Below are 57,671 nucleotides of genomic sequence, written 5' to 3'. Positions count from 1 at the left end.
AGCAGCGCAAGGGCGCGCTGCCGCTGACATATGCCAATACCGGCTCGCCCGAGGCGCTCGGCATTGCGTTCGATCTGGCGTTTGCGCTGTCGGTGATTTACCTGGTCGGCGACCTGCCCGAGCATGCGCGCAAGATCGCCGCAGCGCTGAGGCCCGGCGGCGTATACTACGTCACGTACACGGATTTGTCGGACAATGCGAGCGCAGCGTTCTTCAAGCGCGAGATCGAGCGCTACAGTCGTCTTGAGGCGCATATGCATGCGCTTGACGATTTCGCAGACGCGTTTGCGGCGGCGGGCTTTCAGACCCAGGCGATGCGCCGGCAGCCGTCCGGATTTTTGACGCTGGGCAGCGAACGCGACTTCTTCCGTTCGTCGCGTGACTACGTGAAGTCGCAGTATGAAGAGACGTATCTGCTGCGTTTTTCGCTTTCGCCCGGCTTGGCGGGCCAGTCAGAGCGGAGCTAATGGACACCAGCGAACACCAGCGACGACGCTTAGCGCATCATTCGGACACATGACCGTTACAGCCAGCGCGACCACCTGAGGGCGGTCGCGTTTTTGCTCTGAGCGCAATGTGCTGTCAAATGATGCGTGCGGGCGGCTTCTTTACGAAGCTTTTCACTCGTATGACAGCCCGGGCGACAGTTATTCGTCAAATTCACAGTAGCGTGATTTCGGCAGGTTTGCCATGATGAAGAAAGGCTTGGTGGAAAGGAGGACGAAAGTAAAGAACCTTATGCTGCTTGACTATAATGGAGAAGGAGTTGTTCGAATGAAAGGGATGACAGCGATGGTAAAATGGGTCATCGGGGTCACGGGGGTCCTCGCCCTGGTGCTGACAGCCGGCATGCTTCCTGGTGCGGCTTCTGCCGCAACGCTCGATGTAACGGCTTATGGCGCCGACGGAAGCGATGCGCTTGACGATACGGCGGCGATTCAGGATGCGATCGATGCGGCTTCAGCCGGGGATACGGTCTATATTCCGGACGGTACGTACTACGTGTCGGAACAGCTGGATATGAAATCGGAGCTGATCTTGACAGGAGCGGGCCGCGATTTAACCGAGCTGATTTATACGGGAACAATTGATAGCGTTTTCATCATGCTGGATGACCTCGATAACGCCGAAATTTCCGATATGACGCTGGACGGGAACTTGAATGCCGCGCTGAATTTTGCGATTCGGGCCAATCAGGGCGGCGGCCATTATGTGCATCATATGCGGATCAAGGACATGGTGTCGCATCCGGCGTTTGGATCGATGGCGATCTACTTCACCAATTCCCCCGATCCGGTTGTAACGGACAATATTCTGACGAATATCGGTGTGGACGATACGTATGGCGGCGGCATCCGCCTTGCCTGGAATTCGCATCGGGGGGTTGTGCTGCGCAATACGATTACGGATACCGGAAGAGGCGGGATTTTCGGCAACAACGGTTGCGAGAATATGATTGTGCGTGACAACAAGATCAGCGGTTCGGGGCATACGGCAAATGGTCTCTCCATTGAGCTGCACACCGATTGCGACGGATCGGTCGTCGAGGACAACGAGGTGGATCATTTCCTCAGTGTGGTGCAATCCCAGCACGTAGCCGTGCGGCGCAATACGGTCGAGGATCTGAGCGGCGTGTACAAGGGGTTCGGTCTGGAGCTGATCTCCGGCAATTCGATCGCAACCGATAATATCGTCGGAGACGGCAATCTGATCGGCATCTCGACCTCCGGGGTCAGCGACTATCAATACATCGGCCATAATACGATCGATACACTGGCGCAATGGGGTGTGCAGTTGCAGGGTAATACGGCCAATAACACGTACGTGCGCTACATGTATTTCTACAAATTCAATTGTCATCCTCAATACGAAAGTGGATGCGCTATACGCAGCCGGGAAAATTAATGTCACGAATAAAACCGGACCGGAAGCCAGTGCCTTATTGACGATGTTGCAAAGCGGCCAGGCTGTGCCGCGTATGCAACTGATTCCGATTTACGCAGGCGCACAGACCGGGAAGACGGCGGACTTCTTCACCATGGTGAATTATGATTCGTTTGATGGATACAATCAAGATGAAAGCGCAATCATGCTAAACGTCAATTCGGATTGGCTGGTCAATAACATCAAGACCGTGAATGCGTTGGGCGGATTTGGCGAATCAAGCCTGTTTTTGGTCAATGCCGAAGGAGAAATCATCCATGCGGACAATGCAAGCGCTTCTTTTTCCGAGCAACTGAGCGAGCGGGTCCTGAGTCAACGCTTGAATCAGGAGCAGCCCTTCGGATACTTTACGTCCGAAATTGCCGGAGAACGACAATTTATAACCTATATTGATACGAATGTGCAGGATTGGATCATTGTCAGTGCGCAGCCCTATCAATCCGTGGTACAGGGCATCGAGAGGTGGAGAACATTCACCCTGCTGGCCATGAGCGGCTTCCTGGTATTGTCCGTGCTGCTGTCTTTCCTGGTCGCCCACAAGCTCTATCAGCCGGTGGACCGTATGATCAGCGCGATTCGCAGCAGCCGCGCGGAAGCGAAAGGGCAGGATGTGCGCATGGACCCGGACGAGCTGCGGTATGTATCCGAGGTGTATGACCAGACGCTGCAGCAACTGCAGCGGGTCAGGCTGGAGCAAGAGAGCGGTCGGCGGCTGGCGGAAAACTATTACTTGCGCAGGCTCATTACAGATAGCGCGTCCTTCTCGGAGGAGGAGGCCGGCCATTATTCCAAAATGTCCGGGTTATCGCTTCAGGAGGCTGGCGCGTACCGCTTGCTTATTTTGAAAATCGACCGGTGCGTTGAATTTTCGAGCCGTATCAGCCAGGAGCAACGGAATCTGTACGGGTTTGCCGTATCCAATATCGCGGGAGAGCTGTTTGCAGCTCCTTATCTATGCGAGGCTGTGGATATGAAGGACGGACATATCGTCGTGCTGCTGAGCGGTGCGGCCGGAGACATCGCGGACGAATCGCAATTGACGCATCTCTCGAAGCAGGTACAAGAGATCGTCGCTTCGTAATATCATGTATCGTTATCGATTGCATTCAGCCGGCCGGTGTCCGATTACCGCATGCTCACCGAGAATTACCATCATGCGCTGCAAGTTGTGCAATATAAAATTGTGTTCGGACACGGCTCGATCATTGCGCCTGAGCGGGTCAGCCGTCATTTGGATTGTACAGAAATTCACGTGTCCCCGGAAATCGAGGCAAGGCTGATTGAAGGAATCAAGAAAAACGACCATGCGCAAATGCAGACGCAGCTGGAGCGCTACATGGCGGAGGTCGCGCGCTTCAAATACGACCATATGGTGCATGCGCTGATTCATCTGGTCATCATCATCAAGACCGCGATTGAAGAGATCAACGCCTACAGTGTGCGTCCGCTTCGATTCGACCTGGGCGCGGTCAGCCGCCAAGTGCTTGATCGGGAGACGCTGGAGGAAATCCATGTAATCCTGCAGGAGGTATGTGCGGAGATTCACGAGAGCCAGCAAAACAAACACAAGGACAAGTATGCCCTGCTTGTGGCTTCGATCAAAGAAATCGTGCAGCAAAACTATAAGGACCCCAACCTTGGCCTGCAGGCCATCGCCGATATGCTGGGGATGACGTCCGCTTATGTCGGGCGCATCTTCAAGCAGCACGAATTGAAATCGCTGGCCCAGTATATTGTGGAAGTCCGTCTGTCGCAAGCGGCGGAATGGCTGGAAAAGAAAAATTTCACGATTAAGGAGATCATGTCCTCGATCGGCTTTGTCAATGAAAGCACGTTTTTCAAGCTGTTTAAAAAGCAATTCGGCGTGACTCCGAAAGAATACCGATCGAAGAAGAAGGAGCAGGAGCAGGAGAGCCACTGAGCTCCCGCTAAAAGGCCGCAAAAAAAACTACACATCAGCATGACAAAAAACCATTGTGCAAATGTTATAAAACATCACATCATATGGATAAAAATGTTTTTAAAACCTCGTAAATGTGGTACGCTATGTGACATATAGCGTGTGCATAGAGAGACGGGGGCGTGGGGATATGACATACGACGACAAAAACCGACGTGCGGAGACGATCAAGGTTGGCATTCTTCATTCGCTGACCGGCACGATGGCTATCAGCGAACAGGTTGTCAAGGATGCGGAACTGATGGCGATCTCGGAGCTGAACGCCGCAGGCGGAGTGCTTGGCCGCCAAGTGGAAGCGATTGTGGAGGACGGAGCTTCGGACGGGCAGACGTTTGCGAAGAAGGCCGGAAAGCTGCTTGAGACGGACCGCGTCGCGGCGGTGTTCGGCGGCTGGACGTCGCTCAGCCGCAAGGCAATGTTGCCCGTCTTTGAAGAAAGTAACGGGCTGTTGTTCTATCCGCTGCAGTACGAAGGCATGGAAATGTCGCGCAACATTTTCTATACCGGGGCGACGACCAATCAGCAGGTCGTGCCGTCCGTGGAATGGTTGATGCGGCATGTCGGACGCCGCTTTTACTTGCTGGGATCGGATTATGTCTTCCCGCGCACCGCGCACGCCGTGCTCCGCAAGCAGCTGGAGGCGTCGGGAGGCGAAGCGACGGGCGAGTCGTACCGGCCGCTCGGCCATATCGAATTCCGCGACGTGTTGGAGCAGATTCGGGAGCTGCGGCCGGATGTCATATACAGTACGCTGAACGGCGACAGCAATGCGGCGTTTTTCCACCAATATGTCGATGCGGGATTCTCCCCCGACTCGCTGCCGGTGATGTCGATCAGCATGGCGGAGGAGGAAGTTCGCGCGATTGGTCCACAGCTGCTACAAGGCCACTACACGACATGGAGCTATTATCAGAGCCTCGGTCTTCCCGCGAATCAGGCGTTCGTGGCCAATTTTCGCCGTATGTACGGCGAGGATCGCGTCACGTCCGATCCGATGGAGGCGGGTTATACGGCAGTCCATCTATGGGCGGCGATGGTGCGCAAGGCCGGCTCCTTCGCGCCGGACGCGGTGCGGGCCGCCGGCGGCGGCGTGCAATTCGAGGCGCCCGAAGGGCTGGTCACGGTGGACGGACGAACCCAGCATGTGTGCAAAAAAGCGCGGGTCGGCCGGATTAAGGCGGACGGGATGATCGAGGAAATGTGGCAATCCGATGCGGCGATTGTTCCCGATCCCTTCCTGGAGGGCTATGCGTGGGCGCAGTCGCTGAGCGGGCGCGATCGAGCGAATGCCCCGGCGAGCGCTCGCCGGGGCAAGCGCTATGCCGGCCTGACGACGCTGGCGGGCGCGCTCGTCTGCGGCGCGGCGGGCATCGCCTTGCTGCTGCAAGAGACGGGCCCAGCAGGAGCAAGGCCGCTGACGGACTGGGGCGCCGCGGCGTTGATCGGCGCCGCGGGAGCATGCGCGGCCGTCGCCGTTCGCGCCTACGCGGCAGAGCGGCATTCGCCGTGGCGAGCCGCTTTGCATCGTCTGGAGCGCGCCGCAGCCGGCGATCTGAGCGCAGCCGAGCCTGCGGAGCAGGCGGAAGGCCGGGGCGACGGGCAGTTGCTCGCAGATGCGGCGGAGCGGGTCGTCGCTCGCATGCGAGAGGTGGTCAGTCAGATGAGCGGAGCGGCCGATCTGCTCAGCGGCGAAGCGCAGACGCTGTCGTTCGAGTCGAAGCTGACGCTGCAGGCCTCGGTCGACATCGCCGGCGCCAACGGTCGATTGTCGGAGCAAGCGGCGGCTCAGCGGCTGGCCGCTACGGAGACGGCGGAGACGATCGGCGAGGTGGCGATTGGCATTCAGCGCGGCGTGCAGGCTGCCGTAGCCGTCAGCGAGAGCGTCGCCGAGGTCGGGCGGCTGACCGAGGAAGGCGTGCGTACGATGGCGCTTGTCACGGAAGAGATGGAGACGATGACCCGGGCTTGCGCCGGACTCCGGCAATTCCTCGCCGAGACGAAGCGGCAGTCCGGCGATATCGGCGGCACGCTGGACGCCATCAACCATGTCGCCAAACAAACGAACATTCTGGCGCTCAATGCGAGCATCGAAGCGGCGCGGCTCGGCCGAGCGGGAGCAGGATTCGTGGTCATCGCCCATGATATTCGCCAACTGGCCGCGCTCTCGCAGCAATCGGCCGTCAGGCTTGGCCATCTGATCGACTCGATGCGCAGCAATACGGAGACGGCGGCAGTCGCCATCGACGACAGCACGCGCGGCGTCGCCGATGCGGTCGAGCGGATGTCGGGCATTCTCGGATACGTGTCCGGCTCGGTCAACAGCATGGCCGAGGAGATTCAGAATTCAACGGTGCTGTACGAGCAAATGTCCGCCGGGTCGGACAGCGTCGCGGCATCCTCGGCCGCTCAAGCGACGCGCATGTCCGAGATGGCCGCCGCTGTGGAGCAGGTGAAGCGCCAGACGGACGAGCAGCAGATCGCGACGCGGCAGATTGCCGTCAGCGCCAACTCCTTGTACCGCGTGGCGGAGCAACTGCAGCAATCGATTCACCGATTCCGGGTATAGCCGTCCGTGGAGCGCGCGCCTCCGAGCTGTTTCGGGCGACCTTCGGCACCTCGCCGATGGATTATGTCATTACGATCAGACTGCATATGGTGGCGAACGCATATTGTACGAAGACATCGGGCTCGAGGAAGCGGCCTACGCCTGCGGCTTTCGCACGTACACGCACTTCAGCCGGCTGTTCAAGGCGCGCTTCGGAATGACGCCCCAGGATTTCCGGCGGTCGAACGAGCTATAGGTAAGGAAGGGATCGAATTGAATAAAAACGAACCGGTATATAAGGTATGGTGGAGCCATACCGAGAACGAAGAGCGCATGGAGGAGCACATTTGCTGCGTTTTTTACTGCCTTCCTCGTGATGCGGGGAGGGCTGTAGCGGCTACTCGAGCGGTGGTTGCCTGCTTGTTTCTTTTCGTGGATGCACGGTTTTTGTCGGCATGCTCGAACTTTGCTCGCTTCTCGATCCAGACATAGAGAACCAAAAGATGAGGATGCCGCGAATGATGTGTATTGCGGTTATTTGGCGTTCCCTCTACAGTGAAATTGCCTGCCATGCACCGATTTTGCAGAAGCAGGGTATTCGGGAAGGGAAGTGAGAGGAACGTGAAAAAAGAAGCAATGCGCAAGACGACGATCAGGCATCATGCAGACCAACGCTTAGCGGCTCGCAAGAAACGGCGCTTGCGGCAGCAAAAGCAGCTGGAACGAGTGGCGCTGCTAGTGATGACATTACTGCTGGCCGTGTCGCTACCAGGATGGGGGCCGGCAAGCAAGACGGCGCATGCCGACGAAGAGGCCACGGAAACGTGGGTGGACAGCGATTTTGAAAGCGTTACCATAGGGGACAAGCCCGGTTCGCCCTGGCTGTTCGGAAGTCAGCCGGCAGGAGCGAATGTGGCGGTGCAGGCGCTAGGAACGAACAAGGTGCTGCGCTTCGCCCAATATTCGGAGACGGCAAACAATTATATGCCGCGCGTCGATCTTGGCGAGGACATTGAGCAACTGGTACTGCGCTACCGGGTGCGGGCATCGCAGACCAATGCGAACCTTTACCTCCCCAGCCTAATGAGCGCAACCAACAGCGAGCTCACCAGAATTTCGATGGGCACCGGCGGCAATTTTGTCATCTGGAACAACGCGACCAGCGCGTGGGACCCGCTCCTCTCCTATACGCCTGGAGAATGGTACACGGTGGAGATGGTGCTGGACCAGCGCATCGGCAAATTCGATCTCCGTATTGACGGAGAGTGGATACTCGCTGGGCAAGACGCCCAAGTGTCGAATCAGGATGCCCGATATGTACGAATGGGAATCTACCGCAAGCACACAGGAACCTTCTATGTGGACGATCTGTCTGTGTCCGCTTACAAATCGGCGAGCGACGTTGCATTTGCCGTCTCGCCCGATCAGATCTCTGTCAACGACAGTCGGCGGCTGGACTTGACGTATACGCCGGTTGACGCCTCCATGCAGAGTGCGGTGTGGAGTACAAGCGATGATACGATCGCGACGGTTGATTCATTCGGCCTGGTAACCGGCATCAGCGCCGGTCAGGCGACGATTACCGCGATGCCACATACGCCCGGCGTAGCGCCGACTTCGGTGGTGCTCGACGTGTACGGCTCTCCTCCGGCAAGTGTCGTGCTGAATCGATCGGCACTGCAGCTCGAGACAGGGGGACGCGCCCGTCTGGATGCACAGGTCCTGCCGCTTGATGCAGCGAATAAGGGAGTCGTCTGGACGACATCCGATTCCATTATCGCGACGGTGACGGCGACGGGTGAAGTGATCGGTCATGCAGCCGGATCTGCGACGATCACGGCATCGTCCGTATTAAATGAAGCCGTGAATGCCGCCATAACGGTAGAAGTGACGGCCGAGCAGGCTCCTGCACCGGGAGATCTGCTGCATGAAGACTTCGAGGCGCACACCGAAGGTCTGCCCCCGGGTGTCGGATGGAGCGTGAGCAGTGCGCCAAGCGAAGTCGACATTACGGTGGAAGCGAGCTCGTCAGGCGATCAATTGCTGACGTTCAGTCAGACCGCGACGATGAACTATTCCTATTCGGGCATCGTGGATCTGGAGGAATCGGGGGAGGTGGCCGTGCTCAGCTACCGTGTGCGTGCCTTGCAGAGTAGCGGATTTATTTACTTGCCTCGGTTTTTCTCGAGCAGCGGCGGAGAATTGATGAAGCTGGGGATGAGCAGCGGCGGTTCGTTTGTCGTATGGGATACCACGCAGAACGGGTGGAAGAGTATCGGCCGCTATGTGGCCGGTCAATGGTACGACCTTCGTATTGCGCTGGATACGAACACGGGAGCATTGGACGTGAGCATCGATGGCGAATCGGCTGCTGTGCAGTGGCCGCAAGCACAGAGCGGTGTAGACGTTGGCCGCATTGGTATGGGCTTTTACCGCTTGAGCAAGGGCAGCTTTCAACTGGACGATCTGAATGTGTACAGCGAACAGTCGGCCACGACCGCGGAATTCGAGCAGAATAGCTACACCGTACCGCTCCACGGCATGCGCCAATTGAGGCTGGTATTCGATCCGTCCTCAGCAACGTGGCAGAGCGCCTATTGGAGCAGCGCCAACAGTGCGGTTGCTGAGGTGGATGCACAGGGAAGGGTGAGCGGTGTAGGCATAGGCAGTACGACGATTACGGCGGATCCTGTTGCGCCGGGCTTGCCTTCGATCAGCGCGAGCGTGACCGTAGAGGAAGTCTTGCCTGCATCGGTCGCGGTGGATGCCACAGCGCTGACGCTTGTGGAGGGCGCGAATGCGCTGCTTTACGCTGCGCTGACGCCGGAGGAGGTATCCTTTCCGGCGATTACTTGGAGCACCTCCGATGCCGGCGTCGCGACAGTCGATGAAGGATATATAGAAGCGCTCTCTCCCGGAACAGCCGTTGTGACGGTTGCGTCGCAAGCCTATTCTTCGGTAGCGCAGACGATTGCGGTCACGGTCGTGCCGGACGCCGCACCGCTGCAATTGTACGTCTCGCCAAGCGGCAGCGACAGCGGCGACGGGTCGCTCGGATCGCCTTTCCAGACCTTGGCCAGGGCGCAAGCGGAAGTCCGAGCGCGCAATGCCAATATGGATCGGGATATTGTGGTGAATGTACGAGGCGGCCTGTACCGATTGTCGGGGACGTGGCAATTGGGGACGGCTGATTCCGGGACGAATGGATTCCGCGTGAGCTGGCAGGCTTATCCGGAGGAAGAGCCTGTCATTAGCGGGGGGCTGGCGGTCAGCGGCTGGACCTTGTATGACGCAGAGACGGGAATTTACAAGGCTGACTTGCCCAGCGGTACAGTGAGCAGACAATTGTTCATCGACGGTGTTCGGGCTACGCGGGCACGCAGCGCCGGAGGACTGCACGAACCGCAAAAAACGAATGACGGGTATGTGAGCGACGATGTTGCACTGACGGAATTTGCGCGTCCTCAGGACTTGGAATTCGTGTATAAGGAGCAATGGACCAATCCGCGCATCGGCGTAGCCTCTGTGTCGCTGCAGAACGGTAAGGCGCGCTTCTATATGGACGAGCCGGGCTGGAGCTCCGTCACGAATAAGGGCGGTACCTCTGCAACCTTCCCGGTCTACTACGAAAATGCGTATGAGCTGTTGGATGAGGCAGGGGAATGGTATCTCAACGAGCAGACAAGCGAACTGTTCTACAAGCCGAGAGTGTGGGAGAATATGTCCACAGTCGAAGCGACGTTGCCGGTGGTCGAGCAACTGCTCGAGATCGCGGGAGAGTCGGTGGACGCTCAGGTCCGTCATATCCGATTCGAAGGATTGACGTTCGCCGATACGACGTGGATGCGTCCGAGCACTACGGTTGGTCACTCCGACGCGCAGAATAATCATTTGCGGGATCTGGGTACGCCGGATGTGCTGCCGCCGGCCGCAGTAACTGTATCGCACGGCTACGATATTGACTTTGAACGCAATACATTTACCCGACTGGGCATTACTGCGCTGAAGCTGGAGGAAGGGGTACAGTTCAGCGAGATTCGCGGCAACCAATTCTTTGATTTGTCCGGCGGTGCTGTCAATGTCGGCGAGCCGTCGGTCGTGGCATCGAACGCCAACCCCGAGCACCCGCGCATGCGGATGAGAAGCAACGATGTTGTGAATAACTACGTGCATGACATCGGCGTCGACTTTATGTCAGCGGCTGCGATATCGGCCGGATTTCCGGAAAATATGCGGATTCAAAATAATGAGCTGTTCTCGATTCCGTACAGCGGGATGCACATCGGCTATGGATGGGATTATGAATTTGACAATGTGCTGCGCAATACGCATATCGAGCACAATTTCATACATGATCTGATGGGGCAGGGCATATACGATGGCGGCGGCATCTATACCTTGGGCAGCTCCGGAGGAGATGAAGGGAGCTACAATACGGTCTCGTACAATTATATTCGCAATCAAATGAATGACTACGGACCGCTCTATCCCGACCAGGGCAGCAGCTACTGGAAGTTCTCCCACAATGTCATCGACGTGCTGGAGAGCCCGTATTGGAACAGTGGAACTGCCAGATGGACGCATGGCAACAGCAATCGTAACGTTGTATTCGACAATAACTACACCACGACAGCGAACCGGAACAGCAACGGGGCCGTGAATGTCAGCTTTACGAATACGCATGTATACGAAGACGCAGACTGGCCCGAGGCCGCCCAGGCTATTATAGCGGATTCCGGGCTCACGGCAGCGTATGCGGATATTCGCAGAGGCTACACCGAGCGCCTGCATGTGCAGGAAGAGCTCGTACTCACGAGCAGCGGGCCTGCAGGGACGATTGCAATATCCGCAACCGACGGCAAGGACGCCACGCTGGATACATCTCATGTGCAGGTGTATCTGCAGGCGGAGGACGAGTCGATCGTATCCATTTCCGGCAATGGGGACATCAGCGGGCTGCAGAAAGGGCACACGACAATTCATGTGTATATGCTGGACCGAAGCCTCCTCCGCACGGCCGAGGTTGAGGTCTATGTCGATGATGAATTGGACCAGGTTGCGCTTGCACGCACGCCACAACTGGACGTCTTTCATGTAACGGTAGGCGAAGCCTACACGCCCTCGTATATCGGCAGGACGGAGATGGATCGGCTAGTCGAGCTGGATGAGGTGACGGCCGTCAGCAGCGCGCCAAGCGCGTTGGCGATTGGAACGAACGGCGCGTTGACGGCATCGTCAGCGGGCAGCTATACGCTCACAGTGACCGGCGAAGTCAACGGCGTGGAACGGTCGCAGCCCTTCACCGTGATCGCGCAGCAATCAGGCGTCGGCGTCGCCACCCCGCTAGCGGATGAGCTCGCGGATCTGCCGGGCTGGTATATCGCGAAGACGGGCAGCGCGACCGGCAACGGGTCCGGTACGGCTGTCACCTTGTCTTCGGCGAACGGACATGCCGTGTACCAAGGCAAGACCTACTTGAATGAAGTGCTTGGCTTTGATATGACGATCCAGGCCACCGGCGGTTGGCCATCGCTCCTGCTGCGCAATCAGGATGCGCAGAGAGGCATCGAGGGCACGACGTACATTATGACGATCAAGTCCGATGTGATCGAATTACAGCGCTTTAACAAGGGGCAGCGAACGGTCATTTACGGCAATATTTCGGGCTATACGAGCCTCGGCGGACCTGCCATCTCGAATACGATGTTGCCGTACGGACAGACGCACACGATTCAATTCGGCGCGATCAATGAGAGCGGCGGCGTACGTCTGGTAGCGGAAGTGGAGGGCCAGCCGTTGTTTAATTTCCTGGATACGGGGGCAGGTGCGATTCGCGAGGAAGGCTATCTGGGCGTGTACGCTCGCACAGGCAGCACGACATTGGCAGTCGAGACCCCGTAGCTCGCTTCTCGAGCGGTTACAAAAATCGTGTACCGGGGCGATAAACCCCGGTACACCAACGGTTTTCGGAAAGAAATCAAAAAGTGTGCATGCCGTAAATCATGCTGCTTTACGACATTGGCGTAATGGCGTACAGTTGATGCAGTCGGTTGATGCGCAGTCCGACAGGAACCGTTTGGATACGTTTTTTGGAACTGGATTGAGGGGGTGAAGAGGTGGCAATGGCCTACACTGAAAAAAAACCGGAGGAAGCGGCCCCTCGACTGAACAGTGGGAAAGGCAGTTTTCGAAGTGGGTTGTCTCGAAGGAACCGCGTGTGGATGTGTATGTTTGCGCCAGTGCTTGTCTATTTTATTGTCTTCAAGTACGCGCCGATGGCGGGCTATTTGATCGCATTCAAGCAGTACAATTTTACGGATGGCGTCTTCGGAAGTCCGTGGACGGGTTGGGACAACTATCGCATGCTATTCAGCGACCCTACGAGTTTGCAGACGATCCGCAATACGTTGGTCATCAGTTTGTTAAGTGTCTTTGTCGGGTTTCCTTTTCCTATTTTGCTGGCAATTATGTTCAATGAAATTCGCAGGGTGTGGTTCAAAAAATCGGTTCAGACGTTGCTGTATCTGCCTCATTTTTTATCATGGGTCATTGTAGGCGGGCTCGTCGTGACGATTTTTTCACAGGAGACGGGGATTATCAACCAGTGGGTGGAGCGTCTTACCGGCGAGCCTTTTCCGTTTCTATACCGGGAGGGGAGTTGGCTGGCTGTATTCTTAGGATCCGGCGTATGGAAAAATGCCGGCTTCGGCGCGATCATTTACTTGGCGGCCTTGTCGTCGATTGATCCGAGTCTCTATGAATCGTCGGCCATCGACGGAGCCGGGAAATGGCGCCAGATTTGGCACATTACCTTGCCCGGTATTCGTTCCACGATTGTCTTGATGCTCATCTTGTCGATGGGTAACGTCATGGAAGTCGGATTTGACCAGGTTTATGTGTTGCAGAATGCAACCGTATCCCGGATCGCAGATGTCATCAGCACCTATGTATACCGGTTGGGTCTGCAAGGTATGCAATTCAGTCTGACCACCGCAATGGGACTTTTCGAGTCGCTTGTCGGCTTGATCCTGGTCGTGACGGCCAATCGTATTGCGCGAAGGTTTGGTCAGCAGCTTTGGTAAAGGAGGCGCGCAATGAAGGCGACATTAGGTGAAAAATGGTTCTATGGCTTGAACTACGTGATCTTGACGCTTGCGGCGTTGTCCTGTCTGCTGCCCATTCTGAACATCTTCGCGCTATCTTTTAGCGATTCGAATTCGATTCTTAATGGTAGTGTGAACATTTGGCCAAAAGGATTCAATCTGGAAGCCTACGAGACGCTGATTTCCGGAACGCCGATTGTCAGGGCCTTTATGAACAGCTTGCTGATTACCGTTGCAGGTGTGGCGTTCTCGCTCCTGTTCACGATTTTGGCGGCGTATCCCCTTTCGCGACGAGGGTTCACCGGAAGAAGAGTGTTGACGCTGATGATTGTATTCACGATGCTGTTCAACGGCGGACTGATTCCGAACTACCTGGTCGTGAACGGGCTTGGCCTGGTCAATACGTATTGGGCGCTCTGGTTGCCGGCGCTGGTAAGTGCGTTCAATATGATGATTATGAAAAATTATTTTGAGAACCTGCCCGATGAAATTGAAGAAGCCGCTCGAATGGACGGCTGTGGTGAAATTCGGCTAATCTTGCGCATTGTTCTTCCGCTGTCCTTGCCGATGCTGGCAACAATTGCGCTGTTCTACGCCGTTTACTTCTGGAATGCGTTTCTGCAGGTCATGATCTATATTCAAGATACCCGGTTATTGAACATGACCGTGCTGGTGCAGAATATGATTCGCAGTCAATCCATGATGCAGTTTATCAATAATGTGCAGCCGGAAGATATGCAGGCGATCGCGCCGGAAAGCGTCAAGAGTGCAGGCATTGTCGTGATGATCATTCCGCTCATGCTGGTTTATCCGTTTTTGCAGAAGTATTTTGTCAAAGGCGTGATGATCGGGGCAGTTAAAGGGTAAAAGCCGGGTACACGATTAAAGGGGGATAAAAAAATGTTGACGCCAATCCAAATGAGAACCAAAACCAAGTGGAAACGTACGTTGGTCGCTTCAGGTCTTGTGGCCGGACTGTCGAGCATCCTGATTGTAGCGGGATGCGCATCGGATACGGAAGGCAATGCGGGAAGCGGCAAGGAGGGGGATGCGTCCCATACAGAAGCCGCTTCGAACCAACAAGGCGCATCTGAAGAATCAACGAAGGCGCGCGGTTCGATCAGCGTTGCGATCTATGATCGCGGCAATATACCTGCCGATGAGGGGACCATCGAGAATAACCGCTGGACCCGGTACATGAACGAAAACGGACCGGTTGATGTGAAATACGTGGCCATTCCGCGTTTCGATTCGATTGCAAAATACAACACGCTGTTCGCTTCGAGCAGCGCGCCGGATCTGATCTTCGAATATGATTCCAACTATCGCGATCAGTTATATCAACAAAAGCAGCTGTTGCCGATTGATGATGAGCTGTTGAAGACCTACGCTCCTGATTATTACGACTACCTGGAGCAATATCCTCTGATGCGCAAAATCGGCACCAAGGAAGACGGACAGTTGTATGAGCTGGGCGCTGTCGGCACGATGCTGCCGAATCACGTGCTATTCATCCGGAAGGATTGGTTGGATGCTTTGCATCTGCCGATCCCGCAGACGACGGAGGAGCTGTTCCAGACGGCCAAGGCTTTTGCCGAGCAGGATCCTGATGGCAACGGCAAGGACGATACGTACGGATTCTCGCTTAGCTTCGTCAGCGGGATGATGCTGGACTACATGTTCGGCAATGTGTTCACCATCTATGAGAAGTATCCGTGGTACATTCAAGAGGATGAGCTGGTCCACGATTGGGAGCGTTCCGCCGCAGCGGTGTCGTACAAAAAACGGATCTACGATGAAGGCCTTGTGGATAAAGACTTTTTGACCGATACCAAGGGAGAGAAAGCCAAGCAAGACTGGGTGAACGGCAAGTTGGGGATCTATGGAGCCAATGGCGGATTTAACGATGTGACCATGTACGAGGCCTTGATGAATGTCAATCCGGATGCAGAGATCGTGCCGATCGCATTGCCCGAATCGGAATTCGGCCAGTTCAGTCCGGCATTGACTACGCCGATTCGCAAGACGGCCGCGATCAACGCGAGTGCAAAGGATCCGGGGGCCGTCCTGGAATATGTGAATTTTCTGATCCAGCCGGAAACGACGACGACGTTGTCGTTCGGGATCGAGGGCGAGCACTTTGAACGCAAAGAAAACGGGTGTCCGATAGCGATCAATCCGGAGAAGCGCAAGCAGGAGATGGGCTATCAGGGCGACATGAATATGCTGAACTGGCGTGATGTGCAAAATCCGGAGTGCTTCGGGGTCACTGCCTACCTGAATCCTGACATGTCGAGTCTATCCGAAGCGGCTGCAGGGCTCGCCAAGCTCCGGGTCGACGGCTACGCGTTGTATGTGAATAAGGAAACGCCGCTGCCACTGTACACCATGATGGATTATATGCCGAGCATGCCGCAAGATCTGCAAATGTTGAATACGAACGCCTTGAACGCCATTCAGGATATCTGGGTAAAAGCGATTATTGGCGGTACGTCGTATACGGTTGATCAGGCGGTCGCCGATGCCAAAGCCGCATGGGATCGTGCCGGCGGGGAGCGGGTCGATGATTGGTACAAGCAATGGTACCAGGAGAACAAGGAAACTGCGATTTTAACGGAAGATATCTATTCCCTGACGGGAAACTGACGTATAATGGAAAAGGCTTGCGGCGATGCCGCAAGCCTTTTGGCGCCGTGGCGGGTACCGTGACTAAAAGCCAAGGATCTGCTCGGCGGTGCCTGTATCAACAAGAATATGCAGAATTACAACAGATGAAGGATGATCACACTATATGAAACGTTCCGGCTTCGCACGCTTGTTGTTTTCGTATTTGCCGGTGTTTATCGTGACGGTGGCGGCACTGTTTTTTTTGTTTTTTATTGTGATTGCCAATCAGGCGAGGGAAGAGGCGGCTGCGTCAAGTCAACGATTGGCGACGCAGGTGTTGCATATGCTGGACAGCCAGATGCGGTTCATTGAACAGACGGTTGTCCGTGAACTGCTGATTAATTTGGACGTGACTGCTTTTTTCGATGCTGCCCAGACAGAAGATCCGATGGTTGGTTACAGCGCGGCCTCCAGCCTGAACAGCCTGCTGGTTGCGATGCCGTTGGCGGAGTCGGCGTATTTATATCGGGTATACGATCAGCGAGTGTTGTCGGCCAGTCGGTTCCTGGAAGCGGCCCTTTTTGCAGATTACGAATTTATTGCGCTGCGCCTGGAGCAGGGGACGAAGTCCGATTGGGGCAGTCCGCGGATGTACCGGGAGACGGAGCTCGAATCGTTCAGTCAGGTAATCAGCCTGTCGAAGTTGATTCCGCTCGGCTCCGGGGATCAGGGCATGCTGGTCGTCAATGTATCCGTCAGTCGACTGCGAGATGTGTTCGCGAGTCTGTCGGGCTCGGAGATGACCTACCTCGAGCTGCGCGATGCGCAAGGCCGTGTGCTGGCCAATAACGGCGGGGAAGCCGCCCGCAGGGGGAGGGACGACCTGTACAGGTCGGATGTCGGGCCCTGGACGGTTGCGGCCGCAATCAAGAAGCAGCCGCGGGGTGGACAGATGCCAGTGGCAACGGCAGGCTGGATCGCGACTGGCGCGGTGATCGTATTGCTCGGTCTAATCTGGCTGCTTGCAATTGTGCGGCGGCACTACCGCCCTGTGCAGTCGCTGTACAACCGTGTGTTTCAATATACGACCGATCGACTGGAAGGCGGACGAGCGGGTGGTAGCCCTGAAGGCGAGCTGAACTACATAGCCCGTGCGATCGATTCCTTGCTGGTGGACGCCCAGGCCGGACAGGCCTATCGGGATCGCCATTATTTTCGAGAGGTACTGGAGCAGGTGCGTGTGGCAAACGAAGCAGAGTGGCGCTCTTTGTCTTTTGGCTTTCGATGGGATGATGCACGGCCGCTTTTGGCCATGATCGTGGAGATTGACCGCTTTCCCTCGTTTGCCGAGCAGTTCTCGGAGCGTGATCGCCGCTTGTACCAGTATATTGTGGGCAATGTCTGGGGCGAGCTGGCGCGGGACGAGCAGGGCGAGTACCTGTTCGAGTGGTTCGCACCGGAGCGTATGGTGACCTTGTTTCGCTTGGGCGATGCAGAGGAGGCGTCGTCAGGTCAGTCGGGTCAACGAGATGCGAATCATCTGGAGCAACGGGCGGCAGCTGCCGCGGAGGCGCTGCGCGCATGGATAGGCGGTCACCTTGGCTTTACAGTGACGGTGGCGCTGGGACAGCATGTCGGCTCAATGACGGAAATTGCACTGTCCTACGAGGATGCGGTGCACGTCCTGGATTACCGCTCTACGCTGGGTTCCGACCGGGTATTGACACATTCGGCCATTGCTCCGGTTGTCGCGAACCGTCCGGAGCTGCATGCACTGCTGCAGATGGCCGGCGACATCGGGTACGCGTACCGGATGCTGGAGAGAGGGTGGTCGCAACAATTCGAGGAATTATTTGATCGCATTGGCGAGGGCGTATACGCGCGCGCCGAATTGGCGAGCCTTATGGATTATTTGCTGTATGCGATCCAGCGGGGGCTTCATGAGATTTCGCGTGAAGTCGCTGAACGTTGGCGTCAAGAGGAAGGGGCTGAATCGCAACGGCTGCTGCGCGATTTCGAGACGCTAGAGGAATTGCAAATGCAACTTCCGCCCTTGCTGATGACCTTTTCCTCAAAAGTCGCCACCATTCGTCAGAGTCGCGGTCATCACGATGTCGTTCAACACGCCAAAGCATTTATTGATGACAATTATGCGAATCCCGACCTGTCTCTGATGCTGGTGAGTGACCAATTAAACATTTCCTATACGCAGTTAAGCCGACTTTTCAAAGAGCAGCATGGCGAAAAATTCGTTGACTACCTGGCGCGGCGCCGAATGAGCAAAGCTGCGGAGTTGTTGCGGCAGACCCCCGATCCGGTGCAGGAGGTGGCGACGCAGGTTGGGTATATGCATCCTTTCTCCTTTATTCGAACGTTCAAAAAGCTGTACGGCATGACACCGGGCGAATATCGGGATCGCAACTAGCCGAACACGCGATACCCTTGCGAGCCTCGATGCCCTGAGGGCGGTCGCGTTGTGGCGTCAGGTAAGGCAGCACGACGCTTCGTCCTTGTCATATGCAGCACACGACCAGTTATGAAAGTCATCTCATGCGTATTGCGTCCCGCATGCCGGATCCCTATAATTAACCTACTACATCTGCATAGGGAGCATATATCGTATGATGAAGTACAGCTACTTGAAAAAGTTGTTCATATATAGCTTGATTCTGGGAGCGTTGCCCGTCATCGCAATGGGTGTGTTTTCTTATCATCGCGCCTCGACAGTCATTCAGAACAAGGTGGATGAAGCCAATCGGCAAATTTTGAGCCGGGCCAAGAACAGTATCGAGCATAAGCTGGAAACCGCGCATATTATGGCTACCCAATTTGCCAGTTCGACGCTGGCTGCCTCTGCCCTGGGGCATGATCTGAACAGGCACCAGTTCGAGGTGGTCAACGATTTGGTGAAGACCATTCAGGGATTTCAGGTGTTTGATTTTGTGGAGAGCGTCTATTTCGTCAATCTCGAAAAACAGTGGCTCATCAGTTATGAGGGGCTGGAACGGCTGAACGAGGCCGGCGAGCTCTCGGAATGGACCGCTCTTTTGTCAAGTCCGACGCAGTGGGAAACGCGATCAGGAGAAGGGACGGTTCGATTAATCAAGCCATTGCCCTTTCTATCCGGCCAGTCTCCGCCCAGGGCGGCATTTGTGCTGCAGTTTTCCCCGCGATTGTTTGATGCGCTGGTTCGCAGCGAAAGCTTTGGCGATACCGTGATTTACAACGAAAACATGGAGATGATTTTTCGAAATTCGGAAACCCTGAGCTCGGAAGAGCAGCAGGCGAAGCTCAAGCGGGCATTGGAACGACAGTCTGCCGAGCAGCAAGATATCGGTATCGAATTGGACGGCGCGCCGATGCTGACGACGGTTCAAAATTCAGCCTACAACGGGTGGAAATATGTGTCCCTGGTCCATCTGTCCGAGATTACCAAGGAGTCTGAAGCGATCGGCTGGGTTACGCTATTGGTGTGTTTGACAATCGTACTGATTACCCTGAGCCTGGCCTGGCAAGGCTCGAAAATGTTCTATTCGCCGATCCGACGGTTGCGAGATCTGGTCGCCAGCTCCAGCCAGGAGTCGGCCTCGTCGGCAGCCAGGGACGAGATTCAGTACATTCGTACAGGGATACAAGGCTTGCTGGGCAATAAATTAGAGCTGCAGAAGCAGTTGCAAAAGCAATTCCCCTATTTGCATGAGTTATTTGTCATCAAGCTCCTCCTCGGGCAGTTAAGCAGCAAGGAAATAAACGGGCATATTGAAATGTTTGAAATGGCCTGCGATTGGAGGCAATTCAGTGTTCTGACGCTCAGGATTTATTCCCTGGATCGATCCCGGTTCGAGGAAGAGGATCTGGGGTTGATCCTGTATGCGGTAAAAAACATGATGGAGGAAATTATGACAGCGGCGCAGCCTTTTAAACCGGTCATCATGAACGAGAGCTGCATGGCCATTGTGGTGGATGCTTCTGATGAAAAAGGGCCGTCCGAGGAGCGATTAATGCGCATCTGCGAGGAAATCAAAGAAAAGATCCAAACGTTCCTCGGTCTGGAGATTCAACTGGGCCTCAGCCGATTTCATTCAGAACTGGAGCAAGCGTCCATCGCCTTCGCGGATTCTACCGCTGCTCTGCACTTCTGCCAGCGAACCGGCTATCGCGGCGTCATGCGCGCGGAGGAGGCGGACCCGGGCAGATTGCTGGAGATGACGTATCCTGCGCGGCGAGAGCAGGACTTATTGGAAGCGGTTCAAAGCGGAAACCGGGAAGCGGCGAATGCGGTAGTCGACAGCATCCTGGAGGAAGTGGAGAAAAGACATTTTACGCAGATCGAAGCGCAAGCCCTGTTTTATCAGTTGTTCGTCAAGTTAATTGGCTTGTTGCAACGAGACGAGCAATCCTTGAAAAAAATGCTGCTGGATGTGGAGCATGTTCAAACCTTGTTCCGTACGACAAGCTTTGAGGAACTGGGACACTGGTTCACGTGTATCGGATTGGAACCGTTATTTCAACTATTGCTGACTCGCCAGCAGACGCACCAAAGCCAAATGGCTCAAAAAATCAAGGAAGTGGTTCACACTCGCTTCGAGGACAATCTTACGCTTGAAGCGATTGCGGATCTCATGAATTTTAATGCCAATTACTTAAGCAGAGTGTTCAAAAAAGAAGTGGGAATGAGCTTCAGCGACTATATGGCGAACACCAAACTCGAGATGGCCAAGCGATTGTTGACGGAGAGCGAGCTAAAAGTCCAGGAAGTCGCAGAAAAACTTCATTATCAGAGCACGGCGGCCTTTATTCGTTATTTCCGCAAAATGGAGGGCATGACCCCTTCCAGATACCGGGAGATGATACAATAGGCAAAAACGACGGCTTCAATGATCGTTGGATCATTGGGGCTTTTTTTTGTCCAGCGCCGGCGCCGGCCTTCGATCGATCACGCAGCCCGAACTTGCCGCCTCGTGATCGACGAGCATGCGTTGTATGCAGCGCATGATCCGGTTCGCGGAGCATCTGGCGCACAGTGCTGCAGCACCGCGTATTGTGCCGTACTCCGTATATGCAAGAAGCGACTCGTCATGTGAGCGCGAGGTGCATATAGACTTCCGTTGTACTAGCGGCTTAAAGTGAGTGTACAAACGGGAAGGAGGAACGCTCATGCAGCACGTGTCTACACTTCGCCGATGGCAACGGCAAGTGCGTCGGGACCGCTGGTTGTATCTGATGTTGTTGCCGGGCGTCATTTATTTTTTGATTTACAAGTACCTGCCGATGTGGGGGGTGGTCATTTCATTCCAGAATTATTCCCCGGGACTGGGGCTGTTCCAGAGCGAGTGGGTGGGGCTCAAGCATTTCGAACGCCTGTTTTCCGAGCCGACCTTCTGGATGTTATTTCGCAATACGATCCTGCTGTCGGTCTATCAGTTAATTTTCTTTTTTCCCATTCCTATTGTGCTTGCCTTGATGTTGAACGAGCTGACGCAACAGGCGTTCAAACGATTCGTCCAGACCGTGATCTACATTCCGCACTTCGTGTCCTGGGTTGTCATTGCAGGGATCAGTTACTTGTTCCTGACGCCGGAAGGCGGATTTGTCAATGAACTGCTCGGCCTGCTCGGTCAGGATAAAGTGAATTTTTTGATGAGCACCGAGTGGTTCAGAACGCTGCAAGTCACGCAGGTCATTTGGAAGGAAGCCGGCTGGGGAACGATCATCTTTCTTGCCGCGCTTGCAGGGGTGGATACGCAGCTCTACGAAGCGGCCAGGATTGACGGGGCAAATCGATGGAGGCAACTTTGGCATATCACGTTGCCTGCATTGCGCAGCACCATCGTCATCTTGTTTATTCTGAGAATGGGAGACATTATGGAGCAAGGAGTTGAACATATCCTGCTGCTTCTGAATGCGGTGAATCGCGAGGTGGGCGAAGTATTCGATACGTATGTCTATACCGTCGGACTGCTGCAGGGCAACTTCAGTTATAGCGCCGCGGTAGGGTTATTCAAGTCGCTGGTCGGCCTGATCCTGGTCGTGGCCGCGAATTACCTGGCCAAAAAGTCAGGGGAAGAGGGGGTGTTCTAGCATGGCAAGGCGTTCCTTCGGAGAGAAGGGGTTTGATGTCATCAATATCGGGCTACTAGGCTTGGTCGCCATCCTGATGGTGTTTCCGTTTCTTTATATCATCGCCTTGTCCTTCTCGGATGAGAAGACAATTGCGGAAGGGGGCTTGATCCTTTTTCCGAAGGGCTGGTCACTGGAGGCATACCGGTATATCTTTTCTACGGATACGTTAGTGAGAAGCCTGTACAATTCGATCCTCATTACGATTGGCGGTACGATTGTCAATCTGGCCATGACCAGCTTAATGGCGTACCCTTTGGCGAAGACCCATCTGTTAGGCAGAAGAGGCCTTCTCATGCTGGTGATCTTCACCATTTTGTTCAGCGGCGGGTTGATTCCTACTTTTCTCGTCGTGAAGTGGACGGGACTGCTGGACAGTCTGTGGTCGGTGATCATCCCGACCTCGATCAGCGCGTTTTATTTAATCATTCTCAAAAACTTTTTTCAGCAAATCCCGGAAGGGCTGGAGGAGTCGGCCAAGATTGACGGCGCCAACGATATGGTCATTCTGCTTCGCATCGTATTGCCGTTATCGTTGCCCGCTATGGCGACGTTTGCCTTGTTTTACGCAGTCAATCACTGGAATATGTACTTTCATGCGATCATGTATATCAACGATAACTCGAAGTGGCCGATTCAAGTGCTGCTAAGGCAAATCGTGATCCTGTCCCAGAGCGCTGTTGGCGACAGCTCCTCCATATCGGATGAAACGGTCCTGCCTCCGCAGTCTATCAAAATGGCGGTCATCGTATTTGCGACTGTTCCGATCATGCTCGTTTATCCATTTTTGCAAAAGCATTTTGCCAAAGGCGTTCTCTTAGGGTCCGTCAAAGGTTAATCGAAACCGGGAGGTAATGAATATGAGGAAAAAAGGTTGGCTAATCGGAACAATTGCAGGTCTGTCCCTGCTGGGCGTAGTGGGTTGCAGCTCGAGTGAGACGCCACAGGATGTCAATCAGCATCCAGGTCAAGGAGCTGGAAGTTCCGGGAACGAGGCGGCCGAGCCCTACGAAATCAGCTTGATGTTCCATTATGATGTCGAACCCCCGAAGAACAATTCCGAGGTTGCGAAAATCATTGAAGACTATACCAACACGAAGCTGGATCTGCAATCGGTTCCATCCTCTACACGTGCGGAAAAATTCAATGTTACGGTCGCTTCGGACAATTTGCCGACCGCGGTCAAGGCCTTCTATGAGACACCGGTGGTCAACGCCATTAAGAACGGGCTTTTCTGGGAAATCGGCCCTTACCTGGACGATTATCCGAATCTGTCTTCCATTAACCCGCTTGTTTATGATAATTTAAAAGTAGATGGGAAAATATACGGGATCCCATCGGTCCGGGATTTGGCACGGAATACGATCGTGTACCGCAAAGACTGGCTGGACAAGCTTGGTCTCTCGGAACCCAAAACCGTGGATGATTTTTATGACATGCTGCATGCCTTCGCTACCCAGGACCCTGATGGAAACGGACAGGACGACACCTACGGACTGATTGAGAACGATAGCTTGTTTAATATGGATCTGATTACCGCCTATTTTGGAGCGCCGAACCAGTGGGGAGTCGAAAACGGGCAACTCGTCCCGTCCTTTACAACAGACGCCTATTTGGAAGCGCTGCAGTTCTATCGTCAGCTGTATGACGAGGGACTGATTAATCAGGACTTCCCTATCACGTCGCGTGATCTCTGGTTTAACATTTGGAACTCCGGGAAGGCGGGGGCAATGCGCCAAATTACCGGAAACGGCTTGCTGCGGCAGCAGGATGCACAGAAGGTAGATCCTGAAGCCGAGGTCGGGATGGTCTCTCTGCTCGAAGGACCGCGCGGAACCATGATCTACTCGGAACGGGGGAGCAACGGGTTCTTCCTGATCTCGAAGTCGGCGGTCGAGACGGAAGAGGAATTGAAGAGGGTGCTAACTTTCTTTGATCAACTGATGGATAAAGAAATGGCCGATCTGTTCAACTGGGGCATCGAGGGCAGGACGTATACGATTGAAGACGAGAAAGCCCGGTATGTGGAGGGAGACGCCTACACGAAGCTCATCCAACCGTATAATCAGATCGCTGTAGGGGATTACGTGAACAATTCAACCCCCGGCGCTCTCCATCCGTTGCATCAACGCGGTGTCGAGATGAATGTGGAGAATGAGCAGGCGGCTGTAGCCAATCCGGCGCTAACCCTGGATTCACCTACCAACAATGAGAAGGGAGCACAACTCACCAAGATCATTGAGGATGCCCGCATCAAGTTTATTCTCGGAGATATTGATGAAGCCGGCTGGGCAGACGCGATCAAGAATTGGAAAAGAAACGGCGGTCAGGACATCATGGAAGAGTTTACAGCTGCGTATGAGCAAAATCAGTCTTGACGATTAAGGAGGACAGCAGATGAACATTGTCTATTTGCATTCCCATGATACCGGACGCTATATTCAGCCCTACGGCTATCCGGTGCCGACCCCCCACTTGATGAAGCTCGCCGAGGAAGGGGTCCTGTTTCGGCAGGCCTATTGTGCGGCTCCGACTTGTTCGCCCAGTCGAGCCGCTCTCTTGACCGGCATGTCGCCGCATTCCTGCGGCATGCTGGGCCTTACGCATCGCGGGTTCTCGCTGACGAACCCTGAGCGGCATCTGGCCTCGTATTTGCGTGAGAATGGGTTTAAGACGGTATTGTGCGGCATCCAGCATGAGGCTGCACAACCTGCCGAGCTTGGCTATACGGATATTTTGCCCGGGACGTCGACTACGGATGACAGGCGCAATGCAGGTCTTGCGGCCGCATATATCAAGGATTACCGCGCTGACCAGCCGTTCTTTCTGTCATTCGGCATGTTCAACACGCACCGGGACTTCCCGGATGCCGATCCCGATATTCGCGCGGATTATGTCATGCCGCCCGCGATGCTATACGATCATCCGGATAACCGCGAGGACACGGCCAGGTATATGACCTCGGCCAGAATCATGGATGACAGCGTCGGCATCGTCCTGGAGGCGCTCGAACAAGCGGGTCTGGCCTCCGACACCCTGATTCTGTATACGACGGATCACGGCATCGCCTTCCCGCATATGAAGAGTCAGCTGTATGATAACGGCATTGGCGTTTCCCTGATCATGAAGCATCCGCAGACGTTCCAGCGACAGGGGGCTGTAGATGCCCTGGTCTCACACCTGGATGTGTTCCCAACGCTGTGTGAGCTGCTGGAGCTGGACCAGCCGGATTGGCTGCAGGGCGTCTCCCTGCTGCCGCTGCTGACGGGCGAGGCCGGGCAGGTCAGGGAGGAAGTCTGCGCCGAGGTCACCTATCATGCCGCCTATGAGCCGATGCGCTGTATTCGCACGCCGCGCTACAAGTACATCAGACTGTACGAGGATCACGGCCGGCACGTCGCGGCGAATATCGACGATGGATTGAGCAAGAGCTTTATGATGGAGCACGGGTTCCTGGACGAGACGCGTGAGCAGGAGATGCTGTTTGATCTTTACCTGGACCCTGTGGAACGGGTCAATCTGGCCGGTCGTCCGTCCTATGCCGCGATTCAGCAAGAGCTGCAGACGCGATTGACGGATTGGATGAAGCAGACAGGGGATCCACTGCTCGACGGTCCGGTCGAAAAACCGGCGGGCGCGCGGATCAACAAGCTCGACACCTTGAGTCCGCGCGAGCAAGATTACGAGTGACGCGCTCCGAGCGCACAAGGAGGCAAGGAGGACAAAGCTCAGTCCAATCCTCTACGATCAAAAAAAGATGCCCTGCGTTAACGCTTACGCAGGGCATCTTTTTTTGAACGGAAAAGCAAGTAAATGATGGGGTCTATGTGATGTGGTCTATGAGACCTAAATCAGGGTCCAATCTGGCAGCGTGGCCGGCTTTATGATACTGTTTCAGGTAGAAGCGATGACTTAGTGAATTTGACCAAGAGAAAGATCCAAACAAAATTTTTGATGGGAGGCCTGTCATTTGATGCTTGACATTCGATGGAAGCAACGCTATGAAAATTTTAGTTTGGCCTTTTCGCAGCTTGCAGAATTTTTGGAACAAGAAACGCTGAATAAGTTTGAAGCGCAAGGTCTTATTCAATGCTTTGAATATACGTTTGAGTTAGGCTGGAAGACATTGAAGGATTATCTGGAGTCGGAAGGTTTTGATGTCAAGACGCCGAGATCTACCATTCAAACCGCATTTCAAGCAGAGTTCATTCCTGATGGCCATGTCTGGATTGATATGCTGGAAAAACGTAATTTGATGGCTCATACTTACAACGAACGGTTTGCTGCAATAGCTGAGCAATTAATTCGAAATGAGTATTATACTGCATTAAAAAATCTACATGCAGCATTGCGTGATCGGATATGAATATTGGCTTGAGCGATACGGACATTCAATATATTAGAACCACGCTCTCAAAATTTGAAGCTGTCGAAAAGGCCGTTTTATTTGGCTCACGGGCAAAAGGCAATTACAAGCGGGGGTCCGACATCGATCTTGCTGTATATGGCGATAATATCGACGTGGACACACTCTCAAAACTGCATGCGTTATTAGAAGACAGCAGCCCGATGCCTTATTTATTTGATATTGTAGATGGCTCGCACCTTACGCACAAAGGGTTGCTCGACCATATTGAGCGAATCGGCAAAATCATCTATACCAAGCATTGAGGGGCGCGGGGTTGCCTGGAGACGCCGGACAAGCTCGGTAAGAACGGATCTTCCAGAAAGAGGAAAGAGACCTCCCGCATGCCTGCAGGAGGTCTCTTCGGCAGCTATAGCGAGGCTTGCGCTTCAATTTGTCAGGCTCGTCAAACCCGTCCGCATAATTGGTCAAGTCCCCTCATAGACATGTTATCAGCCTGTAAAAACATTGTGCAGAGGGGATGATCTTGCATGCGTCGCATCAAGTGGATCGCGGCCATCGTCGTCGGAGTATCCGTATTGTTGGCCGGCTGCGGGGCCAAGGACGCGGAATCGGTGGTAAAGGACTTGAGCAAATCCGTCAGCGATATGGAGAGCTACCAGGGCAAGGGAACGATGACGCTGCACACCGGCCAGGAGCCGCTGCAGTATCAGGTGGAAGTCTGGTACCAGAAGCCCGAGTATTATCGCATCGCCTTGACCAACACCCAGAAGGACATCACGCAGATCGTGCTGCGCAACGACGACGGCGTATTCGTCCTGACGCCGCGGCTCAATAAAAGCTTTCGCTTCCAGAGCGATTGGCCCGAGAATCAAGGCCAGGTATACCTGTATCAGACACTCGTGCAGAGCATCGTCCTCGACAACTCCCGCCAATTCGTAGCGGAAAAGGACGCCTATGTCTTCGATGTGATGGCTAATTATCAGAACGGCTCGCTCGCCCGTCAGAAAATCTGGCTCGACAAAAAAGCCTACGCCCCTCGCCAGGTACAGGTAAGCGACGCCAACGGCGCAGTCATGGTCGAAGTCAAGTTCGACGAATTCTCGTTCGATCCCAAGTTCGGCAAGGACGCCTTCGACATGCAGCGCAACATGAGCGCCGCCGGACAGCAGCAGTCCGGGGAGCAGCCGGCTGATTCCGCCGGAGACGCCTCCGCCGAGCCGACGCCTTCCGGCAGTGAGACCGGCAGCGAGACTGGCAGTGAGTCGGCTCCCGGCACGCCGCCTGCCGAATCGAACAGCGAGACGGGCGCGACCGCCGGAGACGCAGACGAGGCCCAGGCGACCGGAGCCGAGGCTCAGGAAGACGAAGCTGCGGCAGCCGGCGAATCGGCGGCCGAGCAGGACATCTTCGTCACGATGGAGCCGGGCTATCTACCGGACGGCGTGGCCCTCAAGGATTGGAACAACATTACGTACGGCGGCAACGACGGCATGATGCTCCGTTATACCGGCGACTACGACTACACCCTGATCCAGACGCGTCCGCAGGACCGGGCCGCTTCTATCGTCAGCGGCGACATGGTCGATCTCGGTCATACGCTCGGTCTCATGAGCGGCGAGGAGCAGCGCACCTTGACCTGGACGTACGAAGGCGTCGAGTTCCGGCTTTCCAGCAAAAACCTGCCGGAAACGGAGATGATCAAGGTCGCCGGCTCGGTCATGCATGAGATGGGAAAATAAGGACTTCCCCCGCTGCCAGTTCTTTCATTGACAGCCCGCCTGCCGAGCGTATACCATTAGACTATTGGGTTTTCAGGGAAGAGTGGGTGAATGGCTTGACTTCGTATTACAGACCGACCCGGGCGGAGATCTCGCTCGATGCGCTGGGCGGCAATATCGCCGCCTTTCGCGGCGCCATTCCGAATGACATGCGCATCATGGCGTCGGTCAAGGCCAACGCATACGGGCACGGCGCAGTCGAAATTGCGCGCAAGGCGGTGAAGTGCGGCGCCGATGCTCTCGGCGTCGCTTTTCTCGACGAGGCGCTTCAGTTGCGCCGGGCGGGCATCACGGCACCGATCCTGGTGCTTGGCTACGTCGGACCCGAGGGGCTGGCAGTTGCGCGCGACTTCGACATTGCCGTGACGCTGTTCCGCGAGGATATATTGGAAGCAGCGGCGCAGCTGCCGCCCGGACCGCACAAGCTGCGCGTGCAGCTCAAGATCGACACCGGCATGGGTCGGCTCGGACTGCTGCCGGATGCGCCGTGGCAGCGCTTCGTCGAGCGTGCGCTGGCTCTCCCGGGACTAGAGATAGAGGGCATGTATACGCATTATGCGACCGCCGACGAGGCGGACAAAAGCTACGCGCGCCTGCAGCACGAGCGATTCGCCTCCATCGCGGCGGAAGTGCGGAGACGAGACTATCCGATCCCGCTGCTGCATGCCGGCAATTCGGCTGCAGGCATCGACACGCCCGAATGGGCTGGCGGCATGTTGCGCCTGGGCATCGGCATGTACGGGATCTACCCGTCGGCCGAGGTGAACCGGCAGCGCATCCCGCTGCAGCCGGTGCTGTCGCTGCGTAGCGAGCTCGTCATGGCCAAGCAGGTGCCCGCCGGTTGGGGCGTCAGCTACGGCGTGCGCTACAAGGCGCAGCGCGCCGAGCGGATCGGCACGCTGCCGATCGGCTACGCGGACGGCTACAGCCGGATGCTGACCGGCAAGGCGGAGGTGCTCGTGCGGGGACATAGAGCGCCCGTCGTCGGTACGATCTGCATGGACCAATGCATGGTAGCGCTGGACGGCGCCGCCGGAGGATTGGGACCGGTGCAAGCGGGCGAGGAGGTCGTCCTGATCGGCAGCCAGGGCGAAGCGTCGATTACAGCGGAAGAGGTGGCGAGCCATCTGGGAACGATCCCCTACGAGGTCATCTGCATGCTGGCTGCGCGCGTGCCCCGCGTGTACACCGAGCATGGGCGAATTATCGCGATTGGCAATGCGCTTGACTAGGCTTGTGAGTGGACCCAGGCGGTTCCAAGGTGTGGGCGTTGTCAGCCGTACGGACATGAGAGACGCTTAGTGTAGAAGATGGCCTAAGCAGGTGGCTGAAATGGCCTCTAAGCGTCGCTGGTGTCTGTTAGAACGGTTACACCGCACCGCACCCGTTGCCTGCGCGTGCTCGGCGTCGCATCGTTTGCTCCCTATGGAGATGGCATATATGCCCTGTCAAAAAATTAATCATTTTTTGTCGCCTGGAAAAGAGGAATTCGGAAAGCGGCCACGAATATAACCTTCTAAAGCGATTTTGAATCGGCAAGGCGAAACTTTTGGAGCCATCCTTTGACGGCGACTAGAAGTTTCGTTCCGAGAAATCTAGACAAGTATAGGAGAAATCCTATACGTTCTATAACGTTGATCATAATGTCGCGTCCATGTGCATAGGATGATTCAGAGCCGAGGTTCTGCTTTCTGCGTATAATCCGCAGGCTTTCATCAAATACTGGAAATAGCTTCTGGAAATGTTTTGGGGGTGCGAGTTGTTGGCCAATTTGCAGAATACGAAACGGATCGTCATTAGTTTGCCGGATCATCTGCTGCGCGAAGTCGATGGCATCGTGGCGAGGGAAAATTCGAATCGGAGCGAGTTTATTCACCATGCCATGCGGTTGTATTTGGTGGAGCGGCAGAAGCGACAAATTCGGGAATCGATGCAGCGCGGGTATATGGAAATGGCCAGAATCAACTTGAATATGGCCTCGGAAGCCTTTCAAGCGGAGGCAGAAGCCGACTATACGCTCGGTCGTCTTGTAAGCGGGGTGTAGCGTTTGATTGTAAAACGTGGCGATGTATTTTTCGCGGATCTCTCCCCGGTCGTCGGTTCCGAGCAGGGGGGCGTCCGCCCGGTGCTGGTCATTCAAAACGATATCGGCAACCGCTTCAGCCCAACGGTCATTATTGCGGCGATCACCGCGCAAATTCAGAAGGCGAAGCTGCCGACGCATGTCGAGATTGACGCAGCCACTCATGACTTTGACCGGGATTCGGTCATATTGCTCGAGCAGATTCGCACGATTGACAAGCAGCGCTTGACGGACAAAATTACGCATCTGGACGACGACACGATGCGCAAGGTGAACGAGGCGCTGCAAATCAGCGTCGGATTGATTGATTTTTAAAAACCGGCCCAACGAGCTTTTGCTCATTTGGCCGGTTTTTGTGTTGGCCCGCCGCGCCCTGGAAGTGCGTTTGCCCCTGATTTGCGTGGGCCTGTGGCGCCGTCGAAAGCGCGATAGACCTTAGATGGGAAGCGTCAGATGCCGGTGTGTGACGGGGCGGCGGCTTGTTTTTGCTTCAAATGCCCGATAAAAGCGGCAAGGCGCGCATTGCGCGTCTGCCAGACCGGCATCAGCTCGGCGAGCGAGGCCTTGATGCGGCTCGGGTCCCCGGCTTCGATCGCGGCGGTGAAGCGCTCGAAAACCTCATGCTGTCGCTTCATCTCCTGCACGGCCTCCTGCTGCGTTTGCTCGGTCTGCTTCGGTTCGAAGGCGGGCTTTTTACCGGAAGCGCCTTTGCCGTGCGTCGCTTGCAGCGCCTTGAGTTCTTTGTGCAGGCGGGCCGACTCCTGCAGGACCGGCTGCCAGGCGCTTTTCGTTTCGGGCGCGTATTTGTCAATCAGTAGCGCCAGGTAGGTCTGTTGGTGTACGCCGCCCATCATGCGCAGCTTCATCCCCGGTCGCCGGCCCTTGTGCGCTTGCGACGAATGCGGGTGCGCGCCTTCGAGCTGCTGCAGCTTGCCCGGTCCCGCGTCCGGCTGTGTCGCCGCGGCGACGCCGCCGGGCAACGCCATAGTCAGCGCTATCGTCAGCGCCAGAGCAGGCGTTGTCGAGCGTTTAATTGCTTGTTTCAGCATGTGAATTCCTCCTTTGGATATCTCCTACGTGCTTTAGCATGCGCAGTTTTGCTTCAAAACATAGCAGAGCTGGATAAATACAGGGTAGACAGCTTGCAGATAATTTGATAATATTGGCATCAAGCTTTTAGTTATGCCAGACAACAGTATATCTAGCAACAGTCATGCGAAGAACGCAGGCTTTGGGAAGGTACCTTCCCTAGCTGCGTTCTTTTTTGTTGTTGCGCAAGGGAGGCGCCATGAGTCGAAAACGAAATTTGCTCATCAGTATTGTAGCGGCGCTGCTGGCTGGTCTGCTCGTATACGCGGTCTATACGCTGCAGTTGCGTCAGCTGCGGCTGCAAGAGACGGTAGAGGTGGTCGTCCCGTCCCGCTTCATCGCTGCGGGCGAACGCCTGACTGCCGAGTTGCTCACGACCCGCACGATCGCCATGGCCTCCTACGATTCGGAGATGTTCACCGACCCGGCGTCTGCCATCGGGCTCGAGACCGCCGTTCCACTCGGCGAGGGCGAGCCGCTGCGCGCCTGGAAGGTCAGCAGTTACCGTCTCCTGCCGGAGCACAATGAGAGCACCTTCCAGATTCCGCGGGAATACGTGCTCTCGATCTCGAGCGGCATTCGCGCGGGCGATCGCGTCGTGCTGTTCGTCTCGGGAAGCGAGGCGGGCTCGGAGCGCTTGTTCGGAGGGCTGGTGACGGTCGCCTCGGTGAAGACGTCGGGCAATCAGGAGGTCGACGATCCGGACAACCCCAATCTGATCTCGCTGGCCAACGGGGACAAGGAAAACATGTACGCTTCGCGCCGCGATGCGAATGCCATGATTGATCATGTCAATCTGAACCTGACCGAGACGCAATGGCTCGAGATCGATCGGCTCTGCAGGGACGGAGCGGCCAAGCTCGTTATCGCCTTCAGCCCGCTGTCGATGGAGCCCGAAGAATCGCGCATGCCAGGGGACGCGGAAGGAGAGGGGGGGCGGCATGAATAATCTACGTAAGCATCGGTCGCTGCTCATTGGCTGCGTCGGCACGACCCCGAATATTGGCACGACGACCGCCGCATTCGCGCTGGCCGTCCGGCTCGCCGAGCAGCTCGACGCGTCTGTCGGGCATCTGTGTCTCAATCTCAAGAGCGCCAAGCTGCACCGCTACCTCGGCTGCGATCGGCCGGCGGTAACGCTGGACGGCCTTCGGCCGGAGCTGCGCGCGGGGACGCTTGATGCGGCCAAGCTCAGGCGGGCGTGCGAGCCGGCAGGGCGCCTTCCGAATCTGCGCGTGCTGTTCGGCAACCTGATGCGCGATCAGGCGGAATATTATACCCCCGAGGAGATGGCCGAGCTGCTGGCCGTTGCTCGCGAGACGTTCGCCGTCACTGTCGTCGACGTCAGCGCCTATTGGGATAATGCGGCGACCGTCATGGCGATGCGCGAGGCGGACATGCGCCTGCTGGCGACGACGACCGCGCTCTCCGGCTTCCAGGAGGATGCCAGACGCTGGATCGGGCAGATATCGCCGCTCTTCGGAGTGGAGCAGGGCAGCTACCGGCTCGTCGTGATGCATCCGCCGTGGCGGGAGAACAGCGGCTTCGGGCGCCGCGATGTCGCCAGGGAGACCGGACTGGAATTGGCCGGCGAGCTGCAGCTGACACAAGGGCTGCTGGCGCAGCTGGATAGCGGCGGGCTCGCGGAATGGGTGCGTGAGGACAAGCATGGCCGGCGGGCGATGGCGAGAGTCGCGGCCGATACGATGCGGCGCTGCGGGCTGCAGCCCAAGCCGGCGGTCGCTGTGCGGCCATGGTATCGTCGCCTGCAGCCACAGGAACGCGGAGGGATGGGATGATGCGCGAACACGATCTTGCTGCGCCTGCGCGCTTCTCGCCATCGGCCTATGCTGCCCGGCTCAATCAAGTCGTAGAAGCGGAGCAATTCGCAGCCGCAGGCGCCGGCGAGGCTGCCGGCGATCTGACCAAGCTCGCCGAGGACATTCGCACCTTTTTGGCGACGCCGCGGGGGGCGACGGAGGAAGAGCGGCGGCAGTACAACGAGCGGCTCAATCGGGCGGTGCTGGGCTTCCCCGAGGAGCGGGCGGAGCTGCTCGCGGTCATCAACGACCGGCTCATGCGGCGCCGCATTCACCACCTGACGGGCGGCTGGCATCCGTACGAGTCGCTTGCCGAGGCGCTGTTCGCCGAGGTCATCGGACTCAATGTGCTGGAGCTGGTGCTGCAGGGCAAGGAAGGCCTGGAGGAGATTCAGGTCGTCGGCACGCAGGTGTTCGAGGTGCGCGGCGGGGTGGCGATCGCTTCGCCATACGCGTTCGCCTCGGTGCGGGAGGTGGAGCGCATCCAGCAGAATCTGGTGCTGTTCAACAACGATCGGATCAATCCCCGCAAGCGCTGGGCCGAGGTCATGCTGTCCGACGGCTCGCGGGTGACGATGACGGGCTTTGGCTTCACCTCGGAGCCGACGCTGACGATGCGGTTCTATACCGTGCGGCATTTCGCGCTCAGTCAGTTGAGCGGCCCGGAGCTCGGCACGATGAGCGCGGAGGTGGCGGAGCTGCTGCGTCTGGTCCTGAGAGCCCGCTTCAATCTGGTGATCATCGGACCGACCAACTCCGGCAAGACGCACCTGATGAAGGCGCTGATTGCCGAGTTGCCCGAGGCGGAGCGGATCGTCACGATTGAGAATCGGCTGGAGATGATGCTGCGCCGGGACTTTCCTGCCAAAAATATCATCGAATACGAAGCCGACGACGAGGATGCGCTACACCAATCGGCACAGGCGTTCAAGCTGGCGCTCAGACAATCGCCGCAGCGCATCGTGCGCGCGGAGATTCGCGACGACGACGCGAACATCTACGTGCGGGCGTGCACCCGCGGCCATGAGGGCAGCATGACGACGGTGCATGCCAATGCGCTGGAGGACGTGCCCGAGGCGATTACCGACATGTGCATGCTCGACGGCCGCGGCATGAATCCGGAACGCCTGATGAAGCGCATCACCGAATATGTCACGCAAATCGGCATCGAGCTGCGGACCGTATCGGGCAAGCGGCGGCTGGTGCGACTCGGCGAATATGTGTGGCAAGGCGGCGAGGCGCACATTCGCGAGTGGGTGCGCTTCGACCCGCAGCGCGGCCGCTGGCTCCTGCCCGAGCGCCCCTCGTCTGCAGCAGAGCTGCGGCTGCGGCGTGCGCGGGGGATCGAGACGGAGGTGGAGCATTGATGGAGATGCCGCAAGGCTGGGTGCTGCTAACGGTAGTTTCCTTGTTTGTATTCGCATTCGTTGCAATCGAGCGCGCGCTCGCCATGCTGACTGAGCGCAGCCGCAAGCACGAGCGGCTCGCCTATCGCGCCGACGCCCGGCTGGTGAATCGGCTGTCCCGGTATTTGAGCCGCTATGGCGGCGTGCAGCGTCATCTCTCCGAGCTGCTCGAATCGCTGCAGTGGCCGCTGCAGGCGGGCGGATTTGCGCTGTTGACCCTGCTGCTCGCCCTGGGTGGTCTGAGTGGCGGCGTGCTGCTGTTCCAGAGCTTCAAGGGCGCGGCGCTGCTGATGCTGCTGTTGGCGGGGCTGCCGTACATGCTGCTGCGCATGGCGCTCACACAGCGCCAGCTCAAGACGCGTCTGGAGTTCTTGCCGGCCGTCGAGCTCTTCTATCAGTCGTATCTGGTGACGGGGGGCAAGCAGGTGCGTTCGGCGCTGCGCCGCACCATTGAGGAGCGGCGGCTGCCGGGCGCGCTGCAAGGGGTGTTCGAACAGCTTTATCGCAATTTGTCGGTTCGCAGCGACGACGAAGCGACGCTTCGTATTTTTTCCGCCTCCACAGGCCATGTCTGGGGCGATTACTTTGTGCAGATTATGCGTGTGGCGTTGGCCGAGGGTGCGCCCGTCGCAGACAATCTCAAGGATCTGATCACCGATATGCGCAAGGCGCGACGCGCCAATCAGCAGGAGCGCAACAAGCTGCTTGAAATTCGAATCGCCAATTTTTCGCCGTTGCTGTTCCTGGCCTTATTTATCGGCATTAATTTTCGCTACAACCCGGAGCAGGCTTACTTTTATTACGTGCTGGATCCCAAGGGCCGCGACATGCTGCTCAATGCGGCCGCCATGATCTTTGCCTCCTTCGTGATGGGCCTCTACCTGTCGCGCAAAAAAATGTGAAGAAAGGAGTGAGGTCAAATGCAGGCCGAGACGACCCTGGTGTTGCTGAAATGGACGGCGCTTATCTTCCAATACGGGCTTGGCTTCGTATGTGCGGCGGCCCTGCTGCGTGCGCTCCTGTATCGCAGGCCGCGCTGGGCGCATCTGGTCGGCGATTATTGGCAGCGTCGCCGGGTCCCCGGCACGCTGCTGCGCGCGGCCGGCTTGTCTCGCGAGGGGCGGACTTATGACCTTCGCCTCCAACTGCTGGCGGGGGCGGGGTATACCGGCGATCCGGCCGCCTATCTGCTGCTGCGGCGCATCCTGCTGCTCGGCATCCCGGGCGCCGCGCTCGTGTGGACGCAGCTTGCCAAGCATCTGACCGCCATGGCTCCTCCCTCTGCGATCGCGCTTGCAGCGGGGGCGGCGCTGTACGGGGCGGTGCTGTGGGACACGCCCTGGCTGGAGGCGCTGCGTCAGGTGCGGACGCAGCGCATCGTCAAGGAGATCTATGTCATCAGCAATCAACTGCTGTACTTGTCCGGCTCTTCGCTCAACGTGCACACCAAGCTGATGCGCTGTCTGCCTTATGCCCGCGTGCTGCGGGGAGAGCTGCAGCGCATGCTCGGCGAATGGTATCACGACGCGGAGGGCGCGCTGCGCCGCTTCAAGCAACGCGTCGGCACGGAGGAAGGACATAGCTTCGTGGAGACGATTGCTTCGCTTCGTCTGCACGAGAACGAGGAGTATTACAGGCTGCTGCGCGAGCGTATTCACGATTACAAGGAAAAGCTCGACCTGGCGAAGGAGAGTCGCAAGGAATCGGCGTCGTACATGCTGTTCGTGCTGGCCGGCATTCCGATTTTGTACATGTTTCAGATTTTTATCTACCCGTGGGTGCAAGAGGGCAATCAGCTGTTCCAGTCGCTGAATCCTTGACAAATGTGGCTGCGCGAGCGGCACGAAAAGGAGGTGAATCGGGCATGCGCAACATTTTGATGACGGTCATGATGATTGTCGTAGTCATTCTGCTGTTCAATGCCGTCATTATGACGGATACGACCGGCACCAAGGCACAGATCCAGAGCCAGGGGACGAGCGCCAACACCAGAATCGGCAATCTGAACCCGAGCTAGGAGGCATATTGTCTAGCGTTTAGAGCGTTTCGCGGAACGTAACTTGTGTCGCCATCAGAGGACGGCGACAGCCGGAGGGAGCAAGATGCGCAATGTGCTGATGGCCCTGCTGCTGCTCATCGTGAGCGCCATGTTCTACCAGACGGTATTCGACGGCGCCGCGGGCACGCAGGCGCTCATTGACGAAGGGGGCCGCGCCGCAGGCGGCCGGATCGGGGAGATCGACCCGTGAAATCGCTGCTGGCTTTTGTGCTGACGGTAGTCATGCTGTGCTGGTTCATGTTTGCCCCGATCTACAAGCACGTCTTGATCATGCGCCAGGCCGTGCTGCAGCAGGAGGTCGACTACCTGCTCGAGATCGGCGCGAGCGGGGGCTATGGCTATGTCGATGCGGCGATGATCGGCGCGTCGCGGGCGCGGCTGGCGGCTGTAGGCATGGATGCCGCCGCGGCCGAATACGAGGTGCGCTCGCTAAGCGGCGTCCCGGCGACCGCTCCGTACGCCCCGCTGCTGCGCGGCGACGGTCTGCAGCTGACGATCCGGTATCCGTACGGCAGCATACTTGAGATCGACCGTCTCATCGGGCTGACCCCGCCGGATCCGGCGACCCGGCTCGCGGCGACGGGATTGAAGATGAGCGAATATGTGCCTTGACGCGGGCACAGAGCAAGGAGGGATCCGATGTACAAGCTGCTGCTGCTGCCGCTGCTGATGGCGGTCCTGATGCTGCTGCAGGCGCTTCAGCTCGACCAGGAGATGGCCGTCCGCATACTCTATGTCGGCAAGCATGCCATTAATCGCGCCGCGCATGCGGCCGCGCAGCAGCTTGATCAGGAGCGACTGGCCAACGGCGAGTTGCGCATCGACCGCGAAGCCGCGGCCGCGGCGGCTGCCCGTTATCTTCAATTCAATATGAATCTGGACGCGCACGGCGAGCCGCTGGCCGGTTCGCCGTTCCAAGGCGAGGTCGAGGTGCTGCGGCTGGAGGTCGTCGACGGCAATCGCCCTTATCCGGTGCGGTACCGGTTGCCCGAATATGACTACGAGGTCATGCTGTACGGACCGAGCGTCGTCCTGGTCGTGCAGATCGACTATCCGCGAGCCTTCAGCGTGCTGGACCCGATTACCTGGCAGGTCAAAGGCGCGGCCGAGCTGGTGCGTTAGCTGCACTTGAATGTGCAGCATGACGCGCGTGCCGGGCATGCCGGGCATGCCGGGTCTGCCGGACTTCCTGGTTGACGCGGCCCGTCAATCTTGATCTAATGAAGGGAGTCTATGGAATGGAGCGTGAGGCGATATGGATCGGGAGCAACTGGCGCAGGAGTGGGCTGCGCGGATCGCTCGGCTGCAGCAGGCAATGGCCCCGGAAGGACTGGATGCGCTGCTCGTCACACAGCACGTGGATATCTACTATACGAGCGGCTCCATGCAAGCCGGATATGTGCTCATTCCGGCGCACGGCGAGCCGACGTACTATGTGCGCCGCAGCGTAGACCGAGCCGGGCGCGAGGCGTATATTCGCGTCGCGCCGCTCGGTTCGCTGCGTCGCTTGGGCGAGACACTGGCCGCGGATTATCCGGAGCTGTTCGGAGCGGGTGGAGCAGCGGTCCGTGTGGGTGCGGAGCTCGACGTGCTGCCGGCCCAGCAGTATCTCAAGCTGGCCGAGCTGCTGCGCACGGGCTGCGGCGCCGAGCTGGTCGACGGCAGCGCCCTGCTGCGCACGGCCCGCATGCGCAAGTCCGCCTACGAGGTCGGACGCATTGAGGCCGCCGCCGCCGCAGCGGCCGAGGCGCTCACGCATGCGCTGCCGCTGCTGCGCGAGGGCGTCACGGAGCTGGAATGGATGGCGGAGCTGGAATATGAGCTGCGGCGGCGCGGCCATGTCGGCGTCATGCGCATGCGCGCCTATAATCAGGAGATCATGACCGGGATGGTGGGCGCAGGAGCGGCGGCGGCGGAGCCTTCGGCCTTCGACGGGCCGGCGGGCGGCCTGGGTCTCGGTCCCGCTGCTCCGCAGAGCGTCAGCCGTCGCCCGATCCGGCGCGGCGAACCGATCCTGATCGATGTCGGCTGTTGCATCGACGGCTACGTCATCGATCAGACACGCACGGCGGTCATCGGCGAGCTGCCGGGCCATTTGGCCGCGGCCTATGCGTCCTCGGAGCGCCTGCTGCGGGCGGCGGAGTCGCGCCTGCTCCCGGGCACCCCCTGTTCGGAGCTCTACGTCCATGCGCTGGCGGAGGCGGAGGAAGCCGGGCTGGCGGGTCATTTTATGGGCTGGAATCGCGATCAGGCCCGCTTTTTGGGGCACGGGATCGGCCTGGAGGTGGACGAGTGGCCGGTGCTGGCCCGCGGCTTCGACCTGTCGCTCGAGCCGGGCATGGTGCTGGCGGTCGAGCCCAAGTTCACTTTTCCGGGCGAGGGTGTGGTCGGCATTGAGAATACGTATCTGATCACGCCCCAAGGGCCGCGCGCGTTGACGCGTTCGCCGGAGCGGCTGATCGTATTGTAGCCGAACATGCCGCCGGGCGCATGCCGCCTGGTTTGGCGCATACAATACGGTATCGGGCGCACGCATCGCCGCTTGCGAATTGGACACCGCTATCATTTTTTAGTAGGATGATAGTAGGGTTTCAAGAGCATGCTAGCGCGGGAGGGGCGGAAGAGACCATGTGGAAGCTTGGGCAGAAAGTAGTAATCGTACAGGATCAATTTGAACAGAATTTGCCAGTCGGTTCTCATGCCTATATTATTGCATACGATCGCAATGCCGATAACGCATTTGATTATGTCATTCGCGTGCCGAAGGCGAACAAAAACTTTTTCGTGCCGAAGGTCGATCTGGAGCTGGAAGAAGTGCTGGTCCAGGCGGAAGTGGATCGGGTCGAGCGCGAAGCGCTGATCGATTATGCGCTGGCGACATACAACGAAGCGTTGTTCAACCGGATTATGAACGGCGACGCCGAGGATGCGGAGCAGGAAGAAGCGTCCCCGGAGCGGAAGAGCCGCGATGAATTCATTCGTCAAATTAATTTAAAGGCCTGGATCTAAAGCAAGCGGAGGTCGGCGACACGCCGTCCTGCAGGCCTCCTGTCGTGTCTGCCGGCTGATCGCTCAGCCGGTTTTTTTGTGCGTATTCCTGGAGCTTAACCGGCTTAGCTGGATGACGTTGCTGCCCTATGCTCAGCCGGTCTCGCCGTTATGCTTGCCCTCAATCTTGGCCGCCGTGAATCGCGCGGTATTCGGTCGGGGTCATGCCGCGGCTTTTTTTGAAATTTCGCAGAAAGCTGGAAACGTTTGTGTAACCCGTTCGCCCAGCGATTTCATTCAGCTTGAGCGGCGTCTCCAGCAGCAGACGGCAGGCCGCTTCGACCCGCAGCTGGCTCAAGGTATCGACCAGGCTGCGGCCGGTATGCTCCTTGAAGATCGTGCTCAGGTAATTGGGACTGATGCGATAGCTCTCCGCCAGTTGATTGACGGAGAGTGTGCTGTCGGCGTAGTGCGTCTCCAGATGGCGCAATACCGCCTCCGCCAGCTCGCCGGTCCGACTGCGGCTGCGGCGCTCCTCCATACGTGCGATCAGCCGGACCAGCGCAGCCTCGACCGTAAGCCGCATCTCACGCAGCGTCTCGCACGCCTCGAGCTCGCCGGGCAACTCGTCGTTGCCGGACGGCTCGCCCGATTGCTCCGTCGCGCCTTCGCGGGTAGCATGCAGCGCCTTGAGCACGACCTGCAGACAGAGCTGCACCATCATATCCTTGGTCAACTGGCTGTTGGCGGCCAGGTCGAATAGTTCCTCCAGGCGCTCGTGCATGCGCCCGGCATGAGCTTGACGCACCGCCTCCAACAGACTGTCCACTGCGTCGAACACGGCCAGCAGTCGATGCCGGTCGCGCTCGCCGAGCGCCTCGGCGGTAATCAGCGCATTGTCGCCGACGACGATCTTGTAATCGATCATACGGCATGAGGCGCGGTAGGCATCCGAGATCTCGTCGAACGAAGCGGCGTAGCTGCCGAGTCCGATGCTCGCCGTCCGCTTGAAGACGTCGGCAATGCAGGCCTTCAGCGAGCGTGCATAGCCCAGCGCCAGCGCCGTGTGCTGCGCCTGGTCGCCCGCGGGGAAGCTCACGATCACCGCGGCTTGGGTGCCGCTGGTCTGTACAGCGGCGCCTAGCATTGCTTCGCCGTAGGGCTGCAGCAGCTCCTCGGCCACGTTGCAGGCGGCATACAGGTACAGATTCAGATCGCTCGTCCCCGTCAGCGGGGACGAGCGATTGTCATACGCGAGCGTCATGACGATATAACGGGACGCATGCAAGCGGACGCCGGCTTGCTCCAGCAACGGACGAGCCGTGTCGAAGCGGGTGCGCGCGCCGCTCAGCGCCTCGAAGAGCACCTGCAGCTTGAGCGCGGGCCGCCCCTCGCGCAGCCGCCGCTCGGCATCCGTGTAGCCGTGGAACACCTCCGCGATGCGACTGTGGAGCGCGGCGTAGCCCAGTCTGTCGCTCTGCTGCGCGTTCCTGGTGTCCTCGGACGTTCCAGATCGCCCGGCGGCAATCTCCTCCAACCGATCGATCAGCGTCTCCATCGGCGCGAACCAGCGTGAATTGACGAAGCGGGTGGCGACGACGGCCAGGACGATCATGAAGAGCGCCAGACCGATCAGGATGTAGCGCAGCGTGGTCGTGGCGGCGCCGAGCTGCTGGGCGGTGACAGCATACAGCAGCTTCCAATCGCTGTAGGACGAGTGCGCATAGAACACGTAGCGCTTTCCCCCCATCGCGCCATGAGCCGCGTACCCGCTCCCGGTGTGCGTCAACGCGTCTTCAAGCGCTTTCCACGACGTTTGTCCCTCCAACGGACGGTACATCATTCCGGCATCCTTGTGCGCGAGAATCAAGCCCTGCCGGTCCACCAGCCATACATTGTAGCTGTCGCTGAATTGCAGGTCGTCGAACATCGCGGCGATGCTGGCGGAATGGACACGGACGGCGACGAGGCCGCTGCTGTCTGACGGCGAAGCGTTAATCGGGTAGCGGCGGACGAGCAGCAGCTCGCGGCTCTCCGGCAGCGCGATCCACTTGCCGATTCGCTCGTCGGTTGCCATCTGCTTGATGCGGACCAGCTCCGGCGCATCCGCCAGCCGTGCGTAGCCGGCAGCTGTCAGGACGCGGTCGCTGCCCTTGGCGTACAACATCACCGCCTCCATATTGAAGTTTGCGCCGAGCATGCTGCCCAGTTGCTCTTGCAGCTCGGAGACGAACAAGTAGTGCTCGGGCGTATCGTCGGCCGGTCGCTCAAAGAAAGAAGCGCTCCCGGGCGTGCGCAGCAAATTCAAGATCGTCAGGTCGATATCTTGCAGCAGACTGTCGATGCGCTTGTTGATCTGGCCGAGCACGTTGAGATTGGAGGCAATCATCTGCTTCTCCAGTTGGCGCACAGTGCCGGCATAATGGACAGCCAGCATGGCGCCGATCACCAGTGCGAACAGGCCGATATAAAGTAGCTGGACTTTTCTGGAGATGCGTCGTTTCAACCTTCTGGCTCCTTTGGCGATAGGGTTTTCGTCGATATTATTATAGAACAAGCAGCGCCGGAGGCGGCGTGTCACATTCTACGAAAGGCTGTCGTTTTCTACAATCGTAGCAGGTGACAGTCGATACGACAATGTGCCACTAGCCCGCGGGAACCGGCTGCGCTAACGTAGAGGGTGTGCGGCGGCAACTGGTCGAACCGCCCGCCGCCAATCCCAATCTTATCCCGATATTGGAGGTCAAAGCATGAACGAACATTCATCCAAGCCGCATCCCGGCAGTCTGACGAGGAGAACGGCGGCAGACCCCTCTGCTGGCCGAGCGGAGGGGCGACGCCTGCCCGCTAACGATCGCAAGCGCCTCCCGCTATTGCTCCTGCTGCTCTGTACGGTGCTGATGCTGGCGGCATGCAGCACCAATGGCACCAATGGCACCAATGGCACCAATGGCACCAATGGCAGCGGCGCCGACGGCGACGGCCAAGCGAAATCCCAGGGTCAGAAGGATTCGGCGGATCGCCCGATCATCTCGGCGTCTATCTACGACCGCGGACAGATCGCGGCGGAGGAGGGGACTTACGAGGACAATCGCTGGACGCGCTATATCAACGAGAATTCGGGCGTAGAGGTCCAGTGGATGCCGATTCCGCGCAATCAGGAGGCCGACAAGTTCAATGTGCTGATCGCCTCCGAACAGGCGCCGGACCTGATGAGCACATACAACCGCGACTTCATTACCCGATGGGCGTCGGAGGGCGCAATTCAGCCGCTGGATGATTATATCGAGCAGTATAGCACCAGCTACAAGGCATACTTGGCCGAGCACCCCGAGCTGAAGCCTTACTTGACGCTCGAGGACGGCCAAATGTATGCCATCGCCAGTCTTCGTCCGACCCGAGGCAGCACGGCGATCTACATTCGCCAGGACTGGCTGGATGCGCTCAAACTGGAGGTGCCCCAATCCGTCGACGAGCTGCTGGAGGTGGCGAATGCCTTCCGCGCGTACAAGGCCGATGTCGTGCCGATCGCGATGTCGACGGCTTATCAGCCGATCGTCGACGATTGGTTCATGGCGCGCAGCGGAGAGTGGGTCGTCGAGGACGGTCAAGTGGTGCAGGCTGTCTTTACCGAGCGCTATCGCGATGCGATGGCTTTTCGCCAGCAGGCCTACCAAGAGGGACTGGTGGACAAGGAATACGCGACCGATAAGGAATACTCGCGCCAGCGTCAGCTATGGACGACGGGCCGCTCTGGCATCTACTTCGCCAATGTCAGCGACAGCATGCTGGCCGAGCTGCGCAAAAACGATCCAGAGGCCGCGCTGACGGTGCTGCCGCCGCTGGAGACGAAGTACGGCACGAACGGATACCAACTGGAGGTTCCGAATTTCCTGCTGACAGCGTTCAACAAGGATCTGGAGGACCCCGAAGCGGCGATTCGCTTCATCGATTGGCTGATCGACGGCGGCTGGGAGCCGATGACCTACGGAACCGAAGGCGAGCACTACGATCTGGTGGACGGCATACCGGTGACCAAGGATCTGGAGAAGTGGCAGCAGGAAGTCGCTTACGGCAATGAGTACCGCCTCGTGCATCAGGAGCTGCGGACGCCGGACTATCTGCGCATACGGGCCGGCGATGATCCGATTGCGCAGGCGATCGCAGAGATGCAGTCGACGATTATTCACAATGCCGAGACATACGAATACCGCAAGGATATCCCGTATGTGCCGCCGGTGGAGGCATATGCGTCGATCGCCACGCAATTCGAGGCGAAGTGGAAGGAGATCAACGTCCGGATGTCGATGACCGACACGACGCCGGAGCAAGCCGTATCGGAGCTGCGCAATGCCTGGGACAGCCTCGGCGGGGACGCCGTGAGCGAAGAGGTGCAAGCCTGGTACGAGGCCAACAAGGACAAGTGGAGCTGATATCGGCGCGGCGCCCGGCCTGACCGTTCGAAGGAGTGAAGCAACATGGAAAAAGCTGCGGCGCACGCGCAGCCCGGCCGGCGCGGCAAGCCTGTGAAGCGGTATGCCGCGCGGCGGTCGGGGTGGCTGCACCATCTGATTCGCGATCGGTACCTGTATCTGTTTTTGGTGCCGGCGCTGAGCTACTTTTTTTTGTTCAAGTTCGTGACGTTGTACGGCGAACTGATTGCATTCAAGGATTTTCGGCTGCTCCAGGGCGTCTGGGGCAGCACGTGGGTCGGGCTGAAGCATTTTCGCATTCTGCTTGACAGTCCCGACTTCTGGCTGGTGCTTCGCAACACGCTGCTGCTCAATGTGTACAATCTGGCAGTCGCGTTTCCGGCGCCGATTCTGCTCGCGGTGCTGCTGAGCGAGGTTCGGCTGCATATGTTCAAGCGTGTTGTGCAGAACATGCTGTACCTGCCGTATTTCATTTCGTGGGTCGTGCTCGGCGGTATCATTGTCTCGCTGTTATCGCCCTCCACCGGCGTGGTCAATCATTTGCTCGGTCTGCTGGGCATCGAACCGATCTATTTCATGACGGACAGCGGCTGGTGGCCGGTCGTCTTCTCGCTCTCCACGGTGTGGCAGGGAGCGGGCTGGGGCACGATCATCTACATGGCGGCGATTGCCGCTATCGATCCCGGCCTGTACGAGGCCGCCAGGATGGACGGAGCAAGCAAGCTGCGGCAGATTTGGCACATTACGCTGCCCGGCATCCGCGGGACGATTGCAATCTTGCTCGTGCTGCAGATGGGCAAAATGATGGATGTCGGCTTCGAGCACGTGTTCAACTTGCAAAATCCCGCCGTGTTCAGCGTGTCGGACGTCATTAGTACGTATGTGTACCGGACCGGACTGCAAAATGCGCAATACAGTCTGGCGACGGCGGTCGGTCTGTTTCAGGGTGTGATCGGCCTGGTGCTCGTGCTGCTCGTCAACAAAATTGTCAAAAAACTGGGGGAGGGCGGACTATGGTAAGTCGATCGCGCCGCATGCGGAGCTGGCCGCTCTATTTGTTTTTGCTACTTTGCGCCGCCGTGACCGTCTTCCCGCTGGTCAATGTGTTGGCCGTATCGCTTAGCAGCAGCCGCGCCATCATCGCCGGCGAGGTCGGGCTGTGGCCGGTTGAACGCAATGTGGCGGCTTACGAGCGGCTGTTTCGCGACGGTCAACTGCTGGTCGCTTTGAAGAATACGGTCGTCATCACGCTAATCGGGACGCTGCTTCACATGGTCGCTACGACGCCGGCAGCATATAGCTTGGCCAAGCGCAGACTGAGAGGGCGCCCTCTTTTCACCTTCATGGTGCTGTTCAGTATGCTGTTCGGCACCGGTCTCATCCCGCTGTTTTTACTGGTGAAGCAGTTGCATCTTATCAATACCTTTTGGGCGGTGTGGCTGCCAGGGCTGGTGAGTGCGTACAACTTGTTCGTGATGAAGTCGTTTTTCGAAGGGATGCCGCCCGAGCTGGAGGAGTCAGCCGCGATGGACGGCGCATCGGATCTGACCGTCTTCCTCCGTCTGACGCTGCCGCTGTCCAAGGCGATCCTGGCGGCGATCTCGCTATTCTACGCAGTGGCGCTCTGGAATACGTACGCTAACGCGCTGTACTTCATCAGCAAGTCGGAGCTGCTGCCGGTCACGGTCAAGCTCTATCAGATGCTGCAGACGCCGCTAGATGCACTGCTCGGCGGTGGCGACGCCGCCCTCTACATTCAACCGGAGGGGCTGAAGGCCGCAGCGATTATGATCACGGTGGCGCCGATCTTGTGCGTCTATCCATTTTTGCAAAAACATTTCGTCAAAGGCGTACTGATCGGCTCCGTCAAAGGCTGATTGACGCCATCGTCCGCCGTGGCGGTCCGGTCGCTCGGCCGGATCGCCTGCTCCGATATCGGCGACATGCACAGGACTGAGAGGAGGTGACAGGGACCAAGAAGGAGACAGGCGCGGTTCGCTTAATCGGCGATTGCAATGCTGGATAAAAGAAGGGAGAGGATGACATGAAAGCAAATGCAGTGCGGAGGCTACGCCGCTGGTCGGCAAGTCTGCTGATCGCCGCGCTCGGCATCGGGCCGGCGAGCGCGGCGATGCCGGGAGGGAGCGAGGGGACGCGAATGTATGCGCAGGAACAAAATGAAAGCGTAATCATAGTGCCGGCGATTCTGCCGTGGACGCAAATGCAGGATGCGTTCGGAGCGCGCACGGCAATGCCGGCGCTGAAGGCGGGGGCGATCGTGCTCGACGGCGAGCTCGACGAATGGGCCGGCTACGCCCAGGCGCGGCTGCCTGACGATCCGGTGCAGATCGAACTGAGCGGCTGGGCGGGCGAGCAGGATCTGTCGGCCTCCGTCTATACGGCGTATGACGCCGATTATTTCTACTGGGCGGCGGCGGTGCGAGACGACGTCCACGAGCCGGTGGCGGGCAGCACGATGTGGCGCGGCGACAGCGTGCAGTTCGCCTTCGGCCTGGATGGCGCATACGGCCCCGAGTATGCGGTCAGCTTGGGGAGCGGCGGCGTCGAAGTCGCACGCTTCAGCGACGGCGCGGCGACGGGCGGCGCGGAGCTGGTCGAAGCGGCCGTCGCACGGGACGGGGGCGTGACCAGCTACGAGGTGCGGCTGCCCTGGACGGCGATTGCATCCGGACCGCCATCGGACGGACGGCTGCCGTTCACGCTGCTGATCAACGACAACGACGGCGCGGGGCGCCGCGGCTGGATCGAATGGACGCCCGGTATCGGCAAGGCCAAGGACCCCGCGCTTCATGCGGAGTTGTCGTTGATTGACCCGGGAGATAACTGGAGCATGTGGGTGGAGGGGCCGCGCCAAGCGGTGGTGGGCGAGCCGAACACCTATACGGTTCAGGTTGTCAATTGGTCGGGCGCGCCGGTTGCGCTCGCCTTTGCCTCCGATGCGATGAATGCGTCCGCGGCGTGGGAGCTGCCTGCACATGCGTCCGCCGAACTGTCGCTCAGTTATACGGCGACTGCGGCGGGCGTCGCCGAGCTGGACTTCGCCGTCGCCGAAGCGGGCGGTCCTGAGGCCGTGCGCACGGTGGCGCTTGCGGCTGCCCTCTCGGCGCAGGACATCGGGGAGCTGCTGGACGGGCTGGAGGCGGAGCTGCCGGCGCTGGAGCTGCTGCTGACGCAGGCCGAGGCGGAGGGGCTCGCGTCCGATTATGAGCGGGTGAATTACACCGTCATTGCCGACTTCATCGGCTACGGGCGGGACGATATTGCGCACGGCCGGCTGCCGCGCGCGCAATATGTGGCCGAGTCGCTGCGCGCGCTGTACGACGAGGCTGAGGCAACGCTGAATGCCGTACTGACGGATACGGCCGAGCCTGTGGCCGCGCCGCGTTATGTGACCGGGCCGTATACGTTGTCGGGATACTCGTTCCTGGGCGATACGACAGTGCGCAGCAGCGGCGTGACGGAGGAGCGGCCGATCTTCTTCACCGGGTACGGCCATTTCGGACAAGTTCGGACGGATATTCCGAAGTTCCAGGATCTGGGGGCCAACATCATTCAGATCGAGCTCGGGCCGCGCGATGTTATGGTGGACAATCGGGATTACCTCTACGGCTACAGCGTGCACCGGTCTGGCGGGGCGGAGGCGACGGCGTCCTATGCCGAGGGAATCAGCCATTCCGGCGCGCGCTCGCTCCAGCTGGACAACGCCTCGCCATATCAGTCCAACGTCTTCATCAATGTGACGCAGACGCTTGCGGTCGAGCCGGATACGACCTACGTCTTCAGCGCCTGGGTCAAGGGCGAGGACGCGCACAATGTGTGGTTCCCCGGCGGAGAGGGCTGGAAGAAGCGCCAGTCCTTCCCGAGCGGGACCTACGACTGGACCCAAGTGACGACGACGTATACGACTGGTCCGGAGGCGACGACGTTCCCGCTCGTGCTGCTATCCGAGAACGCGGGGACGATCTACATCGACGATCTGAGCGCGGTCAAGGTCGGCGATTCGGTCAATCTGGTGCAAAATCCGGGCTTCGAGGAGCTGGGTGGCTACGATCCGAGTCTCGAATATGCGGTGACCACGACGAAGATCGACTCGGACATCCGGCCAGTGCTGCAGCGCGCGGCCGATCACGATGTCGCGGTGAATCTGCTGATCTCGCCGCATTATTTTCCGGCCTGGGCGCTGGAGCGGTGGCCCGAGCTGAATGTGCCCAATGGCGGCGGGATCAAGTACTCGATCTTTCACCCGAAGGCGCAGGCGATTATCGAGGGGTATCTGGAAGCGTTAATCCCGGCGGTGAAGGATTACGCGTCGCTTCATAGCATTACACTGAGCAACGAACCGACCTATGACGCGCGGGTCGACCCGTACGCGCTCCCGGCCTGGCATGCCTATCTGTCGGAGGTGTACGGCAGCGACATCGCCGAGCTTAACGCCGCGTATCAGAGCGCATATGCCGATTTCGACGAAGTGCCGATGCTCGGCGTCACGGGAGCGAATCGGCCAACCTATGATTACGTGCGATTCAATCAGAATTATTTTGCGAGCTGGCACGAGTGGATGGCCGATCTGATTCACGAGCTGGCGCCGGGACTGCCCGTGCATGCCAAGATTATGGGCGATCCGAAGGGCAGTCTGGCCTGGGGCATCGACGTGGAGCGCTTCTCCGAGCTGAGCCAGATCAACGGCAACGACAACTGGAACTACATCCACGAGGGTGCCAAGGGCTTCATGGAGGAGCTGAGCTTCTACGACATGCAGGCGTCCTTCCGGACGGCGCCGGTGTTCAACTCCGAGCATCATGTCATCGCCGACGGAGACGGGCAATACGTGCCCGAGCAGGCGCGGCATGTGCGCGCCTCGCTCTGGCAGAGCGCGATTCACGGCCGCAGCGCTTCGACATTCTGGATCTGGGAGCGGACCTATAATCCCGCAGCCAGCCGAGAAGGCAGCATCCTGCATCGCCCTGACGTGGTGGCGGAGATCGGCCACACCAATCTCGATCTGAATCGGCTTGCGGAGGAGGTCACTGCCTTCCAGCACGAGACGCCGCGCGTCGCGATCCTGTATTCGACGGCCTCCGGCGTCTATGCGCCCGACTATCATCAGGTGCTGCTGCGGGCGTACGAGGCGCTGGCCTATAGCGGGATGAAGGTTGGCTTCGTCTCCGAGAGGCAGGCGGCGGAGGGAGCGCTGGATGACTATGCGCTGCTCGTCGTGCCCCGCGCCACGCATGTCGAGGCCGATACGCTGACGGCGATCCGCGCATTCTCCGAGCAAGGCGGCGCGGTGCTGCTGGTCGGGGAGGATGCGCTGAGCCTGCGGCCGGACGGCGGCGCCGCCGACAGCGGCCACCTGGCCGCGGTGCAGGCCGAGGCCGTCACGGTGGCGAGCAATCGCACCGCGGCTCAGCTGCGGGAGGATCTGCGACCGCTGCTTGCAGCGGCTGCGCCGGATCGGCTGGAGGTCGTGTCGGCGGCGAGTCTGCTACCCTCCGGCAGCGGCGCCGAGTCCGCAGGCGAGGTCTCCTGGCGCAGCGTGATAGTGGAGGGGCGGACGCTATTGAATGTCATCCATTACGGCGCCGAACCGGTGACGGCTGCGGTCATTCGGGACGGCGAACGCGCCGTCGCCTTCGACGATCTGCTCGGCGGCGACACGGTGGGCGCCGAGCTGACGCTGGAGCCGATGACCCCGTACCTGCTGGAGGCGACGGATTGGGAGGCGTTACCCTGCAATTCTTAGAATGCCGCAATAGAGGACCGGTCGGTCGGAGCACGAGCTTCACGCTTGTGTCCGGGCGGCCGTTTTTCATGGCGGTGGCATGGGCGCGATCATTGAGTATCGGCAGGGCGTAGGCTATAATGGATAGAATGAGCGCATAACAAGATAAGAGGGGAGTGGACTAGCCGTGTCGATTACCATCAAGGATGTCGAGCATGTCGCCAATCTGGCGCGCCTGGAGCTGTCCGAGGAAGAGAAGGAGCAGTTCACGGGTCAGCTCAATGCGATTCTGAATTACGCCGAGAAGCTGGGCGAGCTCGATACGTCCGGGGTCGAGCCGACGACGCATGTGCTGCCGATTACCAACGTGATGCGGGAGGACGAGCCGCGTCCGTCTACCGGCGTGGACAAGGCGATGCGGAATGCGCCGGACGAGGACGAAGGGCAATTCCGCGTTCCGGCCGTTTTGGAATAAGACGATTTAATCGCGATGGGAGGAAAATAGGTTGGCTACGTTTGACATGCGTTTGCAGGATATACATACTCAGCTGCGCGCGGGCGAGCTGTCGGCCGTGGAATTGGTCGAGGCTTCGCTGCGGCGAATTGCGCAGACTGATGAGCGGATTGGCGCGTTTTTGACGCTTGACGAGGAGCGGGCGCGGCAGTCGGCTGCGGCGCTCGATGCGCGTCTGCGGCAGCCGGGCGGCGAGCAGGGCCTATTGCTGGGCTTGCCGGTCGGCATCAAGGACAACATCTCGACGGAGGGGCTTGCGACGACCTGTGCGAGCCGGTTTTTGCAGGGTTTCACCCCGATCTACGATGCTACGGTCGTGCACAAGCTGGCAGCTGCGCAGGCGGTCACGATCGGCAAGCTGAATATGGACGAATTCGCCATGGGCGGCTCGAACGAGAATTCCGCCTACCGCGCGACTCGTAATCCGTGGGACGTCACCCGCGTCCCGGGCGGCTCCAGCGGCGGTTCCGCTGCCGCGGTGGCGGCCGGTCAGGTATATTTCGCGCTGGGCTCGGACACCGGCGGCTCGATTCGACAGCCCGCCTCGTATTGCGGCGTCGTCGGCCTCAAGCCGACGTACGGCCTGGTGTCGCGCTACGGCCTGGTGGCCTTCGCCTCGTCGCTCGACCAGATCGGGCCGATCACCAAGAACGTCGAAGACGCGGCCTACGTGCTGCAGGCGATCGCCGGCTACGACGAGCGCGATTCGACCTCGGCCAATGTGGACATTCCGGACTACGTCAGCGCGCTCTCCGGCGAGGTGAAGGGGATGCGAATCGGTGTGCCGAAGGAATACCTCGGCGCCGGGATCGACCCGGCCGTCAAGGAGGCCGTCATGGAGGCGCTGCGCGTCTATGAATCGATGGGGGCGGAGTGGGAGGAAATCTCGCTGCCGCATACCGAATATGCGATTGCGGCGTATTATGTGCTCGCTTCCTCCGAGGCGTCGTCCAACCTGGCGCGCTTCGACGGGGTGCGCTACGGCGTGCGGGCGGACAATCCGGACAATCTGATCGATCTGTATCGCAAGTCGCGCAGCCAGGGCTTCGGTCCGGAGGTGAAGCGCCGCATCATGCTCGGCACTTACGCACTGAGCTCGGGCTATTACGACGCTTATTATCTCAAGGCGCAGAAGGTGCGTACGCTGATCAAGCGCGACTTCGACGAGGCGCTGTCCCGCTATGACGTCATTATCGGGCCGACGGCGCCGACGCCGGCATTCAGGATCGGCGAGCAGATCGGCGATCCGCTCACCATGTATCTCAATGACATCTGCACCATTCCGGTCAGTCTTGCCGGCGTGCCGGCGATCAGCGTACCGTGCGGTCTCGCGGACGGCCTGCCGGTCGGCCTGCAGATTATCGGCAAGGCATTTGACGAGCGGACGGTGCTGCGGGCGGCGCATGCCTACGAGCAGCATACCGAGTATCACAACCTGCGGCCGCAGCTATAGCGCTGGCGGATCGCATAGCGGGAGGAATCGAAGAAGCGATGACACAAGCGACCACTTACGAAACCGTCGTCGGCCTTGAAGTGCACGTGGAGCTGCATACGAAGAGCAAGATTTTTTGCGGCTGCTCCACCTCCTTCGGCGCGCCGCCGAACACCAATACATGCCCGATCTGCCTCGGGCACCCCGGCGTGCTGCCGGTCCTGAATCGGCAGGCTGTGGAATATGCAATGAAAGCGGCGATGGCGCTCAACTGCGAGATTGCCGACGTTAGCAAGTTCGACCGTAAAAACTACTTCTACCCCGATTCACCCAAGGCCTATCAGATCTCGCAATACGATCAGCCGATCGGGGAGCACGGCTGGATCGACATCGAGGTCGAGGGGCAGACGAAGCGGATCGGCATCACCCGCCTCCACCTGGAGGAGGACGCCGGCAAGCTGACGCATGTCGATGGCGGCTACGCTTCGCTCGTCGACCTCAACCGCGTCGGCACGCCGCTGATCGAGATTGTCTCCGAGCCGGATATCCGCACGCCCGAGGAGGCCAAGGCGTATCTGGAGAAGCTCAAGGCGATCATGCAGTATTGCGACGTCTCGGACGTGAAGATGGAGGAAGGCTCGCTGCGCTGCGACGCCAACATCAGCCTGCGCCCCTGGGGACAGGAGCAGTTCGGCACGCGCGCCGAGCTCAAGAACATGAACTCGTTCCGCGGCGTGCAGCGCGGACTCGAGTACGAGCAGTGGCGTCAGGCCGAGGTGCTGGATCGCGGCGAGGCCGTCGTGCAGGAGACGCGGCGCTGGGACGAGGCCCAGGGCAAGACGATCTCGATGCGCGGCAAGGAAGAGGCGCATGATTACCGCTACTTCCCCGACCCGGATCTGGTGCGCATTCACATCGACGAAGAGTGGAAGTCCGCCGTGCGAGCCGACATCCCGGAGCTGCCGGATGCGCGCCAGCGTCGTTACATGGACGAGCTTGGCCTGTCCGCCTACGATGCCGGCGTGATCACCTCGACCAAGGCGATTTCCGACTTTTTCGAAGAGAGTCTGTCGTATACCAAGGACGCCAAGGCTGTAGCCAACTGGATCATGGGCGACCTGCTCGGCTATCTGAATGCGAGCGGGCTCGAGCTGGATGCCGCCAAGATCACAGGGCAGGGCCTGGGCGAGATGGTGGAGTTGCAGGCCAAGGGCACGATCAGCAGCAAGATCGCCAAGACGGTGTTCAAGGCGATGCTGGAGAGCGGCAAGCGTCCGCAGCAGATCGTCGAGGAGCAGGGACTCGTGCAGATTAGCGACGAAGGCGCGATCGGCGCCATCGTCGACGAGGTCATCGCCGCTAATCCGCAGTCGGTCGACGATTACAAGGCCGGCAAGGACAAAGCGATCGGCTTCCTCGTCGGCCAGGTGATGAAGGCATCGCGCGGCAAGGCCAATCCGGCCATGGTCAACAAGCTGCTGCAGGAACGGCTGCGCGGCTAATCGGAGTGCTCAGACCTGCGCCCACGCCCGCCTTTCATTGACAAACCCAAAGTCAAGCACGTAAAATGGACCTAAAGATACAGAAAGGCGTGAGGGCTATGGGTGCTAGTGTCGAGCATGCATTGGAACAACTGAAGATGACCGGCGTCCGGATGACCCCGCAGCGACACGCCATCCTGACTTATCTCATGGAGGTGCTGACGCACCCCACCGCTGATGAAATTTACAAGGCGTTGTCGCCGAGGTTTCCGAGTATGAGCGTTGCAACTATTTATAACAACTTACGTCTATTTGTAGAGGCGGGTCTCGTTCGCGAGCTGACATACGGCGACGATTCGAGCCGATTCGACGCTGATTTGTCCGATCACTATCATGCCATCTGCAAAAACTGCGGAACGATCGTGGATTTTAAATATCCTCCGCTCGTTCAAGTGGAGAAAACCGCTTCGCAGGAAACCGGCTTTGTCGTCGAGGGTCACCGTATGGAGATCTACGGGCTATGCCATACATGCTCCGCTACGGTCAAGCAATGAAGCAAGAGGCGTGCGTGAAGAAAGTACAGGGCGGAGCAGTTTTTCCGTCGCTGTACTTTTTTAATTTTCATCTGGAAACCGGGGAGTGGGAGCAGACTTGGAGACGATAAGCATTCAGCGGCCTCGTAAAAAAAGGGGCGGCGGTCTGCGCTGGCTGGTGCTGATTTTTGGATTGGCGGGAATGGCCGTTGGCGCATATTGGGGATGGGAGCGGTTTGTACCGAACAACGAGCGGGTGGTGCCGGATTATGCGTTCGAGCATCCGATCATGCATCTGGGGCAGCCGATGGAATACGGCGGCGCGGTCGAGGGCGAAGCGGTGAAGCTGCCGGTTGCGGCGGTACAGGCATTGCTGGGGTCGGAGGCTCCGGTGCGATACGAGACGGAGAGCAAGGCCGTCATTCTGACTACGACGGATAAAGTGCTGCATTTCAAGACTGAGGCGCTGACCGCTACGATGAACCAGGAGCCGTTCGAGCTGAGCATTGCGGCCGAGGAGCAGGATGGTACGGTCTATATCCCGATGCCGCCACTCACGGAATTGTTTGGTCTGCAGGCCGAATTGCACACGGATACCGGTATGATTACGGTCAGTATGCCCGGCGACGCGGTGCAGCGCGCCGCAGTAACGGAGGAGGCGGCTCAGCTGCGTTCGGGTCCGAGCATCAAGTCGCCGATCTACGAAACGATTGCCTCCGGCGGCACGGTAAGGTTGTGGGACGAGCAGGACGGGTGGTATTATGCGCAAAGCGCGTCGGGACGAACCGGATACATGCGAGTCGATGACGTGGGGTTCGCGGACATTGAGACGACGGCTCAGGCCATCGCAGAAGAGCCGTTCATCCCATGGAAAGTATATGGCCAACGCATTAACATGACCTGGGAAGGCGTCTACTCCAGGAATCCCGATCCGCAGCAGATCGGCGAGCTGCCGGGTGTGAACGTGGTCAGTCCGACCTGGTTCGAGCTGACGGATGCGGCTGGTACGATTCAGAGCAAGGCCGATGAGCGCTACGTCGCATGGGCCCACGGGCAGGATATGCAGGTGTGGGCATTATTCAGCAATGGCTTTGAGCCGGATCGCACGACTGCGGCCCTGGCGTCTTACGAGACGAGATTGACGATGATCAAGCAGTTGCTGGCTTTTGCAGAGGTGTACCGGCTCCAGGGCATTAATATCGATTTTGAGAACGTGTATACGGCGGACAAGGCGAATCTGATTCAATTTGTACGTGAAATGACGCCGCTTCTGCACGAACAAGGCCTGGTCGTATCCATAGACGTAACGCCGAAATCGAACAGCGAGATGTGGTCGGCTTTTATCGACCGTCGGGAGCTGGGTCAGGTGGTGGACTATATGATGGTCATGACCTACGATGAGCACTGGGCAGCCTCCCCCGTCGCGGGCTCGGTCGCTTCCTTGCCGTGGGTGGAGCAGTCGGTGCGTCGCATTCTGGAAGAAGACGAGGTGCCGCCGGCCAAGCTGGTACTGGGCGTTCCGCTTTACACACGGATCTGGACGGAGACGACCAACGAAGCGGGGGAGACCGAGGTCAGCTCCGGCGCTTACGGCATGGAGACCATTGCGGCACTGATCGAAGAAAAAGAGCTGGAGCCAGTCTTTGACGAGCAAGCCGGCCAAAATTATGTGGAATACGAAGAGGACGGGGCGCGCAAACGAATCTGGCTGGAGGACGAGACCTCGCTTCGCGCACGCGTGCAGCTTGTAAAGCAGTATGATTTGGCGGGGCTGGCGACCTGGCAGCGGGCATTCGAGAAGCCCGGCGTGTGGGAGGTTCTAGACGAAGTGCAGAGCAGGCCCTGAAAGCACGCGTCGCCTTCAAAGAAGCGGAAGTCGGGACCTGATCGTGAACGGCGACGGAAATCAAAAAAACGGGACGCGATTATCGCGGTCCCGTTTTTGATTGTAAGACGCAGGCTGACGCTTGAATCAGCGCTCCTCTGCAGGCTTGTCCGGTATCGCAGTGGCCATATCTGGATCGAGCGTCAGCTTGGTCCGACAAGACATGCAGCGATCCGTTTTTCCCAGAATTTTGGTCTGACGGCCGCATTCGGGACATTGCAGCATGACGGCGCTGGTCGAAAGCATGCCCGCCCAAAAATAAACCCCCACGCTAATCATCATGGCAATCATGCCAATGACCATGAACACGCCGGCAAAAATTTTGCCGGTCTGCCCCCATAGAATAATGCCGGCCGTTCCGCAGATCATCAGTCCCATGCCGATCAAAGTAGTCAGCAATCCCCACAGGCGGAACTCGTTGATTTTACTGGATTTGAAAAACATCCGTACACACTCCCTCTATCCCTTCTCGCCGGATTTTGCGGCTGCGCTGGCAGGAAAATCCGGTGGAACCGTCGAACAACATAAACAAAAGGCGACGCAAGCGGCGTTCCCTTCGTACATATTACGTATATTATAGCGCAATTTATTTTATCATTCTATCGTTGCTTTAATGGAGGCGCTGTATGAATCAGAAATGGGAAAGCATCAAGGCGCATTACACGGCGTTTTTTGCCCAGCAGGAAGGTGTCGTCGGGGTCATCGCTCTGGAGCGGCCGTACCCGTTTAACCCGCTCGACGACGAACCGGAGCTGCTGGTCCTGGCGGTCGTGGATAAGCAATGGGGAGGCAAGCCGACAGAGCATGCGCAGATTGACGGCATGCGCATCGTGCTAAGAACCGTGGAGATTCAGCGTATCGAACGCTGGCTGAGCACCGGGCGGGAGCGCGCCGTCATTCGCTGGTTAAGGCGAGGAGAAATCCTGCTCGACCCCCGCGCCTACCTGCGCGCGACCCGCGAGCGGATGAGCGAGCTCCCGGAGATGCTGCGCGAGCGAAAAACGCTGGTCGAGTTTTCCGATTTTCTCGGCAGTTACTTGCAAGCCAAACACGAGCTGCACGAAAATCATCTGCTGGATGCCTACAGTTGTCTTGTAAGAGCTCTACAGAACTGGGCGCGCATGACCCTGATCGAGGAGGGCGTCATGCCCGAGCAGACCATCTGGAAGCAGATTCGGACGTACAACACCGGGCTGTACAAAATGTATGAGGAACTTACGGTAAGCGTAGAGCCGTTGGACAAACGGATCGAGCTTGTGCTGCTCGGATGTGAGTTTTCTGTGATGAGCCGCATCAAGTCGTGCTGCGTCCTCTTGCTTCGCCTTTTGGGAAGCCGTGAATTGCCTTGGAGTATAGAAGAGCTGGAACGGCATCACGAGCTGGAGGGGCTGTCGATCGATCTCTCTCTACTGCTCCAAAAACTCGTTAAACGCGGGCATATTCGGGAGATTGCTTTGCTTGACGGAGGATTGGGCGAGCCCGGTATGCTCGAGCTTCGCTACGGGCCGCTGCGCGGGGCTTCGATGCATCAGTTGCGCCCTACCTAATTTAGGGTTGACTTTGTACGGCGCGCTGTGGTAAATTAAATCTCGCCGCTTCTGAGGCGCAGGCATTTATAAATGCCTGATAAAAGAAAAATTAAAAAAAGTGCTTGCATAAGAATAGGAAAATGTGTTATATTCTTATAGTCGCCGCTTGAGAGAGCGGAGGCGAGCAAGACGAACAAAATGGTTCCTTGAAAACTGAACAACGAGCGTAAAGCCCCAGATTCTTTCGGGA

General features: G+C 58.2%; 47 protein-coding genes (1 of these 47 running past the window's edge). 43 read left to right on the top strand and 4 right to left on the bottom strand.

Annotated features, from left to right (window positions below):
• The 22 genes from IDH44_RS21665 to IDH44_RS21560 all read left to right on the top strand — a co-directional run.
• A protein-coding gene (locus IDH44_RS21665; protein ID WP_190920912.1) for a class I SAM-dependent methyltransferase crosses the window boundary here: on the top strand, positions 1 to 467 show its 3' portion. The gene continues 247 nt to the left of window position 1, outside the view; the window shows 467 of its 714 coding nt (coding positions 248-714); the start codon falls outside the window, past its left edge; its stop codon occupies positions 465 to 467.
• A gap of 307 nt (positions 468 to 774) precedes the next feature.
• Complete coding sequence (locus IDH44_RS21660) at positions 775 to 1,905, top strand: right-handed parallel beta-helix repeat-containing protein (protein WP_190920911.1); 1,131 nt, start codon at positions 775 to 777, stop codon at positions 1,903 to 1,905.
• A gap of 73 nt (positions 1,906 to 1,978) precedes the next feature.
• Positions 1,979 to 3,025, top strand: a complete 1,047-nt coding sequence (locus IDH44_RS21655) for a PDC sensor domain-containing protein (protein WP_190920910.1) — start codon at positions 1,979 to 1,981, stop codon at positions 3,023 to 3,025.
• A 51-nt stretch (positions 3,026 to 3,076) separates the two neighbouring features.
• Entirely contained in the window at positions 3,077 to 3,865 is a 789-nt protein-coding gene (locus IDH44_RS21650) for a helix-turn-helix domain-containing protein (RefSeq protein ID WP_190920909.1), read from the top strand.
• A gap of 169 nt (positions 3,866 to 4,034) precedes the next feature.
• A complete protein-coding gene (gene urtA / locus IDH44_RS21645) occupies positions 4,035 to 6,470 on the top strand; it encodes an urea ABC transporter substrate-binding protein (RefSeq protein ID WP_190920908.1) in 2,436 nt (811 codons plus the stop codon).
• A gap of 103 nt (positions 6,471 to 6,573) precedes the next feature.
• The gene (locus IDH44_RS26755; protein ID WP_223869919.1) at positions 6,574 to 6,705 is read left to right on the top strand and encodes a helix-turn-helix domain-containing protein; all 132 of its coding nucleotides are present in this window, start codon (positions 6,574 to 6,576) and stop codon (positions 6,703 to 6,705) included.
• Positions 6,706 to 7,070: 365 nt separating this feature from the next.
• A complete protein-coding gene (locus IDH44_RS21635) occupies positions 7,071 to 12,350 on the top strand; it encodes an Ig-like domain-containing protein (RefSeq protein ID WP_190920906.1) in 5,280 nt (1,759 codons plus the stop codon).
• Between the two features lie 320 nt (positions 12,351 to 12,670).
• Positions 12,671 to 13,531: an ABC transporter permease gene (locus IDH44_RS21630; protein WP_223869923.1), complete on the top strand. Its 861-nt coding sequence runs from the start codon at positions 12,671 to 12,673 to the stop codon at positions 13,529 to 13,531.
• Positions 13,532 to 13,543: 12 nt separating this feature from the next.
• A complete protein-coding gene (locus IDH44_RS21625; protein WP_190920905.1) occupies positions 13,544 to 14,419 on the top strand; it encodes a carbohydrate ABC transporter permease in 876 nt (291 codons plus the stop codon).
• 33 nt (positions 14,420 to 14,452) lie between these two features.
• Positions 14,453 to 16,198 carry an extracellular solute-binding protein gene (locus tag IDH44_RS21620; protein WP_190920904.1) on the top strand — a complete coding sequence of 582 codons (1,746 nt, stop codon included), beginning with the start codon at positions 14,453 to 14,455 and terminating at the stop codon, positions 16,196 to 16,198.
• Positions 16,199 to 16,343: 145 nt separating this feature from the next.
• Positions 16,344 to 18,584 (top strand): AraC family transcriptional regulator, encoded by a 2,241-nt coding sequence (locus IDH44_RS21615; RefSeq protein ID WP_190920903.1) that lies wholly within the window; start codon positions 16,344 to 16,346, stop codon positions 18,582 to 18,584.
• Positions 18,585 to 18,780: 196 nt separating this feature from the next.
• Positions 18,781 to 21,018 carry a helix-turn-helix domain-containing protein gene (locus tag IDH44_RS21610; protein WP_190920902.1) on the top strand — a complete coding sequence of 746 codons (2,238 nt, stop codon included), beginning with the start codon at positions 18,781 to 18,783 and terminating at the stop codon, positions 21,016 to 21,018.
• A 298-nt stretch (positions 21,019 to 21,316) separates the two neighbouring features.
• Entirely contained in the window at positions 21,317 to 22,240 is a 924-nt protein-coding gene (locus tag IDH44_RS21605) for an ABC transporter permease (protein ID WP_190920901.1), read from the top strand.
• A 1-nt stretch (position 22,241) separates the two neighbouring features.
• Positions 22,242 to 23,117 (top strand): carbohydrate ABC transporter permease, encoded by an 876-nt coding sequence (locus IDH44_RS21600; protein WP_190920900.1) that lies wholly within the window; start codon positions 22,242 to 22,244, stop codon positions 23,115 to 23,117.
• Between the two features lie 22 nt (positions 23,118 to 23,139).
• Complete coding sequence (locus IDH44_RS21595) at positions 23,140 to 24,657, top strand: extracellular solute-binding protein (RefSeq protein WP_190920899.1); 1,518 nt, start codon at positions 23,140 to 23,142, stop codon at positions 24,655 to 24,657.
• A gap of 19 nt (positions 24,658 to 24,676) precedes the next feature.
• Positions 24,677 to 25,969, top strand: coding sequence for a sulfatase family protein (locus tag IDH44_RS21590; RefSeq protein ID WP_190920898.1), 1,293 nt, complete (start codon positions 24,677 to 24,679; stop codon positions 25,967 to 25,969).
• Between the two features lie 283 nt (positions 25,970 to 26,252).
• Entirely contained in the window at positions 26,253 to 26,645 is a 393-nt protein-coding gene (locus IDH44_RS21585; protein ID WP_190920931.1) for a nucleotidyltransferase substrate binding protein, read from the top strand.
• The gene (locus tag IDH44_RS21580) at positions 26,642 to 26,950 is read left to right on the top strand and encodes a nucleotidyltransferase domain-containing protein (protein WP_190920897.1); all 309 of its coding nucleotides are present in this window, start codon (positions 26,642 to 26,644) and stop codon (positions 26,948 to 26,950) included. Before IDH44_RS21585 ends, IDH44_RS21580 begins: the two co-directional genes overlap by 4 nt.
• A gap of 225 nt (positions 26,951 to 27,175) precedes the next feature.
• Positions 27,176 to 28,387, top strand: coding sequence for an outer membrane lipoprotein-sorting protein (locus IDH44_RS21575; protein ID WP_190920896.1), 1,212 nt, complete (start codon positions 27,176 to 27,178; stop codon positions 28,385 to 28,387).
• 95 nt (positions 28,388 to 28,482) lie between these two features.
• Positions 28,483 to 29,658, top strand: a complete 1,176-nt coding sequence (alr, locus tag IDH44_RS21570; RefSeq protein WP_190920930.1) for an alanine racemase — start codon at positions 28,483 to 28,485, stop codon at positions 29,656 to 29,658.
• Between the two features lie 530 nt (positions 29,659 to 30,188).
• Complete coding sequence (locus IDH44_RS21565; RefSeq protein WP_317890232.1) at positions 30,189 to 30,470, top strand: CopG family ribbon-helix-helix protein; 282 nt, start codon at positions 30,189 to 30,191, stop codon at positions 30,468 to 30,470.
• A gap of 3 nt (positions 30,471 to 30,473) precedes the next feature.
• Positions 30,474 to 30,824, top strand: a complete 351-nt coding sequence (locus tag IDH44_RS21560) for a type II toxin-antitoxin system PemK/MazF family toxin (protein WP_190920894.1) — start codon at positions 30,474 to 30,476, stop codon at positions 30,822 to 30,824.
• Between the two features lie 134 nt (positions 30,825 to 30,958).
• Here the strand turns inward: IDH44_RS21560 and IDH44_RS21555 are convergent, their stop codons facing one another.
• A complete protein-coding gene (locus tag IDH44_RS21555; RefSeq protein ID WP_190920893.1) occupies positions 30,959 to 31,558 on the bottom strand; it encodes a hypothetical protein in 600 nt (199 codons plus the stop codon).
• A gap of 239 nt (positions 31,559 to 31,797) precedes the next feature.
• On the opposite strand from IDH44_RS21555, the gene IDH44_RS21550 reads away from it, so the two are divergent.
• The 11 genes from IDH44_RS21550 to IDH44_RS21500 all read left to right on the top strand — a co-directional run bounded on the left by IDH44_RS21550 (position 31,798) and on the right by IDH44_RS21500 (position 39,892).
• Positions 31,798 to 32,547, top strand: coding sequence for an SAF domain-containing protein (locus IDH44_RS21550; RefSeq protein ID WP_190920892.1), 750 nt, complete (start codon positions 31,798 to 31,800; stop codon positions 32,545 to 32,547).
• The gene (locus tag IDH44_RS21545) at positions 32,540 to 33,397 is read left to right on the top strand and encodes a P-loop NTPase family protein (protein ID WP_190920891.1); all 858 of its coding nucleotides are present in this window, start codon (positions 32,540 to 32,542) and stop codon (positions 33,395 to 33,397) included. Before IDH44_RS21550 ends, IDH44_RS21545 begins: the two co-directional genes overlap by 8 nt.
• Positions 33,394 to 34,785, top strand: a complete 1,392-nt coding sequence (locus tag IDH44_RS21540; RefSeq protein WP_223869918.1) for an ATPase, T2SS/T4P/T4SS family — start codon at positions 33,394 to 33,396, stop codon at positions 34,783 to 34,785. Before IDH44_RS21545 ends, IDH44_RS21540 begins: the two co-directional genes overlap by 4 nt.
• Positions 34,785 to 35,726, top strand: a complete 942-nt coding sequence (locus IDH44_RS21535) for a type II secretion system F family protein (protein ID WP_223869917.1) — start codon at positions 34,785 to 34,787, stop codon at positions 35,724 to 35,726. Before IDH44_RS21540 ends, IDH44_RS21535 begins: the two co-directional genes overlap by 1 nt.
• Positions 35,727 to 35,744: 18 nt before the next feature.
• Positions 35,745 to 36,644 (top strand): hypothetical protein, encoded by a 900-nt coding sequence (locus IDH44_RS21530; protein ID WP_190920890.1) that lies wholly within the window; start codon positions 35,745 to 35,747, stop codon positions 36,642 to 36,644.
• A gap of 44 nt (positions 36,645 to 36,688) precedes the next feature.
• Positions 36,689 to 36,841, top strand: coding sequence for a hypothetical protein (locus IDH44_RS21525; protein WP_190920889.1), 153 nt, complete (start codon positions 36,689 to 36,691; stop codon positions 36,839 to 36,841).
• Between the two features lie 85 nt (positions 36,842 to 36,926).
• On the top strand, positions 36,927 to 37,073 hold the full coding sequence (locus tag IDH44_RS21520) for a hypothetical protein (protein ID WP_190920888.1): 147 nt from the start codon (positions 36,927 to 36,929) through the stop codon (positions 37,071 to 37,073).
• Positions 37,070 to 37,495, top strand: a complete 426-nt coding sequence (locus tag IDH44_RS21515; RefSeq protein ID WP_190920887.1) for a hypothetical protein — start codon at positions 37,070 to 37,072, stop codon at positions 37,493 to 37,495. The genes IDH44_RS21520 and IDH44_RS21515 overlap by 4 nt, the downstream gene beginning before the upstream one ends.
• A 27-nt stretch (positions 37,496 to 37,522) precedes the next feature.
• Positions 37,523 to 38,005, top strand: coding sequence for a hypothetical protein (locus tag IDH44_RS21510; protein WP_190920886.1), 483 nt, complete (start codon positions 37,523 to 37,525; stop codon positions 38,003 to 38,005).
• Positions 38,006 to 38,138: 133 nt separating this feature from the next.
• Positions 38,139 to 39,353 (top strand): M24 family metallopeptidase, encoded by a 1,215-nt coding sequence (locus IDH44_RS21505; RefSeq protein WP_190920885.1) that lies wholly within the window; start codon positions 38,139 to 38,141, stop codon positions 39,351 to 39,353.
• Positions 39,354 to 39,511: 158 nt separating this feature from the next.
• Complete coding sequence (locus IDH44_RS21500; RefSeq protein ID WP_190920884.1) at positions 39,512 to 39,892, top strand: ATPase; 381 nt, start codon at positions 39,512 to 39,514, stop codon at positions 39,890 to 39,892.
• A gap of 160 nt (positions 39,893 to 40,052) precedes the next feature.
• On the opposite strand, the gene IDH44_RS21495 is transcribed toward IDH44_RS21500, so the two are convergent.
• Positions 40,053 to 42,377, bottom strand: coding sequence for an AraC family transcriptional regulator (locus IDH44_RS21495; protein ID WP_190920883.1), 2,325 nt, complete (start codon positions 42,375 to 42,377; stop codon positions 40,053 to 40,055).
• 244 nt (positions 42,378 to 42,621) lie between these two features.
• On the opposite strand from IDH44_RS21495, the gene IDH44_RS21490 reads away from it, so the two are divergent.
• The 9 genes from IDH44_RS21490 to IDH44_RS21450 all read left to right on the top strand — a co-directional run bounded on the left by IDH44_RS21490 (position 42,622) and on the right by IDH44_RS21450 (position 55,853).
• Positions 42,622 to 44,304 (top strand): extracellular solute-binding protein, encoded by a 1,683-nt coding sequence (locus tag IDH44_RS21490; RefSeq protein WP_190920882.1) that lies wholly within the window; start codon positions 42,622 to 42,624, stop codon positions 44,302 to 44,304.
• Positions 44,305 to 44,349: 45 nt separating this feature from the next.
• A complete protein-coding gene (locus tag IDH44_RS21485; protein ID WP_190920881.1) occupies positions 44,350 to 45,324 on the top strand; it encodes an ABC transporter permease in 975 nt (324 codons plus the stop codon).
• Complete coding sequence (locus IDH44_RS21480) at positions 45,318 to 46,181, top strand: carbohydrate ABC transporter permease (protein WP_190920880.1); 864 nt, start codon at positions 45,318 to 45,320, stop codon at positions 46,179 to 46,181. The genes IDH44_RS21485 and IDH44_RS21480 overlap by 7 nt, the downstream gene beginning before the upstream one ends.
• 167 nt (positions 46,182 to 46,348) lie before the next feature.
• Positions 46,349 to 50,068, top strand: a complete 3,720-nt coding sequence (locus tag IDH44_RS21475; RefSeq protein WP_190920879.1) for a sugar-binding protein — start codon at positions 46,349 to 46,351, stop codon at positions 50,066 to 50,068.
• A 166-nt stretch (positions 50,069 to 50,234) separates the two neighbouring features.
• Positions 50,235 to 50,522: an Asp-tRNA(Asn)/Glu-tRNA(Gln) amidotransferase subunit GatC gene (gene gatC / locus IDH44_RS21470; protein WP_190920878.1), complete on the top strand. Its 288-nt coding sequence runs from the start codon at positions 50,235 to 50,237 to the stop codon at positions 50,520 to 50,522.
• A gap of 31 nt (positions 50,523 to 50,553) precedes the next feature.
• Positions 50,554 to 52,014 (top strand): Asp-tRNA(Asn)/Glu-tRNA(Gln) amidotransferase subunit GatA, encoded by a 1,461-nt coding sequence (gatA, locus tag IDH44_RS21465; protein ID WP_190920877.1) that lies wholly within the window; start codon positions 50,554 to 50,556, stop codon positions 52,012 to 52,014.
• A gap of 38 nt (positions 52,015 to 52,052) precedes the next feature.
• A complete protein-coding gene (gatB, locus tag IDH44_RS21460; protein ID WP_190920876.1) occupies positions 52,053 to 53,495 on the top strand; it encodes an Asp-tRNA(Asn)/Glu-tRNA(Gln) amidotransferase subunit GatB in 1,443 nt (480 codons plus the stop codon).
• A 98-nt stretch (positions 53,496 to 53,593) separates the two neighbouring features.
• On the top strand, positions 53,594 to 54,028 hold the full coding sequence (gene perR, locus IDH44_RS21455; protein WP_190920875.1) for a peroxide-responsive transcriptional repressor PerR: 435 nt from the start codon (positions 53,594 to 53,596) through the stop codon (positions 54,026 to 54,028).
• A 97-nt stretch (positions 54,029 to 54,125) separates the two neighbouring features.
• Positions 54,126 to 55,853, top strand: a complete 1,728-nt coding sequence (locus IDH44_RS21450; RefSeq protein WP_190920874.1) for a glycosyl hydrolase family 18 protein — start codon at positions 54,126 to 54,128, stop codon at positions 55,851 to 55,853.
• Positions 55,854 to 55,979: 126 nt separating this feature from the next.
• Here IDH44_RS21450 and IDH44_RS21445 read toward each other — a convergent pair whose 3' ends face one another.
• Positions 55,980 to 56,336, bottom strand: coding sequence for a DUF2614 family zinc ribbon-containing protein (locus IDH44_RS21445; RefSeq protein ID WP_190920873.1), 357 nt, complete (start codon positions 56,334 to 56,336; stop codon positions 55,980 to 55,982).
• Between the two features lie 182 nt (positions 56,337 to 56,518).
• Here IDH44_RS21445 and IDH44_RS21440 point away from each other — a divergent pair, with 182 nt between their 5' ends.
• Positions 56,519 to 57,439, top strand: coding sequence for a nucleotidyltransferase-like protein (locus IDH44_RS21440; protein ID WP_190920872.1), 921 nt, complete (start codon positions 56,519 to 56,521; stop codon positions 57,437 to 57,439).
• 35 nt (positions 57,440 to 57,474) lie between these two features.
• On the opposite strand, the gene IDH44_RS26750 is transcribed toward IDH44_RS21440, so the two are convergent.
• Positions 57,475 to 57,671, bottom strand: a 197-nt coding sequence (locus IDH44_RS26750) for a hypothetical protein (protein ID WP_223869916.1), incomplete at its 5' end; no start/stop codon positions are given.

This window comes from Paenibacillus sabuli (assembly GCF_014705605.1).
In the GTDB taxonomy this organism is placed as follows: Bacteria; Bacillota; Bacilli; order Paenibacillales; family Paenibacillaceae; genus Paenibacillus_D; species Paenibacillus_D sabuli.
Note: the sequence above shows the minus strand (reverse complement) of the source record. Positions and strands in the feature narration are given on the sequence as shown.

Excerpts from the sequence above, each read along its gene's own strand:
- IDH44_RS21490 (WP_190920882.1), top strand. The coding sequence starts at position 42,622 with ATGAACGAACATTCATCCAAGCCGCATCCCGGCAGTCTGACGAGGAGA.
- IDH44_RS21630 (WP_223869923.1), top strand. The coding sequence starts at position 12,671 with ATGTGTATGTTTGCGCCAGTGCTTGTCTATTTTATTGTCTTCAAGTAC.
- IDH44_RS21660 (WP_190920911.1), top strand. The coding sequence starts at position 775 with ATGAAAGGGATGACAGCGATGGTAAAATGGGTCATCGGGGTCACGGGG.
- IDH44_RS21605 (WP_190920901.1), top strand. The coding sequence starts at position 21,317 with ATGCAGCACGTGTCTACACTTCGCCGATGGCAACGGCAAGTGCGTCGG.
- IDH44_RS21625 (WP_190920905.1), top strand. The coding sequence starts at position 13,544 with ATGAAGGCGACATTAGGTGAAAAATGGTTCTATGGCTTGAACTACGTG.
- IDH44_RS21595 (WP_190920899.1), top strand. The coding sequence starts at position 23,140 with ATGAGGAAAAAAGGTTGGCTAATCGGAACAATTGCAGGTCTGTCCCTG.
- IDH44_RS21510 (WP_190920886.1), top strand. The coding sequence starts at position 37,523 with ATGTACAAGCTGCTGCTGCTGCCGCTGCTGATGGCGGTCCTGATGCTG.
- IDH44_RS21520 (WP_190920888.1), top strand. The coding sequence starts at position 36,927 with ATGCGCAATGTGCTGATGGCCCTGCTGCTGCTCATCGTGAGCGCCATG.
- IDH44_RS21445 (WP_190920873.1), bottom strand. The coding sequence starts at position 56,336 with ATGTTTTTCAAATCCAGTAAAATCAACGAGTTCCGCCTGTGGGGATTG.
- IDH44_RS21650 (WP_190920909.1), top strand. The coding sequence starts at position 3,077 with ATGCTCACCGAGAATTACCATCATGCGCTGCAAGTTGTGCAATATAAA.
- IDH44_RS21615 (WP_190920903.1), top strand. The coding sequence starts at position 16,344 with ATGAAACGTTCCGGCTTCGCACGCTTGTTGTTTTCGTATTTGCCGGTG.
- IDH44_RS21540 (WP_223869918.1), top strand. The coding sequence starts at position 33,394 with ATGATGCGCGAACACGATCTTGCTGCGCCTGCGCGCTTCTCGCCATCG.
- IDH44_RS21655 (WP_190920910.1), top strand. The coding sequence starts at position 1,979 with ATGCAACTGATTCCGATTTACGCAGGCGCACAGACCGGGAAGACGGCG.
- IDH44_RS21555 (WP_190920893.1), bottom strand. The coding sequence starts at position 31,558 with ATGCTGAAACAAGCAATTAAACGCTCGACAACGCCTGCTCTGGCGCTG.
- IDH44_RS21475 (WP_190920879.1), top strand. The coding sequence starts at position 46,349 with ATGAAAGCAAATGCAGTGCGGAGGCTACGCCGCTGGTCGGCAAGTCTG.
- IDH44_RS21620 (WP_190920904.1), top strand. The coding sequence starts at position 14,453 with ATGTTGACGCCAATCCAAATGAGAACCAAAACCAAGTGGAAACGTACG.
- IDH44_RS21440 (WP_190920872.1), top strand. The coding sequence starts at position 56,519 with ATGAATCAGAAATGGGAAAGCATCAAGGCGCATTACACGGCGTTTTTT.
- IDH44_RS21485 (WP_190920881.1), top strand. The coding sequence starts at position 44,350 with ATGGAAAAAGCTGCGGCGCACGCGCAGCCCGGCCGGCGCGGCAAGCCT.
- IDH44_RS21610 (WP_190920902.1), top strand. The coding sequence starts at position 18,781 with ATGATGAAGTACAGCTACTTGAAAAAGTTGTTCATATATAGCTTGATT.
- IDH44_RS21525 (WP_190920889.1), top strand. The coding sequence starts at position 36,689 with ATGCGCAACATTTTGATGACGGTCATGATGATTGTCGTAGTCATTCTG.
- IDH44_RS21590 (WP_190920898.1), top strand. The coding sequence starts at position 24,677 with ATGAACATTGTCTATTTGCATTCCCATGATACCGGACGCTATATTCAG.
- IDH44_RS21480 (WP_190920880.1), top strand. The coding sequence starts at position 45,318 with ATGGTAAGTCGATCGCGCCGCATGCGGAGCTGGCCGCTCTATTTGTTT.
- urtA (WP_190920908.1), top strand. The coding sequence starts at position 4,035 with ATGACATACGACGACAAAAACCGACGTGCGGAGACGATCAAGGTTGGC.
- gatB (WP_190920876.1), top strand. The coding sequence starts at position 52,053 with ATGACACAAGCGACCACTTACGAAACCGTCGTCGGCCTTGAAGTGCAC.
- IDH44_RS21550 (WP_190920892.1), top strand. The coding sequence starts at position 31,798 with ATGAGTCGAAAACGAAATTTGCTCATCAGTATTGTAGCGGCGCTGCTG.
- IDH44_RS21505 (WP_190920885.1), top strand. The coding sequence starts at position 38,139 with ATGGATCGGGAGCAACTGGCGCAGGAGTGGGCTGCGCGGATCGCTCGG.
- IDH44_RS21535 (WP_223869917.1), top strand. The coding sequence starts at position 34,785 with ATGGAGATGCCGCAAGGCTGGGTGCTGCTAACGGTAGTTTCCTTGTTT.
- IDH44_RS21500 (WP_190920884.1), top strand. The coding sequence starts at position 39,512 with ATGTGGAAGCTTGGGCAGAAAGTAGTAATCGTACAGGATCAATTTGAA.
- IDH44_RS21600 (WP_190920900.1), top strand. The coding sequence starts at position 22,242 with ATGGCAAGGCGTTCCTTCGGAGAGAAGGGGTTTGATGTCATCAATATC.
- perR (WP_190920875.1), top strand. The coding sequence starts at position 53,594 with ATGGGTGCTAGTGTCGAGCATGCATTGGAACAACTGAAGATGACCGGC.
- IDH44_RS21545 (WP_190920891.1), top strand. The coding sequence starts at position 32,540 with ATGAATAATCTACGTAAGCATCGGTCGCTGCTCATTGGCTGCGTCGGC.
- IDH44_RS21530 (WP_190920890.1), top strand. The coding sequence starts at position 35,745 with ATGCAGGCCGAGACGACCCTGGTGTTGCTGAAATGGACGGCGCTTATC.
- IDH44_RS21580 (WP_190920897.1), top strand. The coding sequence starts at position 26,642 with ATGAATATTGGCTTGAGCGATACGGACATTCAATATATTAGAACCACG.
- IDH44_RS21575 (WP_190920896.1), top strand. The coding sequence starts at position 27,176 with ATGCGTCGCATCAAGTGGATCGCGGCCATCGTCGTCGGAGTATCCGTA.
- IDH44_RS21585 (WP_190920931.1), top strand. The coding sequence starts at position 26,253 with ATGCTTGACATTCGATGGAAGCAACGCTATGAAAATTTTAGTTTGGCC.